Source organism: Pontitalea aquivivens, from assembly GCF_046507575.1.
GTDB lineage: Bacteria > Pseudomonadota > Alphaproteobacteria > Rhodobacterales > Rhodobacteraceae > Pontitalea > Pontitalea aquivivens.
Genome location: NZ_JBKFEY010000003.1, coordinates 216,574 through 271,107, shown reverse-complemented (window position 1 = coordinate 271,107; position 54,534 = coordinate 216,574). Strand labels below are relative to the sequence as shown.

Annotated in this window: 57 protein-coding genes, 1 tRNA gene, 1 other RNA gene and 1 riboswitch (2 of these 60 cut by a window edge); of the genes, 29 read left to right on the top strand and 30 right to left on the bottom strand. The window is 65.8% G+C overall.

Going from position 1 to position 54,534, the window contains the following annotated elements; translation table 11 throughout:
* Window positions 1-700: the 5' portion of an MBL fold metallo-hydrolase gene (locus tag ACK8OU_RS07475; RefSeq protein ID WP_410302743.1), read on the bottom strand. The gene continues 233 nt to the left of window position 1, outside the view; 700 of the gene's 933 nt are visible here — the first part of the coding sequence; its start codon is at window positions 698-700; the stop codon falls past the left edge of the window.
* A gap of 95 nt (window positions 701-795) precedes the next feature.
* Window positions 796-1,203: a metallopeptidase family protein gene (locus ACK8OU_RS07470; protein ID WP_410302742.1), complete on the bottom strand. Its 408-nt coding sequence runs from the start codon at window positions 1,201-1,203 to the stop codon at window positions 796-798.
* 78 nt (window positions 1,204-1,281) lie between these two features.
* On the opposite strand from ACK8OU_RS07470, the gene gltX reads away from it, so the two are divergent.
* From gltX to ACK8OU_RS07440, 6 genes are all read left to right on the top strand, one after another.
* The gene (gene gltX, locus ACK8OU_RS07465) at window positions 1,282-2,610 is read left to right on the top strand and encodes a glutamate--tRNA ligase (RefSeq protein WP_410302741.1); all 1,329 of its coding nucleotides are present in this window, start codon (window positions 1,282-1,284) and stop codon (window positions 2,608-2,610) included.
* Between the two features lie 153 nt (window positions 2,611-2,763).
* A riboswitch (glycine riboswitch) is annotated at window positions 2,764-2,866 on the top strand.
* Window positions 2,867-3,012: 146 nt separating this feature from the next.
* Complete coding sequence (gcvT, locus tag ACK8OU_RS07460) at window positions 3,013-4,134, top strand: glycine cleavage system aminomethyltransferase GcvT (protein ID WP_410302740.1); 1,122 nt, start codon at window positions 3,013-3,015, stop codon at window positions 4,132-4,134.
* 12 nt (window positions 4,135-4,146) lie between these two features.
* On the top strand, window positions 4,147-4,500 hold the full coding sequence (gcvH, locus tag ACK8OU_RS07455) for a glycine cleavage system protein GcvH (protein ID WP_410302739.1): 354 nt from the start codon (window positions 4,147-4,149) through the stop codon (window positions 4,498-4,500).
* 7 nt (window positions 4,501-4,507) lie between these two features.
* Entirely contained in the window at window positions 4,508-7,372 is a 2,865-nt protein-coding gene (gene gcvP, locus ACK8OU_RS07450) for an aminomethyl-transferring glycine dehydrogenase (protein WP_410302738.1), read from the top strand.
* A 151-nt stretch (window positions 7,373-7,523) separates the two neighbouring features.
* A complete protein-coding gene (locus tag ACK8OU_RS07445; RefSeq protein WP_410302737.1) occupies window positions 7,524-7,970 on the top strand; it encodes a thioredoxin family protein in 447 nt (148 codons plus the stop codon).
* A gap of 107 nt (window positions 7,971-8,077) precedes the next feature.
* Window positions 8,078-8,153, top strand: a tRNA-Ala gene (locus ACK8OU_RS07440).
* A 201-nt stretch (window positions 8,154-8,354) separates the two neighbouring features.
* Here the strand turns inward: ACK8OU_RS07440 and ACK8OU_RS07435 are convergent.
* From ACK8OU_RS07435 to ACK8OU_RS07415, 5 genes are all read right to left on the bottom strand, one after another.
* Window positions 8,355-8,651: a hypothetical protein gene (locus tag ACK8OU_RS07435; RefSeq protein WP_410302736.1), complete on the bottom strand. Its 297-nt coding sequence runs from the start codon at window positions 8,649-8,651 to the stop codon at window positions 8,355-8,357.
* A 248-nt stretch (window positions 8,652-8,899) separates the two neighbouring features.
* The gene (locus tag ACK8OU_RS07430) at window positions 8,900-9,817 is read right to left on the bottom strand and encodes a glycoside hydrolase family 26 protein (RefSeq protein ID WP_410302735.1); all 918 of its coding nucleotides are present in this window, start codon (window positions 9,815-9,817) and stop codon (window positions 8,900-8,902) included.
* Between the two features lie 41 nt (window positions 9,818-9,858).
* Window positions 9,859-11,664, bottom strand: coding sequence for a glycosyltransferase family 2 protein (locus tag ACK8OU_RS07425; RefSeq protein ID WP_410302734.1), 1,806 nt, complete (start codon window positions 11,662-11,664; stop codon window positions 9,859-9,861).
* The gene (galE, locus tag ACK8OU_RS07420; RefSeq protein WP_410302764.1) at window positions 11,664-12,647 is read right to left on the bottom strand and encodes a UDP-glucose 4-epimerase GalE; all 984 of its coding nucleotides are present in this window, start codon (window positions 12,645-12,647) and stop codon (window positions 11,664-11,666) included. The genes ACK8OU_RS07425 and galE overlap by 1 nt, the downstream gene beginning before the upstream one ends.
* A complete protein-coding gene (locus ACK8OU_RS07415) occupies window positions 12,647-13,675 on the bottom strand; it encodes a UDP-glucuronic acid decarboxylase family protein (protein ID WP_410302733.1) in 1,029 nt (342 codons plus the stop codon). The genes galE and ACK8OU_RS07415 overlap by 1 nt, the downstream gene beginning before the upstream one ends.
* A gap of 589 nt (window positions 13,676-14,264) precedes the next feature.
* Between ACK8OU_RS07415 and ACK8OU_RS07410 the strand changes: the two genes are divergently transcribed.
* Genes ACK8OU_RS07410 through ACK8OU_RS07395 form a run of 4 tightly spaced genes read left to right on the top strand, consistent with a single transcriptional unit; the run spans window position 14,265 to window position 16,880 of the window.
* Window positions 14,265-14,768, top strand: coding sequence for a type III secretion system chaperone family protein (locus ACK8OU_RS07410; RefSeq protein ID WP_410302732.1), 504 nt, complete (start codon window positions 14,265-14,267; stop codon window positions 14,766-14,768).
* Between the two features lie 26 nt (window positions 14,769-14,794).
* On the top strand, window positions 14,795-15,607 hold the full coding sequence (proC, locus tag ACK8OU_RS07405; protein ID WP_410302731.1) for a pyrroline-5-carboxylate reductase: 813 nt from the start codon (window positions 14,795-14,797) through the stop codon (window positions 15,605-15,607).
* Complete coding sequence (locus ACK8OU_RS07400) at window positions 15,604-15,939, top strand: tRNA-binding protein (protein WP_410302730.1); 336 nt, start codon at window positions 15,604-15,606, stop codon at window positions 15,937-15,939. Before proC ends, ACK8OU_RS07400 begins: the two co-directional genes overlap by 4 nt.
* Window positions 15,939-16,880, top strand: coding sequence for a 2-hydroxyacid dehydrogenase (locus tag ACK8OU_RS07395; protein WP_410302729.1), 942 nt, complete (start codon window positions 15,939-15,941; stop codon window positions 16,878-16,880). The genes ACK8OU_RS07400 and ACK8OU_RS07395 overlap by 1 nt, the downstream gene beginning before the upstream one ends.
* A gap of 49 nt (window positions 16,881-16,929) precedes the next feature.
* On the opposite strand, the gene ACK8OU_RS07390 is transcribed toward ACK8OU_RS07395, so the two are convergent.
* The 9 genes from ACK8OU_RS07390 to ACK8OU_RS07350 all read right to left on the bottom strand — a co-directional run bounded on the left by ACK8OU_RS07390 (window position 16,930) and on the right by ACK8OU_RS07350 (window position 27,162).
* On the bottom strand, window positions 16,930-17,511 hold the full coding sequence (locus ACK8OU_RS07390) for a thymidine kinase (RefSeq protein ID WP_410302728.1): 582 nt from the start codon (window positions 17,509-17,511) through the stop codon (window positions 16,930-16,932).
* Window positions 17,512-17,769: 258 nt separating this feature from the next.
* Window positions 17,770-19,125 (bottom strand): DEAD/DEAH box helicase, encoded by a 1,356-nt coding sequence (locus ACK8OU_RS07385; protein ID WP_410302727.1) that lies wholly within the window; start codon window positions 19,123-19,125, stop codon window positions 17,770-17,772.
* A 232-nt stretch (window positions 19,126-19,357) separates the two neighbouring features.
* Window positions 19,358-19,807, bottom strand: a complete 450-nt coding sequence (dtd, locus tag ACK8OU_RS07380) for a D-aminoacyl-tRNA deacylase (RefSeq protein ID WP_410302726.1) — start codon at window positions 19,805-19,807, stop codon at window positions 19,358-19,360.
* 149 nt (window positions 19,808-19,956) lie between these two features.
* Window positions 19,957-21,054 (bottom strand): TFIIB-type zinc ribbon-containing protein, encoded by a 1,098-nt coding sequence (locus ACK8OU_RS07375; RefSeq protein WP_410302725.1) that lies wholly within the window; start codon window positions 21,052-21,054, stop codon window positions 19,957-19,959.
* A 12-nt stretch (window positions 21,055-21,066) separates the two neighbouring features.
* A complete protein-coding gene (locus tag ACK8OU_RS07370) occupies window positions 21,067-22,200 on the bottom strand; it encodes an SPFH domain-containing protein (RefSeq protein WP_410302724.1) in 1,134 nt (377 codons plus the stop codon).
* 11 nt (window positions 22,201-22,211) lie between these two features.
* On the bottom strand, window positions 22,212-23,216 hold the full coding sequence (locus ACK8OU_RS07365) for a DUF2927 domain-containing protein (RefSeq protein WP_410302723.1): 1,005 nt from the start codon (window positions 23,214-23,216) through the stop codon (window positions 22,212-22,214).
* A gap of 2 nt (window positions 23,217-23,218) precedes the next feature.
* Window positions 23,219-24,403 (bottom strand): toxic anion resistance protein, encoded by a 1,185-nt coding sequence (locus tag ACK8OU_RS07360; protein WP_410302722.1) that lies wholly within the window; start codon window positions 24,401-24,403, stop codon window positions 23,219-23,221.
* A complete protein-coding gene (locus tag ACK8OU_RS07355; protein WP_410302721.1) occupies window positions 24,400-25,341 on the bottom strand; it encodes a 5-bromo-4-chloroindolyl phosphate hydrolysis family protein in 942 nt (313 codons plus the stop codon). Before ACK8OU_RS07355 ends, ACK8OU_RS07360 begins: the two co-directional genes overlap by 4 nt.
* Before the next feature lie 255 nt (window positions 25,342-25,596).
* Window positions 25,597-27,162, bottom strand: coding sequence for a pseudouridine synthase (locus tag ACK8OU_RS07350; RefSeq protein ID WP_410302720.1), 1,566 nt, complete (start codon window positions 27,160-27,162; stop codon window positions 25,597-25,599).
* A gap of 100 nt (window positions 27,163-27,262) precedes the next feature.
* On the opposite strand from ACK8OU_RS07350, the gene ACK8OU_RS07345 reads away from it, so the two are divergent.
* Entirely contained in the window at window positions 27,263-27,715 is a 453-nt protein-coding gene (locus ACK8OU_RS07345; protein ID WP_410302719.1) for a nucleoside deaminase, read from the top strand.
* 399 nt (window positions 27,716-28,114) lie between these two features.
* Here ACK8OU_RS07345 and ACK8OU_RS07340 read toward each other — a convergent pair whose 3' ends face one another.
* Window positions 28,115-28,807 carry a metal-dependent hydrolase gene (locus ACK8OU_RS07340; RefSeq protein WP_410302718.1) on the bottom strand — a complete coding sequence of 231 codons (693 nt, stop codon included), beginning with the start codon at window positions 28,805-28,807 and terminating at the stop codon, window positions 28,115-28,117.
* Window positions 28,808-28,947: 140 nt separating this feature from the next.
* On the opposite strand from ACK8OU_RS07340, the gene gatC reads away from it, so the two are divergent.
* The 9 genes from gatC (at window position 28,948) to ACK8OU_RS07295 (ending at window position 34,800) form a co-directional block, all read left to right on the top strand.
* Window positions 28,948-29,235 carry an Asp-tRNA(Asn)/Glu-tRNA(Gln) amidotransferase subunit GatC gene (gene gatC / locus ACK8OU_RS07335; RefSeq protein WP_410302717.1) on the top strand — a complete coding sequence of 96 codons (288 nt, stop codon included), beginning with the start codon at window positions 28,948-28,950 and terminating at the stop codon, window positions 29,233-29,235.
* Window positions 29,232-30,716: an Asp-tRNA(Asn)/Glu-tRNA(Gln) amidotransferase subunit GatA gene (gatA, locus tag ACK8OU_RS07330; RefSeq protein WP_410302716.1), complete on the top strand. Its 1,485-nt coding sequence runs from the start codon at window positions 29,232-29,234 to the stop codon at window positions 30,714-30,716. The genes gatC and gatA overlap by 4 nt, the downstream gene beginning before the upstream one ends.
* Window positions 30,717-30,753: 37 nt before the next feature.
* Window positions 30,754-31,353, top strand: coding sequence for a hypothetical protein (locus ACK8OU_RS07325; protein WP_410302715.1), 600 nt, complete (start codon window positions 30,754-30,756; stop codon window positions 31,351-31,353).
* A gap of 4 nt (window positions 31,354-31,357) precedes the next feature.
* Window positions 31,358-32,038: an N-acetylmuramoyl-L-alanine amidase gene (locus ACK8OU_RS07320; RefSeq protein WP_410302714.1), complete on the top strand. Its 681-nt coding sequence runs from the start codon at window positions 31,358-31,360 to the stop codon at window positions 32,036-32,038.
* 183 nt (window positions 32,039-32,221) lie between these two features.
* An RNA gene (gene rnpB / locus ACK8OU_RS07315) (RNase P RNA component class A) lies at window positions 32,222-32,632 on the top strand.
* Between the two features lie 93 nt (window positions 32,633-32,725).
* Window positions 32,726-33,112, top strand: a complete 387-nt coding sequence (locus tag ACK8OU_RS07310; protein WP_410302713.1) for a DUF302 domain-containing protein — start codon at window positions 32,726-32,728, stop codon at window positions 33,110-33,112.
* Window positions 33,113-33,220: 108 nt separating this feature from the next.
* Window positions 33,221-33,931 carry a tellurite resistance TerB family protein gene (locus ACK8OU_RS07305; protein ID WP_410302712.1) on the top strand — a complete coding sequence of 237 codons (711 nt, stop codon included), beginning with the start codon at window positions 33,221-33,223 and terminating at the stop codon, window positions 33,929-33,931.
* Between the two features lie 141 nt (window positions 33,932-34,072).
* Window positions 34,073-34,240, top strand: coding sequence for a 50S ribosomal protein L33 (rpmG, locus tag ACK8OU_RS07300; RefSeq protein ID WP_011750518.1), 168 nt, complete (start codon window positions 34,073-34,075; stop codon window positions 34,238-34,240).
* A gap of 152 nt (window positions 34,241-34,392) precedes the next feature.
* Entirely contained in the window at window positions 34,393-34,800 is a 408-nt protein-coding gene (locus ACK8OU_RS07295) for a c-type cytochrome (RefSeq protein WP_410302711.1), read from the top strand.
* 43 nt (window positions 34,801-34,843) lie between these two features.
* Here ACK8OU_RS07295 and parE read toward each other — a convergent pair whose 3' ends face one another.
* A complete protein-coding gene (gene parE / locus ACK8OU_RS07290) occupies window positions 34,844-36,799 on the bottom strand; it encodes a DNA topoisomerase IV subunit B (protein WP_410302710.1) in 1,956 nt (651 codons plus the stop codon).
* A 209-nt stretch (window positions 36,800-37,008) separates the two neighbouring features.
* Complete coding sequence (locus ACK8OU_RS07285) at window positions 37,009-37,746, bottom strand: glutathione S-transferase family protein (RefSeq protein WP_410302709.1); 738 nt, start codon at window positions 37,744-37,746, stop codon at window positions 37,009-37,011.
* A gap of 141 nt (window positions 37,747-37,887) precedes the next feature.
* Here ACK8OU_RS07285 and ppk2 point away from each other — a divergent pair, with 141 nt between their 5' ends.
* A complete protein-coding gene (gene ppk2, locus ACK8OU_RS07280; RefSeq protein ID WP_410302763.1) occupies window positions 37,888-38,895 on the top strand; it encodes a polyphosphate kinase 2 in 1,008 nt (335 codons plus the stop codon).
* Window positions 38,896-38,986: 91 nt separating this feature from the next.
* Complete coding sequence (locus ACK8OU_RS07275) at window positions 38,987-40,354, top strand: MATE family efflux transporter (protein WP_410302708.1); 1,368 nt, start codon at window positions 38,987-38,989, stop codon at window positions 40,352-40,354.
* Window positions 40,355-40,459: 105 nt separating this feature from the next.
* Here the strand turns inward: ACK8OU_RS07275 and ACK8OU_RS07270 are convergent, their stop codons facing one another.
* Window positions 40,460-40,876: a hypothetical protein gene (locus tag ACK8OU_RS07270; RefSeq protein WP_410302707.1), complete on the bottom strand. Its 417-nt coding sequence runs from the start codon at window positions 40,874-40,876 to the stop codon at window positions 40,460-40,462.
* An 18-nt stretch (window positions 40,877-40,894) separates the two neighbouring features.
* Window positions 40,895-42,097 carry a pyridoxal phosphate-dependent aminotransferase gene (locus ACK8OU_RS07265; protein WP_410302706.1) on the bottom strand — a complete coding sequence of 401 codons (1,203 nt, stop codon included), beginning with the start codon at window positions 42,095-42,097 and terminating at the stop codon, window positions 40,895-40,897.
* A gap of 79 nt (window positions 42,098-42,176) precedes the next feature.
* Between ACK8OU_RS07265 and ACK8OU_RS07260 the strand changes: the two genes are divergently transcribed.
* The 3 genes from ACK8OU_RS07260 (at window position 42,177) to ACK8OU_RS07250 (ending at window position 43,440) form a co-directional block, all read left to right on the top strand.
* Window positions 42,177-42,566: a helix-turn-helix domain-containing protein gene (locus ACK8OU_RS07260; RefSeq protein ID WP_410302705.1), complete on the top strand. Its 390-nt coding sequence runs from the start codon at window positions 42,177-42,179 to the stop codon at window positions 42,564-42,566.
* A 32-nt stretch (window positions 42,567-42,598) separates the two neighbouring features.
* Window positions 42,599-42,871, top strand: coding sequence for an FAD assembly factor SdhE (locus tag ACK8OU_RS07255; RefSeq protein ID WP_410302762.1), 273 nt, complete (start codon window positions 42,599-42,601; stop codon window positions 42,869-42,871).
* A gap of 71 nt (window positions 42,872-42,942) precedes the next feature.
* A complete protein-coding gene (locus ACK8OU_RS07250; protein ID WP_410302704.1) occupies window positions 42,943-43,440 on the top strand; it encodes a MarR family winged helix-turn-helix transcriptional regulator in 498 nt (165 codons plus the stop codon).
* A 60-nt stretch (window positions 43,441-43,500) separates the two neighbouring features.
* Here the strand turns inward: ACK8OU_RS07250 and ACK8OU_RS07245 are convergent, their stop codons facing one another.
* The 3 genes from ACK8OU_RS07245 to ACK8OU_RS07235 all read right to left on the bottom strand — a co-directional run bounded on the left by ACK8OU_RS07245 (window position 43,501) and on the right by ACK8OU_RS07235 (window position 46,392).
* On the bottom strand, window positions 43,501-43,929 hold the full coding sequence (locus tag ACK8OU_RS07245; protein WP_410302703.1) for a VOC family protein: 429 nt from the start codon (window positions 43,927-43,929) through the stop codon (window positions 43,501-43,503).
* A 61-nt stretch (window positions 43,930-43,990) separates the two neighbouring features.
* Entirely contained in the window at window positions 43,991-45,355 is a 1,365-nt protein-coding gene (locus tag ACK8OU_RS07240; RefSeq protein ID WP_410302702.1) for a hypothetical protein, read from the bottom strand.
* Between the two features lie 2 nt (window positions 45,356-45,357).
* A complete protein-coding gene (locus tag ACK8OU_RS07235) occupies window positions 45,358-46,392 on the bottom strand; it encodes a hypothetical protein (RefSeq protein ID WP_410302701.1) in 1,035 nt (344 codons plus the stop codon).
* Window positions 46,393-46,584: 192 nt separating this feature from the next.
* Here ACK8OU_RS07235 and thyX point away from each other — a divergent pair, with 192 nt between their 5' ends.
* Window positions 46,585-47,499 carry an FAD-dependent thymidylate synthase gene (thyX, locus tag ACK8OU_RS07230; protein WP_410302700.1) on the top strand — a complete coding sequence of 305 codons (915 nt, stop codon included), beginning with the start codon at window positions 46,585-46,587 and terminating at the stop codon, window positions 47,497-47,499.
* Between the two features lie 61 nt (window positions 47,500-47,560).
* Here the strand turns inward: thyX and ACK8OU_RS07225 are convergent, their stop codons facing one another.
* Window positions 47,561-48,400, bottom strand: coding sequence for an alpha/beta fold hydrolase (locus ACK8OU_RS07225; protein WP_410302699.1), 840 nt, complete (start codon window positions 48,398-48,400; stop codon window positions 47,561-47,563).
* Between the two features lie 106 nt (window positions 48,401-48,506).
* On the opposite strand from ACK8OU_RS07225, the gene ACK8OU_RS07220 reads away from it, so the two are divergent.
* Window positions 48,507-49,142 (top strand): hypothetical protein, encoded by a 636-nt coding sequence (locus ACK8OU_RS07220; RefSeq protein WP_410302698.1) that lies wholly within the window; start codon window positions 48,507-48,509, stop codon window positions 49,140-49,142.
* A 36-nt stretch (window positions 49,143-49,178) separates the two neighbouring features.
* On the opposite strand, the gene ACK8OU_RS07215 is transcribed toward ACK8OU_RS07220, so the two are convergent.
* The 3 genes from ACK8OU_RS07215 to fabA are packed head-to-tail and all read right to left on the bottom strand — an operon-like array spanning window position 49,179 to window position 51,733.
* The gene (locus tag ACK8OU_RS07215; protein WP_410302697.1) at window positions 49,179-49,967 is read right to left on the bottom strand and encodes an enoyl-ACP reductase FabI; all 789 of its coding nucleotides are present in this window, start codon (window positions 49,965-49,967) and stop codon (window positions 49,179-49,181) included.
* 3 nt (window positions 49,968-49,970) lie between these two features.
* Window positions 49,971-51,200, bottom strand: a complete 1,230-nt coding sequence (gene fabB / locus ACK8OU_RS07210; RefSeq protein ID WP_410302696.1) for a beta-ketoacyl-ACP synthase I — start codon at window positions 51,198-51,200, stop codon at window positions 49,971-49,973.
* Window positions 51,201-51,223: 23 nt separating this feature from the next.
* Window positions 51,224-51,733, bottom strand: a complete 510-nt coding sequence (fabA, locus tag ACK8OU_RS07205) for a bifunctional 3-hydroxydecanoyl-ACP dehydratase/trans-2-decenoyl-ACP isomerase (protein WP_410302695.1) — start codon at window positions 51,731-51,733, stop codon at window positions 51,224-51,226.
* A gap of 153 nt (window positions 51,734-51,886) precedes the next feature.
* Between fabA and irrA the strand changes: the two genes are divergently transcribed.
* The gene (gene irrA, locus ACK8OU_RS07200; protein WP_410302694.1) at window positions 51,887-52,309 is read left to right on the top strand and encodes an iron response transcriptional regulator IrrA; all 423 of its coding nucleotides are present in this window, start codon (window positions 51,887-51,889) and stop codon (window positions 52,307-52,309) included.
* Between the two features lie 93 nt (window positions 52,310-52,402).
* On the opposite strand, the gene efp is transcribed toward irrA, so the two are convergent.
* Window positions 52,403-52,969: an elongation factor P gene (gene efp, locus ACK8OU_RS07195; protein WP_410302693.1), complete on the bottom strand. Its 567-nt coding sequence runs from the start codon at window positions 52,967-52,969 to the stop codon at window positions 52,403-52,405.
* Window positions 52,970-53,073: 104 nt separating this feature from the next.
* On the opposite strand from efp, the gene epmA reads away from it, so the two are divergent.
* A complete protein-coding gene (gene epmA / locus ACK8OU_RS07190; RefSeq protein ID WP_410302761.1) occupies window positions 53,074-54,114 on the top strand; it encodes an EF-P lysine aminoacylase EpmA in 1,041 nt (346 codons plus the stop codon).
* 69 nt (window positions 54,115-54,183) lie between these two features.
* On the opposite strand, the gene pth is transcribed toward epmA, so the two are convergent.
* A protein-coding gene (pth, locus tag ACK8OU_RS07185; protein ID WP_410302692.1) for an aminoacyl-tRNA hydrolase crosses the window boundary here: on the bottom strand, window positions 54,184-54,534 show its end. 357 nt of this gene lie beyond the right edge of the window; only the last 351 of its 708 coding nucleotides appear in the window; the start codon falls outside the window, past its right edge; the stop codon is at window positions 54,184-54,186.

Here is a 54,534-nt window from a genome sequence, read left to right as displayed (position 1 = left end):
TGACGATCAGGCCCTGTCCCTCGCTTTCGATGCGCCAGGCCATGTGGCCGGGGGTGTGGCCGAAGGCCTCGATGGCCGAGATGCCGGGGGCGGCTTCGCCGCCTTTTTCGACGAAGGTCATCTTGTCGTTCAGCGGCTTGACCCTGGTATCGAAGCCCTCGTTCCCGGCGGCGGACCAGTGGTTGTGTTCCACGGCGCCGGTGACGTAGCGGGCATTGGCGAAGGTGGCAGTGGTGCCGTCGGACAGTCCGCCGATGTGGTCGCCGTGCATGTGGGTCAGCACCACGACATCAACCTGATCGGGGGTGACGCCCGCTGCCGCCAGCGCCGCGGTGATGCCGGCGGGGTCGTTGCCGGTGTCGAACAGCACCAGTTCGGCCCCGGTATTGACCAGCGTGGGGGTGAAGTAGAAGCGCGCGGCCTCAACCGGGATGAAGGCCGCGGCGGATACGGCGGCAAAATCCTCGGGCGTGGCGTTCAGGCCAAAGATTTCCTGCGGCTTTTCCACGATGCGGGTGCCGGACAGCAGGGTCGTCACCTCATAATTGCCCAGTTTGACGCGGTGGAAGGGGGCGATGGCGGGGCCTGCCATCGGCGCATTGGCCAGGGCCGCGCGCGGGCGGGCGATCATCGCGGCGGCCAGCGGTACGGCTGCCGCCCCCAGCAGCGCGCTGCGGCGGGTGAATGTGGGTTCGGTCATGGGGGCCTCCCTCTTGTTGCCATAAGGCCGAGGTAGGGCGGCGGTGAAAAAGGGCAATACTGCAGGGCAATACTGTGGTGCGACCTGCGCCGGGGTCATTCCCACCAGCGGTCGATGGCGGCGATGTCGTCATCGGACCAGCCGAAATGATGGGCGAGTTCATGCACATAGACATGCGCCACCAGCGCATCCAGCGCCACATCCCCGCGCCCGGCCCATTCATCCAGGATCGGGCGGCGGAACAGCCAGATCACATCGGGGCCGGCCTGCTGATCCATCACCGATTTCCGGGTCAGGGGAATGCCGTCGTAAAGGCCGGTCAGATCGAAGGGGTCATCAATTCCCATTCCGGCCAGGATCGCGTCGGGGGCGAAATCCTCGACCCGCAGCACGACCTGCGCGGCGGCGGTGGCAAAGGCCCGCGGAAGGGTCAGGCGCGCGGCCTCGGCCATGGTTTCGATCGCGGTCAGGTCGGGCGCCGCGCGGCCCTGCCAATCGGTCATTCCTGTCTCCTTGCTCTGGCCCCGATATGGACAAAAGCCCCGCCCTGTGAAAGAGCAGGATGAACAGGAGTTGCACCCATGACCACGGTTACCCGCTTTGCCCCTTCGCCCACCGGCTATATCCATGTCGGCAACCTTCGGACCGCGCTGTTCAACTATCTGATCGCGCGCAAGACCGGCGGCACCTTTATCCTGCGGCTGGACGATACCGACCAGGAACGCTCGAAGCAGGAATATGCCGATGCGATCATGGAGGATCTGGAGTGGCTGGGCCTGACCTGGGACCGGGTGGAACGCCAGTCGGACCGGATCGACCGGTATGAGGCGGCGGCCGAAAGCCTGCGCCGGACGGGCAAGCTGTATGAATGTTTCGAAAGCCCGACGGAACTGGACCTGAAGCGCAAGAAGCTTCTGAACATGCATCGCCCGCCGGTCTATGACCGCGCTTCGCTGAAGCTGACCGATCTGGAAAAGGAGCGGATGCGCGAAGAGGGGCGTGAAGGCTATTGGCGGTTCCTGCTGGATCAGACCCGGATCGAATGGCCCGACGGGATTCTGGGCGACATCTCGATCGATGCGGGCTCGGTGTCGGACCCGGTGCTGATCCGGGCGGACGGGCAGGTGCTGTATACCTTTGCCTCCTCGGTCGATGACATCCAGATGGGGGTCACGCATATCGTGCGCGGCGCCGACCATGTGACCAATACCGCGACCCAGATCCAGATCATCGAGGCGCTGGGCGGCAAGCCGCCGGCCTTTGCGCATCACAGCCTGCTGACCGGCGCGCAGGGCGAGGAATTGTCGAAACGGCTGGGCACGCTGAGCCTGCGCGACCTGCGCGCCAATGGCATCGCGCCCGAGGCGCTGCTGAGCCTGATGGCGCGGCTGGGATCGAGCCAGCCGGTCGAGCTGCGCATGAGTCTGGATGAGCTGGCCGATGGGTTCGACCTGGGCCAGTTCGGCGCGGCCCCCACCAAATTCGATGCCGAGGACCTGATCCCGCTGACGCGCGCGCGCAACCAGCAGCTGCCCTATGCCGCGGTGGCCGACCGGATCCGCCATCTGGGCGTTCCCGACGCGTTGGCCGAGGCGTTCTGGGCGGTCGCCTCGAAGAATATCGACAAGCTGGATGACCTGCAGCACTGGGCCGATCTGGTGCTGGAAGGCGCCGATCCGGTGATCGATGCCGAGGATGCGGAGTTTGTGGCGACCGCGCTGCAGATGTTGCCGCCCCCGCCCTATGGCGCGCAAAGCTGGGCCGACTGGACGGCCGCGGTGAAAGAGGCCACGGGCCGCAAGGGCAAGGGGCTGTTCATGCCGCTGCGCAAGGCCCTGACGGGTCAGGCGCATGGTCCCGAGATGGCCGATCTGATGCCGCTTTTGCAAAAGGTCCGCGCCCGCGGCTGAGGGCGCAGCCGGGGCGCTGCCCCGGACCCCGGGATATTTTTGCAAAGCCGAAGAGGGCGGGGCGGTTGACCCCGCCCTGTCGTTTTTTCCGGCTGCGGCGCCGGTTGCGATTTCCCCGCTTGCGCGGAGGCAAGGTGCTCGGGTAGCAAGGAAAGGTCAGGATCGGGAGAATCCGGGTGGCCAGGTTTGGCCGATCCGGTGCCGAAGGAGCAACCGCCCCGGTAAACTCTCAGGCGCAAGGGACCGTTCTGGCAAAGGACTCTGGAGAGTGGCTGCAAGGCCCGCCGAAGGGATAACGATCTCAGGCGCCCGCAAGGGTAGGGACAGAGGGGGCATCGTTTTGGGCGGGCGCAGCCTGTCCTGGATTCGGTGCCGGGGGACCGGCTGACAGAGGGGGGCGGCATGACCGACCTGTTGCGGACCGGTCTTTATGACCTGCATGTGGAACTGGGCGCGAAAATGGTGCCTTTCGCGGGCTATGAGATGCCCGTGCAATATCCGATGGGTGTGCTGAAGGAACATCTGCACACCCGCGCCGCCGCGGGCCTGTTCGATGTCAGCCATATGGGCCAGGTGATCCTGCGCGCGCAATCGGGCAAGGCGGCGGATGCGGCCGCCGCGCTTGAGGCGCTTGTTCCGGTGGACCTGATGTCGCTGGCCGAGGGGCGGCAGCGCTATGCGATGTTCACCGATGCGGCGGGGGGCATTCTGGATGACCTGATGGTGGCAAATCGCGGCGATCATCTGCTTGTCGTGGTGAACGCGGCCTGCAAGGCGCAGGACCTGGCGCATATGCGCGGGCATCTGGACCTGGAGGTGCAGGAAATCACCGGTCGCGCGCTTCTGGCGCTGCAGGGACCGGCGGCGGAAACCGCGCTGGTGCGGCTGGTGCCGGGCGTGGCGGCGATGCGCTTCATGGATGTGGGCGTCTTTGACTGGCAGGGGGCGGCGCTTTGGGTGTCGCGGTCCGGCTATACCGGCGAGGACGGGTTCGAGATTTCCGTGCCCGATGCGCAGGCGCTGGCCTTTGCCCGCGCGCTTCTGGCGATGGCCGAGGTCGCGCCGATCGGTCTTGGCGCGCGCGACAGCCTGCGGCTTGAGGCGGGGCTGTGCCTGTATGGCCATGACATCGACACCACCACCAGCCCGGTCGAGGCCGCGCTGACCTGGGCGATCCAGAAGGCCCGCCGGACGGGTGGTGCGCGCGCGGGCGGGTTCCCGGGCGCGGACCGTATTTTGCGTGAACTGGCCGAAGGCCCGGTGCGCCGCCGTTTTGGCCTGCGCCCCGAGGGCCGCGCGCCGATGCGCGAGGGGGTGGAACTTTACGCCGGCCCCGAAGGTGGCGCGCCGATTGGCCGCGTGACCTCGGGCGGATTCGGGCCGTCGATCAATGCACCGATGGCGATGGCCTATCTGCCCGCCGACCTGCCCGAAGGGGCCACCGTTTATGGCGATCTGCGCGGCAAGCGCCTGCCTGCCCGCATTGTGCCGATGCCCTTCCAACCCACCACCTACAAGCGCTGAGGAGCGTTTCCGATGAAATATACAGAAGATCATGAATGGCTGCGCGTCGAAGGCGATCTGGTCGTCGTGGGGATCACCGAACATGCCGCCGAGGCACTGGGCGACGTGGTATTCGTCGAACTGCCCGAAGCGGGGGACGTGTCGAAGGGCGATGAGATCTGCGTGATCGAATCGGTCAAGGCGGCCTCCGACATTCTGGCCCCGCTGGATGGCGAGATCGTCGAGGTGAACGAGGCCCTGGCCGAGACACCCGGCCTTGTGAACGAAGACCCGCTGGGCAACTGGTTCTTCAAGATGAAGGTCGCCGATCTGTCGGCGCTGGATGGCTTCATGGATGAAGCTGCCTACAAAGAGATGATCGGCTGAGGACATCATGGCTTTCACCCGTACGACCTACGATACCTACGATTTCGCCAACCGCCGCCACATCGGGCCAAGCCCCGCCGAAATGGCCGAGATGCTGAAGGCCGTGGGGGTGCAAAGCCTCGATGCGCTGATCGATGAAACGGTGCCAAAATCCATCCGCCAGTCACAGCCTTTGGGCTGGGCGTCGCTGACGGAACATGAGCTGCTGGAAAAGATGCGCGCGGTGGCGGCAAAGAACCGCGTGATGACCAGCCTGATCGGGCAGGGTTACTACGGCACCGTCACCCCGCCCGCGATCCAGCGCAACATTCTGGAAAATCCGGCCTGGTATACCGCCTATACCCCCTATCAGCCGGAAATCGCGCAAGGCCGGCTTGAGGCGCTGCTGAACTATCAGACCATGGTCAGCGACCTGACCGGCCTGCCCATCGCCAACGCCAGCCTGCTGGATGAGGCGACGGCCGCCGCCGAGGCGATGGCGATGGCAGAACGCGTTGCTAAATCGAAGGCGCGCGGCTTTTTCGTCGATGAAAACTGCCACCCGCAGACGGTCGAGGTGATCCGCACCCGCGCCTTGCCGCTGGGCATTCAGGTGATCGTGGGCGCGCCCGAGGCACTGGACCCTGCCACCGTTTTCGGCGCGATCTTCCAGTATCCGGGCACCTTCGGCCATGTGCGCGACTTCACCGACCAGATCGGGGCGCTGCATGCGGCCAAGGCGGTGGCAGTGGTCGCAACCGATCTGCTGGCGCTGTGCCTGCTGAAGGAACCGGGCGCGATGGGCGCCGATATCGCCGTGGGTTCGGCCCAAAGGTTCGGCGTGCCGATGGGTTATGGCGGGCCGCACGCGGCTTTCATGTCCTGCAAGGATGATTTCAAGCGCGCCATGCCGGGCCGGATCGTCGGGGTGTCGATCGACGCCAGGGGCAACAAGGCCTATCGCCTTTCCCTGCAGACCCGTGAACAGCATATCCGGCGCGAGAAGGCCACCTCGAACGTCTGCACGGCGCAGGCGCTGCTGGCGGTGATGGCCTCGTTCTACGCAGTGTTCCACGGGCCGGTGGGGCTTCGGGCCATTGCGGAAAAAGTGCATTTCAACGCAGTGAAACTGGCCGGCGCCCTGCGCGCGGCGGGCGCAAAAGTGCAACCCGAGGTGTTCTTTGACACGGTCACGGTCGAGGTCGGGGTGGGCCAGGCCGGCATTCTGGCCGCCGCCCGGCACCGCGGCATCAACCTGCGCAAGGTCGGGCGTGACCGGGTCGGGATTTCAGTCGATGAACTGACCGATGCGGGCGTCATCGCACGGGTTCTGGATGCCTTTGGCATCACCGACCCCGCAGCGGAACCGCAGGCGCCTGCCGTCCCCGAAGGGCTGCTGCGCCAGTCCGATTACCTGACCCATCCGGTGTTCCACATGAACCGGGCGGAATCGGAAATGATGCGCTACATGCGCCGCCTGTCGGATCGCGACCTGGCACTGGACCGGGCGATGATCCCGCTGGGGTCCTGCACGATGAAGCTGAACGCCGCGGCCGAGATGATGCCGATCACCTGGCCCGAATTTGGCAGCCTGCATCCCTTTGCCCCCGCCGATCAGGCGCTGGGATATAAAGAGGCGATCGACGATCTGACCGCCAAGCTGTGCGAAATCACCGGCTATGACGCCTTTTCCATGCAGCCCAATTCCGGCGCGCAGGGCGAATATGCGGGCTTGCTGACCATCGCCGCCTATCACCGCGCCCGGGGCGAGGGACACCGCAACATCTGCCTGATCCCGGTCTCGGCACATGGTACCAACCCCGCCTCGGCCCATATGGCGGGGATGGAGGTGGTCGTGGTGAAATCCGCCCCGAACGGCGATGTGGACCTTGAGGATTTCGAGGCCAAGGCCAGGGCCGCGGGCGGCAACCTGGCGGCCTGCATGATCACCTACCCCTCAACCCATGGCGTGTTCGAGGAAACCGTGCGCCGCATCTGCACGATCACGCATGAGCACGGCGGCCAGGTCTATCTGGACGGCGCGAACATGAATGCGCTGGTGGGGCTGGTGAAACCGGGCGAGATCGGCTCGGATGTCAGTCACCTGAACCTGCACAAGACCTTCGCCATCCCGCATGGCGGCGGCGGTCCCGGCATGGGCCCGATCGGGGTCAAGGCGCATCTGGCGCCCTACCTGCCGGGCCATCCGGAAACGGGGGGATCCGCGGGCGCAGGCCCGCAAGACAAAGACTATGCGGGCCCGGTGTCGGCTGCCCCCTATGGCTCGGCCTCGATCCTGCTGATCTCCTGGGCCTATTGCCTGATGATGGGCGGCGAGGGGCTGACCCAGGCGACCCGCGTGGCGATCCTGAACGCCAACTATATCGCGGCGCGGCTCAAATCGGCCTATCCGATCCTGTTCATGGGCAACCGCGGCCGGGTGGCGCATGAATGCATCCTCGACACCCGCCCCTTCGCCGAAGTGGGCGTGACGGTGGATGATATCGCCAAGCGTCTGATTGATAATGGCTTCCATGCCCCCACCATGAGCTGGCCCGTTTCCGGGACCCTGATGGTCGAGCCTACGGAATCCGAGACCAAGGCCGAAATCGACCGCTTCATCACCGCGATGCTGGCGATCCGCACCGAAATCCGCGCCGTGGAACAGGGCGAGATAACGGCCGAATCCTCACCCCTGCGCCACGCGCCGCACACGGTCGAGGATCTCGTCACCGATTGGGACCGTGCCTATAGCCGCGAGGCCGGCTGCTTCCCGCCCGGGGCCTTCCGTGTCGACAAATACTGGCCGCCCGTCGGCCGCGTCGACAATGTCTATGGTGATCGCAACCTGGTCTGCACCTGCCCGCCGGTCGAAGCCTACGCGGCAGAGTGAGCTTCTCCTTGCAGAAATACTCCCGCCGGAGGCGTCCGCGGGTATCGCCGGAGCCTCCGGCGGGAGTATTTCGTCCAAGAAGAAGCCGCATCTTGAAGGTCCTGCCCGATGCACCGATATATTCGGAAAGATGAATGCAAGGGGGCTTTGGATGGCCGAGACTGTGAAACTGACCTGTCTGGACTGTGGGCAGGCGAACCGGGTTCCGGCGGACAGGCTGGGGGCTGCGCCGAAATGTGGGATCTGCGGGGCCGGGCTTGTGGCGGGCAAGGTCGCGGCGCTGGATCTGCGCACACTGGAGAAAGCGGCGAAGAGCGATGATCTGCCGCTGCTGGTGGATTTCTGGGCGCCCTGGTGCGGCCCTTGCCGCGCGATGGCACCCGAATTTCAAAAGGCCGCGCAGATGCTGGCGCCCCGGGTTCGGTTGGCCAAGATCGATACGCAATCCAATCCTGATGCGGCGATCCGTTTCTCGATCCAGGGCATTCCGGCCTTCATCCTGTTCCATCGGGGACGGGAAATTGCGCGTCTGGCCGGCGCGCGGCCTGCGGCGGATCTGATATCCTTCGTGCAGGGAAAAATCCCCGTGCGGGTCTGAGTGTCCGCAGGCGCCGGGGCGGTGTGGGGGCGTGAAAATTCTTCGCAAACCGCTGCGGCGTCGCTTGACAATGCGCGTCGGTTGGGCGAAACACCCGCCCACGGTGAGGGGCAGTAGCTCAGTTGGGAGAGCGCGTCGTTCGCAATGACGAGGTCAGGGGTTCGATCCCCCTCTGCTCCACCAACCGTACCACAACCGTACCAGATGCATGAACCGGGCCACGCCGTGTCCCGGTTTTTCAATTTTCTGCGAGTAGGTTTACCCCGGAGGAACGGGCCACCGCAGAAACGGAAGCAGGTCTGCGGTCGGCGGGTGCCCGTGTCACATCGTCCGTGTCACATCGTCCGTGTCACACCGGGCGCGGCGCGGTCGGTGGTGTCGCGGTCAGCGGGAGTGGCACTGTGACTTGCGACCGAAGCCTGCGGGCGAGCAGACATAGCGCCCGCGGCCATGCACCACCCGGGTCAGGGCGCGTGGCTTTTGGGCGCTTGCGGTCTGCGGCCCCTTCTTGGCGCGCCAGTCGAAGCTGGCCGATCCCTTGCCTGCGACGCTGGACACCAGCACAGGCAACGCCCGGATTTCAGAGGCCGTGCTTTGTGCGGCAGCGGTGGTGGCTGTGCCAAGGCTGACCATGCACATGAGGGCGAACGCGCGCAGGGCGCGCGAGGAAAGGTCTTTCATGTCGAACTCCTGCCTCGATGGGTGGGCTGCTGCGCTTGGGCTGTGGGGCCTGTGTTGCAGCGTCTGCACCTCGGGATTTGGGACAATTTAGGGTCACACCGCCTTGCAGCGCAACCGGGGCCAAATCTGGGAATTTTCAGGGCAGGGGGGATCGCGGCGTGACGCGGGCGAATGTCGTTCGCTTTCAGCGTCTTGGTGGGCGGCAGGCGGTTGGCGGAAATCCGCCACGCCTGCCGCGATGGTTGGTTTCAGTCCAGAATCTGATTCTTCACGCGCCAATCGGGCATGCCGAACCCTTCCGGCCAGGGATAGACCTCGGGATAATTGAAATAGGCCACGCCCACCAGCGAGGGATATTCGGGCTTGGCCTGACGGACTTCATTGTCCCAGGCCTCGACATAGTCGCGCTGGCCGACATAGCCCAGTTCGGCCACCACGACCGGCTTGCCATAGGCGGCGGCACGTTCGTAGCGGGGCTTGAAGATTTCCTCATAGCTCCGGTCGCGGCCGAATTTTGCCTGATCCCAGGCCTGCAGGCCAAAGACCGAAATGCCGACCAGGTCCACATAGTCATCGCCGGGATAGTATTCTTCCATCCCTTCATCGCCCAGCGGCGACCACATCACCGTGATGTTCGGCGCCGAGGTGCGGCAGGTATCGACCATGCGCTTGTAGGCGGCGATGTAATCATCGGGTTTCCAGCCGGCCCAGATGAACTGGCCGTTGTCGTCGTCCATTTCGTGGCCCCAGCGCAGGGTGACCGGGCTTTCCAGCGTGGCCAGCACGTCGCAGACGGCCTTCATGTTGCCGTCATAGGCGCCCGAGGCGATGCCGCGGCGCAGATATTGCGCGGTATTGCGTTCGCTGCGCGACCAGGTCCAGGGTTCCAGCGTCACCAGAAGGGCGCGGTCGCGCGCCTTTGCATAGGCATCGGCGTCATTCAGCGAGGGCAGGTAGACATCTTCCCAGGGCAGGAACAGATGTTCGATCACCACCTCATTGTCATCTTCGAAATCCCCGTCTGGATCATAGACGCCAAAGGGAACGGTGCCGGGGGGGGCGGCCTGGGCGACCGCGCCAAAAGTGCCGAATGTGGCAATAAGCGCGGCGCACAGTGCGGCACGCAGCCGCCCGTTGCCACGGTTCGTCATGAAATCCTGTGCCATCTGGGCCTCCTTCACTGGCCTTTTCCCCGTCACGCGTCGTGTCAGTTCCACCCCGGGGCGAAGCGGAACCGAACCTCTCCGGCGGCGCCCCGGCCTGCGCCTGCGGCCACATATTCGGCCTTGGTCAGACGCAGCGGTTCAAGCCCCGTGGCAAGCGCGTGCAGGCTTTCCTCTGCGCGCATTGTCAGGGCTGCGACCGCAAGCCAGATGATCGCCGCCAGGACCCCTGTCTGTGCAACAACCTCGACCGGGGCCTGATGCCACTGCGGGCGTGTGTCGCGCAAATGCCGGACGATGATTATCGCCACAGAGCAAATGTATAGCATGGCGTTCAAAACGGATAGCAAATAAAAACCGCGCGCCTCGGTCACGCCCTCGACCAGGACCACCGGCAGCAGGCTGCCTGCCGCCAGCACGACATAGACCATCAGCACCTTCCAGGGCAGGCGGGCGGTTGCGGCCTCGCCCTTGGGGGTGATGCGAAAGTCGACGAAGCGCCCGGTGATCCGGTCGCGCAGCGCCATCAGACAGCCCCAGAGAACCCAGGGCCATTGCAGCGTCACGAACAGCGCCTTTTCCCAGGCGATGACCCGCGCATCGCGGGGCCGGAAAAAACCGTCGCGCCGCAGCGCATAGGCAAACACGATCATCGCCGTCACGGCGGGCAGGGTATGGCCCACGAAGGCGGGGTAGGTGACATCGGCAAAGCGCATGTCAAAGACGATGGCCAGGATCGGCGAGACATACATCAGCGCCATGGTCAGCGCGAAAATCGGATACCAAAGCTGACAAAGCACGAACAGGAACCGAAGGCGGAGCGGCAGGTTCGGCAGATAGCGCGGGGTATGGCGCAGCAGCAGCGACAGCAGGCTGCGCGACCACTGGAATTCCTGGGTCACCAGATCGGGCAGGCTGGCCGGCCCGTCGCCATAGGCGATTGCGTTCATCGCATGGACCCCACGCCAGCCGCCGGCATTCATCAGCATGGTGGTGGAATGATCCTCGGCCAGTTCGGGGCCCAGACCACCCACCTCTCGCAGCGCCTTGGTGCGCACCGCGTAATGCGAGCCGATACACATCGGCGCCAGCGCCCCGGTATAGCCGGCCTGAAAGACGCCGTGAAAGGCGGCCTCGGCGTAAAGCCGTGTGCGTGCGGCCCAGCTTTGACGCGCATTGGCGGAACAGATCGACGGGGCCGAGACATAGCCGACGCCGGGGTCGGCAAAGGGGCGCAGAACCTCGCGCAGATAGCCGGGTTGGGGGACGTGGTCGGCGTCCAGCTGGGCGACGATATCGTAATCGCGATAGCCCCAGTGGTCATAGAAATAGGCCAGGTTGCCTTCCTTGCAGCGGGTCCGGCGTGGCCATTCGGCGCGGTGATAGTCGGCCACCCCCTTGCGCGAAGAAATCCTGACCCCATGGGTTGCGCACCATGCGATGGTCTGGGGCTGGGGGTCCTCATCGGCCAGCCAGGTGTCATGGGGGTAATCCTGGGCCAGCATCGCCTCCAGCGTGGGGCGCAGCACGCTGAAGGGCTCGGACGGGGTCTTGGTGACGATCATCGCCACGCGCCAGCGCCCGGGAACCGGGTCGGGCGCCACGGATACCTGCGCCATCAGGAACACGGTCATGAAATAAAGCTGCATGCCGTAGACCCAGGCCAGTGCCAGGGTCAGGATGATGAAACGCCCGGTGCCGATGGCGTGTTCGGGACGCAGCCACCAGCCCCAGAAAAAGCCCGCTGCCACAGCCCAGATCAGCGCCAGGACGAAATATTTCGCAGCCCGTCTGCCGGTCAGCACCGGGGTCAGAAAAAGCGGGCCAGGCATGGCCTTGCGCGCGGGCATCAGATATCCCCTGAAAACCAGGGCGCGGCATGGGCGACGATTTCATCCAGGTCGACATGACCGGCACGGAATCCCAGCGTCGCAGCCGCGCGCGCGGGATCAGCGGTCAGTTCTGCGGGATCGCCGGGGCGGCGCGGCGCCTCGGCCACGGGGACACGGCGACCGGTGACGCGTTCGACCGCGGCGACCACTTCGCGCACGGAATGGCCGCGCCCGGTGCCCAGGTTCAGCGCCAGACTGTCGCCCCCCGCCGCCAGCCGGTCCAGCGCCATCACATGGGCGCGGGCCAGATCGCTGACGTGGATGTAGTCGCGGATGCAGGTGCCGTCGGGGGTCGGATAATCGGTGCCGAAGATCTGCAGCGGCCCCCGCCGGCCCGTCGCCGCCAGCAGCGCCAGCGGGATCAGGTGGGTTTCGGGGCTGTGCCGTTCACCCAGATCGCCGTCCGGGTCGGCACCGGCTGCGTTGAAATAGCGCAGCGCCACATGGCGCATCCCGTGCGCCACACCGTGATCGCGCAGCATCCATTCGCATACCAGCTTGGTGCGCCCGTAGGGGTTGATCGGCGCCTGCGGCATGTCTTCGCCGATCGGCAGCCGTGCCGGGATGCCATAGGTCGCGCAGCTGGATGAAAAGACGATCTGATCCACACCCGCCGCTTGCGCCGCCGACAACATCGCGATCATGCCGCCCAGGTTGTTGTCATAGTATTTTGCCGGATCGGTCACCGATTCCCCGACATAGGCCGAGGCGGCGAAATGCACGATCGCCTCGATCCTGTGGTCGCGCAGCACCCGCAGCACGGCGTCGCGGTCGCGCAGATCGGCGCGCACCAGCGGCCCCCAGCGCACCGCATCGGCATGGCCGGTGGACAGGTTGTCGATCACGACAGGCAAGGCGCCCGCCGCCGCAAGCGCCTTGCAGGTATGCGAGCCGATGAAACCGGCGCCGCCGGTCACCAGCACGGGTCTTCGGGCAGGGATCACGATGCGCGCACCGGCTCTTTGGTATTGCGCCGCAGCTCAGCCGCGAAATAGGCGATGGTCGGGTCCAGCCCCCGGACCAGCGGCACCGTCGGTTCCCAGTTCAGCCGGTCCCGGGCGCGGGTGATGTCGGGGCGGCGCTGGCGGGGGTCATCGACCGGCAGGTCGCGGTAGACCAGCGCCGATTTCGACCGGGTCTTGTCCAGAACGATCCGCGCCAGTTCCTGCATCGTGAACTCGCCCGGATTGCCCAGATTGACCGGATCGGTCATTTCGGCCGGGCTGGCCATCAGGGCGATCAGCCCGGTGACCAGATCATCGACATAGCAGAAGGACCGTGTCTGCTCGCCCGTGCCATAGATGGTGATTTCACGCCCCGACAGCGCCTGCACGACAAAATTCGACACCACGCGCCCATCCTCGGGGTTCATCCGGGGGCCATAGGTGTTGAAGATGCGCGCGATCTTGGTGACCACGCCATAGCGGTCGTTGTAGTCGTGAAACAGCGTCTCGGCGCCGCGCTTGCCTTCATCATAGCAGGACCGCGGCCCTACGGTATTGACCGCGCCGCGATAGCTTTCCGGCTGGGGCGAGATTTCCGGATCGCCGTAAACCTCGGAGGTCGAAGCCTGCAGGATGCGCGCGCCCTTGTCGCGGGCCAGGTCCAGCAGGTTCAGCGCCCCCAGGATCGAGGTCTTGAACGTGTGCACCGGATCAATCTGATATTTCGGCGGTGAGGCCGCACAGGCCAGGTTGTAGATCTCGTCAATGGCGCCGTCGACGATCAGGGGGTTGATCACGTCATGCAGCCGGAATTCGAAGCGGGCATCGCCCACCAGATGGTTAATGTTTGACATGCGCCCGGTTTCCAGGTTGTCGACACACAAGATATGGTGCCCCTGGGCATGCAGGCGATCGCACAGGTGCGACCCCACGAACCCCGCACCGCCGGCGATGACGATGCGTTTGATTGAACCGGAAGTTTTGCGCCTGTCCGCCGCGCCCATTTTGACAATTTCACCAGCCATGCTCACACCCTTGGCGATCGAAAATAATCTGAACCCGTCTGACACAATTACGCCGCAAAACGCGGAACAGTTGACGGCCCGGCGCCGTTGGGGCGCTTGTGGCCGTCGATAAAAATGAAGGCGCTTCATCTTAAAATCTTTAGATGACAACAATTTCCCTCTGCTGGAAATCGTGACCGAATGGCTGGGTGCTGTCAAGGAAACGCCTTGTTTTTGCCGCGAATTTACGGTTTCCGCATCGGTGCGGTCTAGATTTTGCGGTAGGCACGGATCGCGGGCCCGGTCGACTTGTCCAAAAGGATAGGTTACATGCCTAATTTCCGGGCGCTGGTCTTTGGGATGGCCCGGCGCGCTGCCGAATCGGTTCGGGGCGGGCCGGTCTGCCCCGGGGGGCGGGTCCAAGATGGCCCAAGATATTGTGCCGGCGGGCAAACCCGGGTTTTCCCCAGCTTTCTGGATCCATCCACAGGCAACCGCCCAGAAATCGCTTTACAGAGGGGGGCTTTGGGGACACCATATCTAGTAAGGATAACGGCGGGTTTGCCTTGTCCTTGTGGTGATGACAAGAACTTGAGGCAGGAGATCGGACATGGCGCTGGGCGAAGACTATCTTCACTCTGACGATCTTCACCCGATCGACATCGTCGAGACGCTGGCCGAACATCACGCTTGGGATTTCGACCGCGTCACCGACGATCAGATCGCCATGGCGGTTGAAGGGCAGTGGCGGACCTATTCGATCACGCTGGCCTGGTCCTCGCGCGACGAAACCCTGCGCCTGATCGCCACATTCGAGATGGACCCCCCCACCGGGCGCGAGGCGGCCCTGTATGACCTGCTGAACCGCGCCAATGATCAGGTCTGGACCGGGGCGTTCACCTTCTGGCCCGAACAGCGCCTGATGGTCTGGCGCTATGGGCTTGTGCTGGCCGGGGGACAGGGGGCGGGGCCGGAACAGATCGACCGGCTGATCGGATCGGCGGTGGCTGCGGCCGAACGGTTCTATCCGGCGTTCCAGCTGGCTTGCTGGGGCGATGAAACACCCGAGGCCGCGATGCAGGTCGCCATTGCCGAGGCCTACGGTCGGGCCTAATCTTCCCCGGACCAAGGGGAGACAAGATGGACTTTTCCGATATTTCCACGCGCGGCCTTGTTCTGCTGGGCTGCGGCAAGATGGGGTCGGCCATGCTGGAAGGCTGGCTGAAGGGTGGGCTTGCGCCCGGCGCAGTCTGGGTGATCGACCCGAACCCGTCCGATTGGCTAAAGGCGACCGGCGTGCATCTGAACAGCGATCTGCCCGTCGCGCCGGCGGTGGTGCTGGTCGCGGTCAAGCCGCAGATGATGGGGGCGGCGCTGCCGCAGCTGGCCGCGATGGGCGGGGGCGATACGTTGTTCGTGACGGTCGCGGCAGGCACCACGATGGCCACCTATGAACAGGTGCTGGGGGCGGCCACGCCGCTGGTGCGCGCCATGCCCAATACGCCCGCCGCCATCGGCCGCGGCATCACCGCGATCTGTGGCAATGCCGCCGCCCGCGCCGCCGATCTGGACCTGGCCGAGGGGCTTTTGCGCGCCGTGGGGCAGGTTGTGCGCCTTGAGGGCGAACATCAGATGGATGCGGTCACGGCGGTATCCGGATCGGGCCCGGCCTATGTGTTTCACCTGATCGAGGCGCTGGCCGCTGCGGGCGAGGCCGAGGGCCTGCACCCCGATCTGGCCCTGCGCCTGGCCCGCGCCACCGTGGCCGGCGCCGGTGCCCTGGCCGAGGCCAGCGTCGACAGCCCCGCACAGCTGCGCGTCAACGTCACCTCGCCCGGCGGCACCACGGCGGCGGCGCTGACGGTTCTGATGGACCCTGAAACCGGCTTTCCCGCGCTGCTGCGCCGCGCCGTCAAAGCCGCCGCCGACCGGGGAAGGGAGCTGGGAAAATGACGATCACCTATGATGATTTCGCCAGGGTCGATATCCGCGTGGGCCGGATCACCCGCGCCGAACCCTTCCCCGAGGCGCGCAAACCCGCCTACAAGCTCTGGATCGATTTCGGCCCTGATATCGGGGAACGGAAATCCTCGGCCCAGATCACCAAACATTACACGCTGGATGAACTGATTGGCCGCCATGTGCTGGCGGTGGTGAATTTTCCGCCCCGCCAGATCGGCCCCGTGCGATCCGAGGTGCTGACGCTGGGCGTGCCGGATGCGGAAGGAGAGGTCGTGCTGATCGCGCCCGGCCAGGATGTACCACTGGGAGGAAGGTTGTTCTGATGAAGGTTCTGGTAACGCGGGCGCTGACCCGCCGGGTCGAGGAAACACTGGCTGCGGAATTCGACGTGACATTCCGCAACAGGCCCGAGCCGATGACCCTGGCCGAGGCGCAGGCGGCGCTGGCCGGCTATGATGCGATCCTGCCGACGCTGGGCGATGCCTTTGGCACGCAGGCCTTCGCGGGCCCGGTGAAGACGCGGATGATCGCCAATTTCGGCGTGGGCTATAACCATATCGATGTCGCGGCCGCGCGCGCCAAGGGGGTGATCGTGTCGAACACCCCCGGCGCCGTGACCGATGCCACCGCCGATCTGGCGATGACGCTGATCCTGATGTCGGCGCGCCGCGCGGCCGAGGGCGAACGCCTTGTGCGCACGGGCGGGTGGACCGGCTGGCAACCCACGCAGATGCTGGGGCTGCATGTCTCGGGCAAGCGGGTGGGGATCGTCGGCATGGGCCGCATCGGCAAGGCCATCGCGCGCCGCTGCCATCACGGTTTCGGCATGGAGGTGGTGTTTCACAACCGCTCCACCGTGGCCGATGCGGGCGTGCCCGCACGCCAGGTCCCGCTGGCCGAGGCGATGGGCGCCGATGTCGTCGTCGTGGCTGTGCCGGGCGGGCCCGCCACGCGCCATCTGATCGGCGCCGCGGAAATCGGCGCGATGCAGCCCCACGCGCATCTGGTCAACATCGCGCGCGGCGATGTGGTGGACGAAGCTGCCCTGATCGCCGCGCTGCAGACCGGCCGCATCGGTGGGGCGGGGCTGGATGTCTATGAACGCGAACCCGAAGTGCCGCAGGCGCTGCGCGATCTGGACAATGTCACGCTGCTGCCGCATCTGGGCACCGCCGCCGAAGAGGTGCGCGATGACATGGGCATGATGGCCGTGGCCAATCTGCGCGCCTTCCGGGACGGCCTGCCGCCACCCAACGCGCTTTAGGCTTCTTCTTGGCCCAAATACTCTCGCCGGAGGCGTCCACCGCCTCCGGTCAGCGATCGCCCACCGCTTCGCGCCAGTGTCGCCGGCAAAGCGAGACATAGGTTTCATTGCCGCCGATCTGCACCTGATCGCCATCGCGTGCCACGCTGCCATCGGCGGCCTTGCGCACCACCATCGTCGCCTTCTTGCCGCAGTGACAGATCGTGCGCACCTCGCGCATTTCATCGGCCAGCGCCAGCAGCGCGGCCGATCCGGGGAACAATTCGCCCCGGAAATCCACCCGCAGTCCGTAGCACATCACCGGCAGGTTCAGGTCATCGACCACCCGTGCCAGTTGCCAGACCTGTGCCGGTGTCAGGAACTGCGCCTCGTCGATGAACACACAGGCGCAGGGGCCGGCCTGCAGCCGGGCGGCGATCCGGGTAAACAGATCGGTGCCAGGGGCAAAGGTATCAGCTTCGGCACCGATGCCGATGCGGCTGGCGATGCGGCCCTGTCCGGCCCGGTCGTCCAGGCGCGCAGTCACCAGATAGGGCGCCATGCCCCGTTCCTGATAGTTGTGGGCCGCCTGCAGCAGGATCGTGCTTTTGCCGGCGTTCATCGTGGAATAGTGGAAATAAAGCTTGGCCATGGCGCGGGCATAGCCCGCCCCGCAGGGCACGGCAAGATGACCCAAAGGCCGCCGCCGGAAACCGGGGCCACCGCGCTTGCATCCGATTTTCGAAGACGATCCCGCCGGCCCCGTTCGGCAGGCACGCGATGGCCATACTGGTACGCAACACCCGGGGCGCGTGACCGTGCTACCACGCCCGGGTTACGAAACCCTTTCCAGCCGGGCCAGGGTGTGTGGCCGGGCACAAGGAAAAGGGCGCCCGAAGGCGCCCTTGTGTCATGCCACCTGTTCGCGCTTGGGTTTACGCGACGGGCGCCGGGCGGGGCGGCGGTTTCCACCTTCGTCAATCGCAGGCTTGGGGCCACGGCCACCGGGATTGGGCGCACCCGCGCGCCGCTCGGTCCGGTGCTGGGCCGGCTTGGCGCCGGGTTTGCCGCCGCGGGGCTGGCCCTGGCGCGCCCCCGGCTTTTGCCCGCCCGCCGGTTCGGCATGGGGCTCTCCGCCGATCACGGGGATTTTCGCCTGCATCGCCTTTTCGATGGCGCGCAGATCGCCCATTTCCAGCGGCGCACAGAAGGCCACGGCGCGACCGTCGCGTCCGGCGCGTGCGGTACGCCCGATCCGGTGGACATAGTTTTCGGGCACATTCGGCAGGTCATAGTTGTAGACATGCGCGACCATCGGAATATCCAGGCCCCGCGCGGCCACATCTGTCGCCACCAGCACCTCGACCTCGCCCGCGCGGAAGGCGGCCAGCGCACGTTCGCGCTGGCCCTGGCTCTTGTTGCCGTGGATCGCCACGACTGAGAAACCCCATTTTTCCAATAGCTTGGCCAACTTGTCCGAGCCATGCTTGGTGCGGTTGAACACCACCGCCAGTTCCCCTGGATGTTTGGACAGATATTCCGCCAGAAGCGCCGCCTTGTCGCCCTGGGTCACGAAATGCACCCCCTGATCGATCTTCTCGGCGGCCTTCCCGGGGGCGGCCACCTGCACGCGCACCGGATCGGTCAGGTAGCTGGCGGCCAGTTCCTCCATCAGCTTGGGCATCGTGGCCGAGAACAAAAGCGTCTGGCGTTCCGCGGGGATCAGGCGGGCGATCTTGCGCAGCGCATGGATGAAGCCGATGTCCAGCATCTGGTCCGCCTCATCCAACACCAGATATTTCGTTTCCGACAGGATCACCGCGCGCCGTTCGATCAGGTCCAGCAGACGGCCCGGTGTTGCGATCAGCACATCGACGCCCTTGGCCAGCTTGTCAGCCTGGACATTGATCGAGGCGCCGCCGACGACGCGCAGGATGCGCACCGGCGCGCCCGCGGAAAACGCCGCAAGATTGTCATGGATCTGGGTCGCAAGCTCTCGGGTCGGGGCCAGGATCAGCGCGCGCACGGTTTTCGGCGCGGGGCGCTTGCCATAGGCCAGGATGCGCGTCAGCATCGGCAGGCCGAAGGCGGCGGTCTTGCCGGTGCCGGTCTGTGCCAGGCCCAGCAGGTCGCGGCCCTTGACGATATGGGGGATGCCCTGCGCCTGAATCGGCGTGGGTTTCACCAGGCCCATCTGGCCCAGGTTCTGCAAAAGCGCCGGGGCAAGCCCCAGATTGTCGAAGTTTTCCAAAATAATATCTTTCATGGCCCGGACAGGCCCGGGCAGGATCGGATGAACCCGCCGGAAACGGCGGGCATGGGCGGGGCGCAGGCAGGCTGCCTGCCGGACCCCCGCGTGATCTGGGAACCGAAGTTTCCCCGCCTTCGGGCGCCCGGTCGGGCGCGGCTGCTCACGCGGCAGCAAAGGCGGTTGACTGCCAGATGGGGGATCCGGGCGGAAAAGTCAAGGCAATTGACCTTTTCGTCCGCGGCCGCGATCAGGCCCGATCCGCCGTGTCCAGCCAGATCGTGACAGGCCCGTCATTGACAAGGCTGACCGCCATGTCGGCGCCGAATTCGCCGTTTTCTACCGCGATGCCTTCGCGCCGCAGCGCGTTGGAAAAATGCTGATACAGCCGTTCTCCCTCGGCGGGTGGGGCGGCGCTGGAAAAACCCGGGCGGTTGCCGCGGCTGGTATCGGCCGCCAGGGTGAACTGGCTGACCACCAGCGCCTGGCCGCCGATATCGCGCAGCGACAGGTTCATTTTTTCCTCAGCATCGCGAAAAATGCGCAGCTTTGCGATGCGCGCGGCCAGTTTGTCCGCCTCGGTCATGGTATCGTCGGTCATCGCGCAGACCAGGATCAGCAAACCGCGCTCGATCGCGCCGGTGGTCCGGCCCGCGACCTCGACCCGGGCTTGCGTGACACGTTGCACCAAAGCTCTCATCTGGCATCCTCCAATCGGCGAACTTGCGCCCCGGGGCTAGCGCAACCGGCCACATCGGGCAACAGGATCGCGCGTATCCCTTCGGATTTGCCCAAATATCCTCGGGGGGTGCGGGGGGCAGACAGCCCCCCGCCGCGGCCGCCACGTCCCTAGCGGTTGAAATAGGCCACGACCCCCGCCAGGATCAGCGCCAGCAGCACCGCAAAAGCGATCTTCCAGGCTGACCAGGGGCGATCGCCCTGCACCCGCCCGGTCTGCCCGTTCACCACGAAACGATAGCTGCGCCCGCGATAGCGATAGGCTGCGGTCCAGACCGGCAGCAGGATGTGCTTGAAGGTCTCGTCGGAAAAATCGGTGTCGATCCGGTCGATGCGCTGTTCGTCCCCGCCGATGTCGCGCCGGACGTCGGATGCGATGACATGCGCCATTTCCGCCCGCGCCAGATAATGCCCTTCGCGCAGATCGACGGTATAGCCCTCGGCCTCGAACCCCGCCAGATAGTCCGGCCTGTAGGCCGCCAGCGCGGACAGATCCCAGGGTTTCAGCGCGTCGGTATAGCGCGGCGGCAACGAGCGCGCGGCATAGATCAGGACATCGTCAAAGGCCCGTGCCACGCGTCCCGCAACCGATTGCCAGCGGATGCGGCGGACCTCTTCCTGGCGCCGTTCATTGCGCCCGTCCACCCGAACGGTGACAGTCCTGGTTTCATAATAATAGGTGCCGCGCTGCCCGACATAGGCCGATCTTGTCTGCGCGTCGAAGGTCCAGAAAGGGGCATAGATGCCGGTCATCCGGCGCCCGCGGCGGGCGTATTTCGCCACGCCCGAGGGCGCGAACCACAGCCGCCCCAGCCAGCGCCCCACCGCGGCCCGCGCCTGTGCCTCGGTCAGGACAAACGGCACCACACCCTGCGGCTTGATCAGCCGGTGCGTGCCGGTATCGACCACGACCGGGGTTGCACAATACGGACATTCCGCCGCATGGTTCGCCCCCGTAAGCTCAATAATGGCTGCACAATTCGGACAAGAGACGGTCCGGTGATCCTCCATCTCCAGTTCGGGAAGCTCGGCGCGCAGCGCCGCCTCAAGGTCCAGTTCGTGCAGCATCGCGGTGCCGCGCCCGGTGGCGGGGGGAATGTCCTGCACATGCCCGCAATGATCACAGACCAGCCGCGTCTGGCCGGGGGAAAACCGCAGATCCGCCCCGCATGCCTCGCAGGGGTAATGGTTGGTGTTCTTGCGCGCCATCCCGCCCCCGGATCAGGCCACCGGCGGGGGCGGCGGCGGCGGGGCAATGGTGAACAGCTGCGCCAGTTCGGCGATCTCTTCGGCGCGGATCCAGCCATCCTGCCCGGGCGACCAGACCAGCGTGTCGCGGGTAAAGCTGCCTTCGGTTACCATCCGGCCCAGATGGCCGCGCCCGTAGGGGCCCTTGGTCTGGCCCTGTTGCGCCAGGTGCCAGACCTTTTCGACCACCGGCGGCGGCGGGGGCGGCGGGGCCGCAACGGGGGCCTGACCCCAGGGACCGGGCTGCGCCATCTGTGCGCCCATGCCCATACCCATGCCTGCGCCCATTCCCATGCCGATGCCCGCGCCCACGGCCGCCCCCATCGCGCCGCCTGCGGCCCCGCCCTGTGCCAGTGCCTCGGCCGCGCTGAACTGGGTGTAACGGTGCAGATCGCCCACGATCCCCATCGAGGTGCGTCTGTCCAGGACCTTTTCCACCTCTTCGGGCAGGCTGATGTTTTCAATGTAGAATTCGGGGATCGACAGGCCGTAGGCGGCAATCGTCGGCTCGATCGCCTTGGTCACAAGCTGGCCCAGATCGGCGGTGTTGGCGGCCATGTCCAGCACCGGGATGCCCGATCCGGCGATCACGCGGGAAAATTCCTGCACGATCACGTTGCGGATCTGAAAGCTGATTTCATCGGCGGTGAATTCGCCGTCGGTGCCTACGATCTCGGCCATGAAGCGGGCGGGGTCCGACACGCGCATCGAATAGGTGCCAAAGGCGCGCAGGCGCACGGGGCCGAATTCGGGGTCGCGCGCGATGATCGGGTTTTTCGTGCCCCATTTCAGATCGTTGAAACGGGTGGTGTTGATGAAATAGATTTCCGACTTGAAGGGGGACCGGAAGCCGTGGTCCCAGTGCTGCAGCGTGGTCAGCACCGGCATGTTGTTGGTTTCCAGCATGTAAAGGCCGGGGCCGAAGACATCGGCCAGCTGGCCTTCATGCACAAAGACTGCCGCCTGGCCTTCGCGCACGGTCAGCTTGGCACCGTATTTGATCGCGTGGCCTTCGCGCTCGAACCGCCAGACCATGGTGTCGCGGGTGTCGTCGGTCCAATGGATGACGTCGATGAATTCGCCGGTCAGGAAATCCAGAATGCCCATGGGGCCCTCCCTCAGCTTTCGCCGCCCAGAAGTTCGGCGGCAATGGTCTCGATGATCGGGCGCGCCTCGGCCTCGGTCATGCCGGGGCGCAGGCGCGGGTCGTACAGGATGCGCAGCAACAGTTCGTCGTGCCGGGTCAGCAGCGCGAATTCCTCATCGTCGTTGAAGATTGAAGGACGCGCGCGCGGGCTGTCATTGGCCAGCCCCATGCCCTGGGCCAGTTCCTCGTGCAGGCAGGACAGGCGCAAAAGGTCGGGATGCTCGCCCCGGATAACCGCCACCGCGCGGCTGTAACCTGCGGACCTGGCTTCGGAAAACGCAAACACGACGCAAAAGGTGGCGGGTGACAGATCGGTGACGGCGCGAACGGACCCGGGGTCGATGCCTGGCACCAGCGCGCGCAGCCGCGGCCCGATGGCGCGGCGTTCATCCTCATTGAGCACAAGAACCGTGAAATTTCCGCCCTGCGGCACGACCGAAACCGGATGCCCCGTGGCCCGCCCCAGCCGCCCGGCAAAGGCCGAAATGTCGGCGCTGTCCTTGCGGCGCTGATCCAGCGGGATCGAGGCACCATATTCCACCGACATGCGCACCGGCACCTCCCAGCGGCGCAGGCGGCTGGGGCTTTGGCGGGCAATGATCGTGCCGCCCTGTGTGGCATATTCATCATAAAGCGCGATGCGGATGAAGTTGTTCACCAACTGGCGCGCGCCAAAGGGCGCATCGCGCGGGGCGATGTCCTGGCGCAGCAGGCCCTGGCTGGCAAGCGTGGCGGTGATCTGGGTGTAATAGGCGCGCATTCCCTCGGATTCGGCCGAAGGCGCGGGCGGGCCTGCCGTGTCAGGCGCGGGCAGGGGGCGCGGCGCGCTGTGGGGCGCGCCGCCCTGCGCCAGCGGCCCGCTTTCACAGCCCGCCAGCGCCGCCACAAGCAACGCCACCCCGCCCGCCCGTGTCAGGGCGGCGACGGGCCGCGCCAGAAAGGTCGGCCGCGGCAAAACGGGCCGGGTGGCGCGCATGGTCAGACGGACCCGCCAATGGTCACGCCGGTCTTGTCGGCACGCGCGCTGGCGGCGGCCAGCGTGTCGCGCAGCCCGGACTCCATCTTCTTCAGCTCTTCCTCGGCGGCGGCGCGCTTGCGCTTGCCCTCGTCCGCGATGCGCAGGCTGTCCTCGATCGTGGCGATCAGTTCGGCATTGGCGGTCTTGACCGCCTCGATGTCGAAAACGCCGCGTTCCATTTCCTCGCGTACGATCTTGTTGGCCTCGCGCAGGTTCCTGGCATTGGCGGTCAGCAATTCGTTTGTCAGGTCATTGGCCGCGCGCACGGCCTTGGCGGCCTCGGAGCTGCGCTGGATCGTCACTGCCTGTGCCAGCTGCGTTTCCCAAAGCGGCACGGTGTTGACCAGGGTCGAATTGATCTTGGTCACCAGAGACTTGTCGTTTTCCTGCACAAGCCGGATCGAGGGCAGCGACTGCATGGTGACCTGGCGTGTCAGTTTCAGGTCATGGACGCGCCGTTCCAGATCGTCACGCGCCCCGCGCAGGTCACGCAATTCCTGCGCCTTCATCACCTGGTCGTTTTCGGCGGCCGCTGCCACTTCGGCCTCTTTCGCGGGGATCGTGGTGGCGTCGAGTTCGGCCAGCTTTTCCTCGCCAGCCGCGATGTACAGCGCAAGTTCATCATAGAAATCAAGCGTCTTTTCGTACAGCAGGTCCAGCGACTTGATGTCTTTCAGCAGCTTGTGTTCATGCCCCAGAAGATCGTCGGTGACTTTGTCGATCTGGCCCTGAACGGCCTCGAACCGGGCCAGGAAATTGGCGAAGGGCGCGGTGCGGCCCAGCAGCTTTTCCCACCAGCTGCGTTCGCGCCGCACGTCAAGTTCGGAAACCGAGAACCCCCGGATCGTGGTCACGATCTTGCGCAGGCTGTCGCCGGCGGGGCCCACGTCCTTGTTCTTCACATCCGCCAGCATCGCCTGGCTGATCTGTTGCAATTCGCCTTGGGCGCGCGCGCCGAAATTCACGATGGACCCGGTGTCGGCCAGGTCGATTTCGGCCATGCGGCGGCGGATTTCCTCGGCTTGGGGGGCGGGGGCGGTGGCCAGCGGCACGATCTCGGTGCCCGGTTCGGGCAGGATCGCGGCGGTCACCTTTTCAATCTCGGCCAGTTCCGCGGCGGCTTTCTGACGAATGGTCTCGGTCATCTCGGCTCTCCACTGTCGCGGGGTGTGGGCTGATCGGGCCGCACCCCTTCACGCGCGAGACGCTCGCGCAGCACTTCGATCTCGACATCCAGCCCCTCGCGCCCGTTTTCGATCAGGCTGCGGGTGCGGGCGGTGAAATTGGCCTCCAGATCGGCCAGAAGCGCCTCGTAATCGGCGCGCGCGCCGGTATCGCGCGTGGCCGTCCAAAGGTCGGCAAAGCGGATCGTGGCATCGCGCGCACCCATCAGATAGACGCCCATGTATTTGCGCGCGGCCGTCAGGTCCGCCGGGTCCTGCTCGACCGCGTCGAACAGGCTGCGGGCGGTGGCGGCGAACATGTCCACCCGCGCGGCCAGCCGCCGGTCCCTGGTGCGGGCAATGGCCTCACGCATGCCGTCCAGGTATTTCTCGCCCTCGGCGATGATGCGGGCCACGCGGTCCTGCTGAAACCGGTCGATGCCCTCCATCCCCTTGTCCTTGCGCGGGTCGGGGCCGAAGGCGAAGGCATGGGCGACGCCCCCCACCACCCCGATCAGGCCCGCGCCCGGCAGCCCCGAGGCCAGCCAGGCCCCAATCCCCAGGGCGATCGCATACAGCGCCGCGCCAAAGGCCTTGCGCGGAATGGCCGGGCGGCGGGCAACGCGGCGGGCGTCATATTCGGCCTGGGCCCGCAGCCCCTCGCGCGTCAGCCAGGACGATGCGGCGATCCCCGCAAAGGCCGCAAGGTTCAACGCCAGCGCCACCGGCCCGTCGCCAAAGGCCCCCAGCAGAAACGGCGTGGCCGCCAGCGTCACCCAGAAGGGACGGTTTTCATGCGGGTGGCGCGGCCGGACGGGCGTCAGGGCGGGGTCATATTCGCGCCCCGCCAGCGGCGGTTGCCCGCGTCCGGGGGGGCGGTCGTTGTCAGGACTGTATTTTCCGCCAAATCGCTGCGCCATGACCCGCCTCACACGCTGCCGGTCAGCGCGACCGAAAGCGTCAGCGCCACAAGAAGATAAAACGCGACACGTCTGACCGTGGCTTGCGACATGTGCCCCCCGGCGTTCTGGCCGGACCGAAAATGCCCGACTTCTTATGGATATGCACGTTCTTTTGTATAGGCACGATCCCGCCCCGCCGCCAGAGGCATCGGCTGCAATCTGCCGCAAACGGCATCCGTTCCTGGCGGGGGTGGCGGGAATCGGCCTATGGGATCAGCGCGTGCCGCCCGGCTTGGGGCGCCCCCCCTTCGGGCCGCCGGGCCTGGGGCCGGACCGCGGCCCGGTGGCGGGCCGGAACCCGCCCTGTTTCGCACCCGCTGCGCCGGGCTTTCCGCCACCCGGCTTGCCCCCACGCGCGCCGCCTTCGGGCTTGTGGCCCGCGGATCGCGCCCCGGCTTCGGGCTTGGCGCCATGCGACTTGTAGCCGGCCGATCTTCCGGCCCCCGCGGGCCCCGATCCGCGCGTGCGATCACCGCGGTCAGCGGGACGCTGATCGCCTTCCGAACGCGCCTTGCCGCCAGCAGCACCCCAGCGCGGCTTGCGTTCGCCGTCCTCGCGCTTGGCAAAAGGCTTGCGATCGCCATCTTCACGCCGGGCATAGGGCTTGCGATCCCCATCCTCACGCCGGGCAAAAGGCTTGCGATCCCCATCCTCACGCCGGGCATAGGGCTTGCGATCGCCATCCTCACGCCTGGCAAAAGGCTTGCGGTCGCCATCCTCACGCCTGGCATAGGGCTTGCGGTCGCCATCCTCGCGCTTGGCAAAAGGCTTGCGATCGCCATCCTCACGCCTGGCATAGGGCTTGCGGTCGCCATCCTCACGCCGGGCATAGGGCTTGCGGTCGCCATCCTCACGCTTGACATAGGGCTTGCGGTCGCCATCTTCACGCCGGGCATAGGGCTTGCGGTCGCCATCCTCACGCCGGGCATAGGGCTTGCGACCCCCATCCTCACGCCTGGCAAAAGGCTTGCGGTCGCCATCGCGCCGCGGGCGGTCGCCTTCGGCGTCGCGGGCGGGCCGGCTGTCCGTCTCTTCCCCGGTCAGAAGACTGCCCAGCTGATCACGCAGCACACGGCGCTTTACCTCGACCACATCGCCGGGCTTCATCTCATTCAGGCGGAACGGGCCATAGCTGACCCGGATCAGCCGGTTCACGACCAGACCCACCTCGGCCATCGCGCGGCGCACCTCGCGGTTGCGGCCCTCGCGGATGCCCACGGTCAGCCATGCGTTGGCCCCCTGCTGGCGGTCCAGCGTGATTTCCATCGGCTGGAATTCCTCGCCCTCGATGGTGATGCCCCGGCGCAGCGGATCGAAGGTCGCGTCATTCGGCCGCCCGTTCACCCGGACGCGGTATTTGCGCAGCCAGCCGGTCTCCGGCAGCTCCAGCCGTCGCTTCAGCCCGCCGTCATTGGTCAGCAGCAGCAACCCTTCCGAATTCAGGTCCAGCCGCCCGACGTTCAGAACCCGCGGCATCCCCTCGGGCATTTCATCAAAGATCGTCCGGCGGCCCTGCTCGTCCTTCTCGGTCGTCACCAGGCCAAGGGGCTTGTAATACAGCCAGACCCGCGTTTCCTGCGGCGCATCAATCGGCTTGCCATCGATCGTGACCCGGTCGGCGGGCGTCACGTCCAGCGCGGGGCTGTCGATCTTCTTGCCATTTACGGCAACGCGCCCCGCAAGGATCATCTTTTCCGCATCGCGGCGCGAGGCCACCCCGGACCGCGCGATCACCTTGGCGATGCGGTCGGTAGCGGGGGCTTTGTCTTCGGTGGCCATCGGATCATCCTTCGGGGAATTGCAAGCCGCCTCTCTACAGCGAAGCGTGGCAGAGGGGAAGCACCTTGCGCAAGGGACCATTCTGCGCCCATGAAGGGCCATGAGCAGGTTCACAAGTTTCATGGACGAAGCCCTGGCCCAGGCCCGCGCCGCCGGTCTGCGCGGCGAGGTGCCGGTGGGCGCGGTCGTCGTCGCCCCGGAAGGCCATATCGTTGCCCGCGCCGGCAACCGCACACGCGAGTTGCGCGACCCGACCGCGCATGCCGAAATCCTCGTCCTGCGCGCCGCCTGTGCCGCTGCGGGGTCGGAACGGCTGCCGGGCCATGACCTTTACGTCACGCTCGAACCCTGCCCGATGTGCGCCGCTGCCCTGTCCAACGCCCGTATCGCGCGCGTCTATTATGGCGCGTCGGATCCGAAATCCGGCGGCGTGGCGCAGGGGCCGCGCATCTTTTCCCATCCCCAGTGCCACCATGTGCCCGAGATCTATGACGGCATCGGCGCGGCCGAAGCCGAGCGGCTTCTGAAAAGCTTTTTCGCCGAAAGGCGCTGATCGCAGCTTCTTCTTGGCCGAAATACTCCGGGGGTCCGGGGGCAGCGCCCCCGGCGCAGGCGCAAACGGCAAGGGGGGGGGGGGGGGGGCCCCCCCCCCCCCCCCCGCGATTTGAGGAAAACCAGAGGGGGGGGAGCAGGGGCGCGGGCGGGGGCGGGGGGGGGGGAGCCACCCCCCCCCCCCCCCCCCCCCCCCCCCCCCCCCCCCCCCCCCCCCCCCCCCCCCCCCCCCCCCCCCCCCCCCCCCCCCCCCCCCCCCCCCCCCCCGCCCCCCCCGCCCCCCCCCCCCCCCCCCCCCCCCCCCCCCCCCCCCCCCCCCCCCCCCCGCAGGCGCAAACGGCAAGGCCGGGGGTTTTGCACCCCCGGACCCCCGCAGGATATTTCGACAAAGCCGAAGGGTTCAGAACCGGATCGGGTCCAGTGCCTGCGGTTCGATCACCTGCACCCCGGGCAACCCGGCCTTCAGTGCCTCGGCCGATTGTTCCAGCAGCGGGAAGGTGCGGTAGTGGCAGGGAATCACGGTCTTGAAGTCGAAATATTTCCGCGCCGCAAAGGCCGCGCGTTTCATGTCCATCGTGAAATGGCCGCCTGCGCACAGGATGCCGATGTCGGGGGTATGGTATTCGCCCATCCAGTCCATGTCGGCCATGATGTCGGTATCGCCCGACACATAGATCGTGTGGCCCTCGCCGGCGATCATGTATCCAGCTTCTGCCCCGGCATAGACCGGCCCCGCCGCCGAACCCATCGAGGAAGAGTGGCAGGCGTTGACCATCGTCACTTTCGCCCCGCCAAGATCGATCGTGCCGCCCTTGTTGAAACCGATTCCCTCGATCCCCTCGGTGCCCTGCCAGTGGCTGATCAGGTCATAGATGCCCGCCACCGGGATCTTTTTCTGTTTCGCGATGGCCAGCGCGTCGCCGGTGTGATCGCCATGCCCGTGGGTCACCAGGATGTGGGTCGCGCCCCCGGTCGCCTCGTCCCGGCGGTCGGCGGGAAAGACCGGGTTGCCGGTGATCCAGGGGTCGATCAGGATCACGGCGTCCTCGATTTCCAGCCGGAAGCCGGAATGGCCAAGCCAGGTCAGTTTCATGGGGTCCTCCGTTGCTGTTGCGCCAACAGTAGCGCCGATGGGGGGAAAGGGAAGGGGCGGGCGGTGGCTTGCAGGCGCGGCGCGCTTGAAAGCCTGCCCCTTGGGCGCTAAACCCGGCCCCGAGAACAGCGGAGAGCCCCATGTCCATCGACATCGACACCGCCCGCAAGGTGGCGCATCTGGCGCGCATTGCCGTGGCCGAAGAAGATCTGCCGGCGCTGGCCGGCGAATTGTCCGGCATCCTGACCTTCATGGAGCAGCTGAACGAAGTGAATGTCGACGGGGTCGAGCCGATGACCTCGGTCACGCCGATGCGGCTGAAGCGGCGCGCAGATGTGGTGACCGATGGCGGGTATCCCGATAAGATCCTGTCCAATGCGCCCGATGCCCGCGAGGGTTTCTTTGCCGTGCCGAAGGTGGTGGAATGAGCCTGAACGAACTGACGATTGCCGATGCCCGCGATGCGCTGCGCAAGGGCGATGTGACCTCGGCCGAGATCACCGAGACCTGCCTGAAGGCGATCGAGGGGGCGGGCGCGCTGAATGCTTTCGTGCACCACACGCCCGAGATCGCGCGCGAACAGGCGCAGGCGGCCGATGCGCGGATCAGGGCGGGCGATGCGCCGGCGATGTGCGGCATCCCGCTTGGGATCAAGGATCTGTTCTGCACGAAGGGCGTGCCGTCGCAGGCGGCATCGCGCATTCTGGAAGGGTTCCGGCCGGAATACGAATCCACCGTGACGCAGAACCTGTGGGATGCGGGGGCGGTGATGCTGGGCAAGCTGTCGATGGACGAATTCGCCATGGGCTCGTCGAACGAGACCGCGTGCTATGGCAATGTGGTCAACCCCTGGCGGCGCGGCAATGACCCGACGGCGCTGACGCCGGGCGGGTCTTCGGGCGGCTCGGCCGCGGCGGTGGCGGCGGATCTGTGTCTGGCCGCGACCGGTACCGACACCGGCGGCTCGATCCGGCAGCCGGCGGCCTTTACCGGCATCGTCGGGATCAAGCCGACCTATGGCCGCGTCAGCCGCTGGGGTGTGGTGGCCTTTGCCTCCAGCCTCGATCAGGCGGGTCCGATGACCAAGACGGTGCGCGATGCGGCGATCATGCTGGGGGCGATGTGCAGCCACGATCCGAAGGATTCCACCAGCGCCGACATCCCCGTGCCGGATTTTGAGGCCGCGCTGAGCGGCGATATCCGCGGCAGGAAGATCGGCATCCCGCGCGAATACCGCATGGACGGCATGCCCGCCGAGATCGAGAAGCTGTGGTCCGACGGGGCGGCGATGCTGAAGGATGCGGGTGCCGAGATCGTCGACATCTCGCTTCCGCATACCAAATACGCGCTGCCGGCCTATTACGTCGTGGCCCCGGCCGAGGCGTCCTCGAACCTCGCGCGCTATGACGGGGTGCGCTATGGCCACCGCGCGCGGCTGGGCAAGGGCGACGGCATCACCGAGATGTATGAAAAGACCCGCGCCGAGGGGTTTGGCAAAGAGGTCCAGCGCCGGGTGATGATCGGCACCTATGTGCTGTCGGCGGGCTTCTACGATGCTTACTATAATCGCGCCCGCAAGGTGCGCGCCCTGATCAAGCGCGACTTCGATCAGGCTTTTGCCGCAGGGATCGACGCGATCCTGACGCCCGCGACCCCGTCTTCGGCCTTTGGCCTGGGGGAAATGGCCAATGCCGATCCGGTGGCGATGTATCTGAACGATGTGTTCACCGTGACGGTGAACCTGGCCGGACTGCCCGGCATCGCGGTTCCTGCGGGGATGGATGCCAGGGGCCTGCCGCTGGGGCTGCAGCTGATCGGCCGGCCGTGGCAAGAGGGCGATCTGCTGAACCACGCCTATGTGCTGGAAAAGGCGGTTGGATTCGCCGCGAAGCCCGCGAAATGGTGGTGACGGGGGGCTGATCCCTGCAAATCGAAGGGGGGCAAGGATGCGTGCGGTTCTGCTGGTGATCCCGGCGCTGATACTGGCGGGCTGTGACGCCCAGGGGCCGAACCTGTCCGCCGGGGTCGGGTTTGGCGATTATCAGACCTATCTGGCCGAGCGCGAGGCCGCCCTGCGCGGCACCGCCCCGGCGCCGGTCGCGCCGGCCTCGCCCCCCCCCGTTCCGAACGCCTCGGTAGGGGCGATCCAGCCCGGGCCGATATCGGTGGCGCCGATCGCGCCAGCCCCGGCAGACGGGGCGCCCCTGTCGGCGATCCCGGGTCTGACATCGGCCACGGCCCCGGTGTCGGCCCCTGTCGCGACATTGCCGGTCGCCACACCGCCTGCGACGGCCGCCGCCCCGAACCTTGCGGCCTATGCGCTGCAGGCGCCGAACCGGCTGGGCCAGCCGGTCTGGCAGCGCGGGGGGCTGCTGGCCCTGACCAATCACGACCGTGCCTGCGCGCGCTTTATCTCTTCCGATCAGGCACAGATGGAGTTTCTGCGCCGCGGCGGACCGGAACGCGATCCGCGTCACCTGGACCCCGATGGCGACGGCTTCGCCTGCGCCTGGGATCCGACGCCGTTTCAGTCGGTGCGCAACTGATCCGATGGGGCTGCCCTCTCCGAATTTCGGCGACAGGCGGGGGGGCGGGCGGCCCGGGCTGATCGTGATCCATTACACCGCCATGCCAAGCTGCGTGGCAGCGCGGGATCGCCTGTGCGACCCCGCGGCCGAGGTTTCTGCGCATTGGCTGATTTCGGAAACCGGAACGGTCGAACAACTGGTCGCCGAAGAAGCCCGGGCCTGGCACGCCGGTGCGGGCGAATGGGCGGGGCAGGGGGATGTCAATTCCCGCTCGATCGGGATCGAACTGGCCAATCCGGGCGATGCGCCCTTTCCCGAACCGCAGATGGCCGCGCTGGAGCAGTTGTTGCGCGCGATCATGGCCCGCTGGGCCATTGCCGCGGACGGTGTGATCGCCCATTCCGATCTGGCACCGGACCGCAAAGCCGATCCCGGTCCGCGCTTTGACTGGCGCCGGCTGGCGTTGCAGGGCCTGTCGGTCTGGCCCGAACCGCTTGACCCGGCCCCACCCGCCGATCCATTGGCCTTCGCGGCGCTGGCACAGGCCTTTGGCTACCCGGCCGCGCCTTTGGATAAGCTGCTGCAGGCCTTCCGCCTGCGTTTCCGGCCCCGCGCCACCGGGCCACTGGCCTCCGCGGACATGGCGCTGATCGCCGATCTTGCAGCCCGCTTCGGCCAGGACGGAGATTTCTGGCGCGCCTGAGAAGGGCGCAGGGGGCGCTGCCCCCTCGGCGCTGACGCGCCTCACCCCCGGAGTATTTCAGCCAAGAAGAAATCGCGTCCTTCTTTTTGGCCCAAAATACTCCGGGGAGGGCGGCGAAGCCGACCGGGGCAGAGCCCCCTGCGCCATTGACGCGGGCGTGACCACCGCCTATCTGGAACGGGCGCGGAGGGCTGGATGACCGCGCGGGTCCAAAGGTCTGCGGTTTGCCCCGGATACCTGGACGCGCGAGGAAAGTCCGGACTCCATGAAGTGACGGTGCCGGGTAACGCCCGGCGGGGGTAACCCCAGGGAAAGCGCCACAGAGAACAAGACCGCCCGTTCACGGACGGGCAAGGGTGAAACGGTGGGGTAAGAGCCCACCGCGGGACTGGCAACAGGACCGGCATGGCAAGCCCCACCGGGAGCAACGCCGAATAGGGACCGCGCGCCGCGCCGCAAGGCCGGCAGGGGAACTTCGCCCCGAGCGGTCCGGGTTGGCGGCTAGATCCCGCAGGTAACTGCGGGGCCAGAGGAATGGTCATCCAGAGGGGGCGACCCCTTGGACAAAATCCGGCTTACAGGCCCTCCGCGCAAAGTTCCCCCGATCACCCGTGCGTGATGGTGTCCCGGCTTGACGGCGCTGGCGGCGCGGGGGACCATCGCGCGGCGCAGCAAGGAGGATCGGGGATGGGCTACACGATGGATCGCCTTATCGAGGGTGCGGATGTTGACCAGGTCGAGGCGCGGGTGCGCAAGGCGCTGGCCGGCCAGGGCTTTGGGGTCCTGACCGAGATTGACGTTCAGGCGACGATGAAGGCAAAGCTGGACCGGGACATGGATCATTACCGTATTCTGGGCGCCTGCAACCCGGGTCTTGCCTGGGATGCGATCGGGCAGGAACCGCGCGTGGGGACGATGTTGCCCTGCAACGTGATCCTGCGTGCGGTGCCCGGTGGGGTTGAGGTCAGCGCGATTGATCCGGTTGCCTCGATGATGGCGGTCGGGAATGACGATCTTTTGGTGACGGCCCGTAAGGTGCGTACATTGCTGGCCACGGCTGTGGCCGCGATCTGATCGGTCCGGACCCGTTGGCGCCCGGTTTGCATTGGGGTGTGAATCCTGTTGGCGATCGGGTGAATTGTCCGCACAATCACAGCACGGAAACCATAGGGAGACACGACCATGAGTTTCGTCAAGACGCTGGCCACCCTGGCCGTTGGCTTTGCCGCCGCGCGGGGGGTGGATCGGTTCCGCAAGGGCGGTGGCATGGACGGCATGAAAGAGGCGCTGCGTGGGGCGGGCCAGCCCGGTGGCATGGCCGACCAGATGGGCGACATGGCCGAACGGTTGGGCTTGCCCGGCGGCAAGCAGGCGGTGCGTGACATGATGGCCCGCTTTGGCACCCAGGCGGCGCAGGCGACCGAGGCCACCGAGGCGGGGCTGGGGGCGATGATGGGGGCGATGACGGGGGCCGCGAAAACCGGCGCCTCGGGTCTGGGTGACATGCTTTCGGCGGTCACGGGGGGCACGGCCGTCGACGCGATGATGGAGGATAACGCCAGGCTGATGATCCGCGCCATGATCCAGGCTGCGAAATCGGATGGCGAGATTGATCCGGCCGAACGCGCCGCGATTCTGGATCATCTGGGGGATGCCACGGATGAGGAAATCGCCTTCGTCGCCGCCGAACTTGACCGGCCCATCGACATTTCCGGCCTGGCCGCCGCTGTGGGCGAGGGGGCGAAGGCCCAGGTTTATTCCGCGGCGCTGATGGCGATCAGCGCCGATACGGATGCCGAAAAGCAATACCTGGCCAATCTGGCCGCGGCGCTGGCTCTGGAGGCCGGGAAGGTGCTGGAAATTCACCGGGCGATGGGAAAGCCCACGCACTGACCCCGGTTCGGAAAACGTCTGCAGCGGGCAGAAATTTATGCCCGCTGCGGGGTTTCGCGGTTGACTCTGGTCCGGGTCCGTTTAAAAGGCGGGCTTCAAGGATTTCGCGGGCGGCCTCGCCCGACTCTAGGAGACTGAGAAATGGCGAAGCCGACGACGATCAAGATCCGTCTGAACTCGACGGCGGGCACCGGGCACTTCTACGTGACCAAGAAGAATGCCCGCACCATGACCGAAAAGATGACCGTGAACAAATACGATCCGGTCGTGCGCAAGCATGTCGAATACAAGGAAGGCAAGATCAAGTAAGATCTGCCGATCCGCCCGGGTCGTTTTCCGGGGTGTTTCAGGGGCCACGCAATGCGTGGCCTTTTCCTTTGCGCCGGGCTTTTCACTTTGCCCGCGGCCAGTTGCGTCATGGGCCCGGGCGACGTAGCCTGTTGCAAATAACGGAGGTCCCCATGCGCGCAGCCACCCTGTTCATTCCCCTGTTCGCCGGTCTTGCCGCCTGCATGCCGATGAAGGAGGCGGTATCCACACCGACGGGGGCCGATGACTATGCCGACATGTGCGCGACCTGCCACGGCCCCGCAGGCCGGGGCGATGGCGAGGTTGCCCGTGATCTGGGCGTGGCCGCGCCCGATCTGACACAGCTGGCCGTGCTGAATGGCGGGGCCTTTCCCAAGGCCCAGGTCATGAGCCAGATCTACGGCTATGCCCGCGATGGCCATGGCGGCAGCGACATGCCCGCCTTTGGCGAGTTGCTGGAAGGGGAAACCGTGCTGGTCGATACCGGCGATGGCATCGCCACGCCTACGCCGCTGCGTCTGGTGCAGCTGGCCGAATATCTTGAGGCATTGGGGCGCTGAACCCGGGGCCCAAACACGGCCCCGGGGCGCGTATCCCCCGGGCCTAGACGTCCAGCTCTTCGACGAATTGCGCGTTTTCCTGGATATACTGAAAACGCAGTTCCGGCTTCTTGCCCATCAGACGTTCCACCAGATCGCCGGTCTCGCCGGGGATGTCGTCATGGATCGTCACCCGGATCAGCTTGCGCGTTACGGGGTTCATCGTCGTATCCTTTAGGTCCTTGGCGTCCATTTCGCCCAGCCCCTTGAACCGCTGCACGTCGATCTTGCCCTTGCCGCCCAGGCCCTTCTGCAGCCACTGCTCTTTCTCGGCCTCATCGGCCACATAAAGCCGCTTGGCCCCCTGCGTCAGCCGGTACAGCGGCGGGCAGGCCAGATAAAGGTGCCCCTTGTCGATCAGCGGCCGCATCTGGGTGAAGAAAAAGGTCATCAGAAGGCTTGCGATATGCGCGCCGTCCACATCCGCGTCGGTCATGATGATGACCTTGTCGTAGCGCAGATCCTCGATGTTGAACTTGGTTCCCAGCCCCACGCCAAGTGCCTGGCACAGGTTGCTGATTTCCTGGTTTGCCCCCATCTTCCCCGAGGCCGCGCCCAGAACGTTCAGGATCTTGCCGCGGATCGGCAGCAGGGCCTGAAAATTCCGCTCGCGCGCCATCTTGGCGCTGCCCCCGGCCGAGTCGCCCTCGACGATGAAAAGCTCGGTCCCCGCGCGGTTGGTGGCCGAACAATCAACCAGCTTGCCCGGCAGGCGCAGCTTTTTCGTTGCGGATTTGCGCTGGGTTTCCTTTTCCTGCCGCCGTCGCAGCCGTTCCTCGGCGCGTAGCACCAGGAAATCCAGAATCGCCCCCGCCGATTTCGTATCCGCCGCAAGCCAGTTGTCGAAATGGTCGCGCACCGCGCCTTCCACCAGCCGCTGCGCCTCGACGGTGGCCAGCCGGTCCTTGGTCTGGCCCACGAATTCCGGCTCGCGGATGAAGCACGACACCAGCGCGCAGCCCCCGGTCAGCAGATCGTCGCGGGTGATCTGTTCGGCCTTGCGGTTTTTGACCAGTTCGCCATAGGCGCGGATGCCCTTCAGGATCGCCGCCCAGAAGCCCGCCTCATGCGTGCCGCCCTCGGGCGTGGGCACGGTGTTGCAATAAGACCCGATGAACCCATCGCGCGCGGGCGTCCAGTTGATCGCCCATTCCACGCTGCCCGGCACGCCGAACTTTTCCTGAAAGCCCACCTTGCCCGCAAAGGGGCGGTCCGCATAGGTCATCGCCTTGCCAAGGCTTTCGGTCAGATAGTCCGACAGCCCGCCAGGAAAGTGGAACACCGCCTCCAGCGGCGTCTCGCCATCGTCGATCGCGGATTTCCAGCGGATCTCGACGCCCGAAAACAGATAGGCCTTGGACCGCACCATCTTCAACAGCCGCGCGGGGCGGAACCGGTGGTGGCCAAAGATCTGCTCATCGGCATGGAAGGTCACCGTGGTGCCGCGCCGGTTCGGGGCGGCGCCGATCTTTTCCACCGGGCCCTGCGGGATGCCGCGCGAAAAGCGTTGTTCGAACAGCTCCTTGTTGCGCGCCACCTGCACCACCATAAGATCCGACAGCGCATTGACGACCGAGGCGCCCACCCCGTGCAACCCGCCCGATGTCTGATAGGCATCGCCCGAGAACTTGCCCCCCGCATGCAACGTGCACAGGATCACTTCCAGCGCCGATTTGCCGGGGAATTTCGGGTGCGGATCGATCGGGATGCCGCGGCCGTTGTCGCGGATGGTCACCGAATGGTCCGCCCCCAGTTCCACCTCGATGCGGCTGGCATGACCCGCTACCGCCTCATCCATTGAATTGTCGAGGATTTCCGCCACCATGTGATGCAGCGCGCGTTCATCCGTGCCGCCGATATACATGCCTGGCCGTTTGCGCACCGGCTCCAGCCCCTCAAGCACCTCGATCGAAGAGGCGTCATAGGTTTCGGGCTGGGAAGACAGAAGGTCGTCGGCCATGCTGCTCGTCTTTCTCTTGGGGCTGGCCCAAGGGGATACCGCATCCGGGGGACCGGGGGCAAGCCCGGCCCCATGCGGTACCCTTTTGCCCGTGGCGGCCGGGTCATGAGTATTTGGTCCAAGAAGAAGCCCGCACCGCTTCTTCTTGGATCAAATACTCCGGGGGAGGGCCGCAGGCCCGGGGGCAGAGCCCCCTGCGCGCGCCGGGGTCAGATCGCCTCGGTCTCGCGTGCGGCCCACATCTTGCGGAAGGCGGGGCGGGACTGGCAGTGGTCAAGCCAGCTTTTCACCCGGCCGAAGCGATCCATCAGCGGGTTGTGCGGCTGACAGTAGCGCAGGATTTCCGCCATGTTGATGTCTGCCACGGTAAAGCGTCCGCCGACCATGTGGCTGTGGCAGGACAGATGCGTTTCCAGCGCGGCCAGGGGCCGGGTCAGCTGTTCGGCAGCCGACCGGATCACCGCCTGTCCCGCCGCGCTTGCCGCCTCGCCGCGCGCATGGGCATAGGCGATTTCAAGCGCATGGGATTCGATCCATGTCGCCCCGAACAGGGCCCATTGCACCATCTGCGCCTCTTCGCGCAGGTCCGTGGGGGCCAGCGGCCCGCCGTGCTTTCGGGCGATGTAGTGGTTGATGGCCAGCGATTCCGACAGGATCAGGCCGCCGTCCTCCATCACCGGGATGGCGCCGGCGGGCGAGAGTTTCAGAAACTCGGGGCTGAGCGTGTTGAGGGGCGCGTCCGGGGCGCCGGGATCGGCCAGCCGGTTGGCCTGGACCACGGCCTTGAGCGTATAGGGCGCCTTCAGTTCTTCCAGCAGCCAGATGTTGCGCGTCGCGCGGGAGCGGTAGATGCCGTAGATGGTGATCATGGGTTCTCCTGCCTGTTCGGGGGCCAGACTGTCGCGCGTCTTGCGGATTGAAAAGCCCAGTGGCCTGTTCGTGCTCATGAGCTGTGCAGGGCGGCCTGTTGCGCGGCAGATTTGACACGCATCAAGGTGGGCTGCGCCAAAATGTCCTATGGATCATGTGTGATGTGTGGAGCGGTGCGTATGAACGATCAGCTTGTCGAAACGACCGTCGAAGAGACGATGTCTGAAGACGTGATGCCCGCGGTGGCGAAACCGCCCGGGGACGTGGCGCCGGTTGAGGCGGACGTGATCGCGGATGCTCCAGAGGGTGAGGGTCCCAAGGCCTTTCCGCGTGTTGATCCCAATGCGATCCGGCTGGCGTTCGAATCTGGGCGCTATCCCTATCCGCGCCGCATGGGACGCACGGCCTATGAAGCCGAGAAGGCCAGGCTGCAGGCGGAACTGCTGAAGGTCCAGATCTGGGCACAGGAGACGAGGCAAAAATTCGTCATCCTGTTCGAGGGCCGCGATGCCGCCGGCAAGGGGGGCACGATCAAGCGCTTCACCGAACATCTAAACCCGCGGTTCGCGCGCGTGGTGGCGTTGAACAAACCCACCGAGGAAGAGCGCGGCCAGTGGTATTTCCAGCGCTACATCGACCACCTGCCGACCGGCGGGGAAATGGTCTTTTATGATCGCAGCTGGTACAACCGCGCAGGCGTGGAACGGGTCATGGGCTTTTGCACCGCCACCGAATATCTGGAATTCATGCGCCAGACCCCGGAATTGGAACGCATGCTGGTGCGTTCGGGGATCCGGCTTTACAAATACTGGTTCTCGGTCACGCGCGATGAACAGGGCCGGCGTTTCAGGGCGCGCGAGACCGATCCGCTGAAGCGCTGGAAGTTGTCGCCCATCGATCTGGCAAGCCTGGGCAAATGGGATGACTATACCGAGGCGAAAGAGGCGATGTTTTTCTATACCGACACCGCCGATGCGCCCTGGACGATCGTGAAATCGAACGACAAGAAACGCGCGCGGTTGAACTGCATGCGCCATTTCCTGTCCACGCTGGATTATCCGGACAAGGACCTTTCCGTGGCTACGCCACCTGATCCGATGATCGTGGGCAATGCCAGCCACGTCGTTCACAGGTCCGAGCATATTCTGGGCCTGTCGCTGCATCCCGATCAGCGCCGCGCGCGCCCGGTGCAGGGGGGCGCGCCGGTGACACAAGCGGCGCCGTGATCGCGGCGGGCCCCCGGTGCCGTGGTTGCCGCAGCGTCGGGGGCTGTGCGGGTGGCTGGACGGCGCGGTGGCGTGGCTGTAGCGTCCGGCCATGACGCATCCTGACCGCCTGTCCCCCGGCGCCCATCTGCGCGCGACGCTGACGCTTGGCCTGCCGCTGATCGGCTCGCACCTGGCGCAGATGTTGCTGCATGTTACCGATACGGTGATGCTGGGCTGGTATGGCGTCGAAGAGCTGGCCGCCGGGGTGCTGGGGGCCTCAGGCTTTTTCATTGTCTTCATCCTGGGATCGGGGTTCGGAATCGCGGTGATGGGGATGGTCGCCGCGGCGCTGGGCGCGGGCGATCGCACCCAGGTGCGGCGCGATGCGCGCATGGGGCTTTGGCTGTCGATTCTTTACGGGGTGGTCATCCTGCCGCTGATGTGGTGGTCGGGGCCGATCCTTCTGGCGCTGGGCCAGCAGCCCGAGATCGCGGCGCTGGCGCAAAGCTATCTGCGCGTGGCCGGCTGGGGCATGGTACCGGCGCTTCTGGTGATGGTGCTGAAAAGCTATCTGGCCGCGAATGAGCGCACGCAGGTGGTGCTGTGGGTCACCTTGTCGGGGGTGGCGGCCAATGCCGCGCTGAACTGGGTGCTGATCTTTGGCAATCTGGGTGCGCCGGAACTGGGCGTGCGGGGGGCGGCGGCGGCCTCGGTCGTGGTGCAGGTTCTGGGGTTTGTGGCGCTGGCAGTCTATGCCGCCTGGCTGCCCGCGCTGCGTGGCTTTGCGCTGTTCCAGCGGTTCTGGCGGCCTGATTGGCCCGCCTTCCGGCAGGTGTTCCGGCTGGGCCTGCCGATCGGCCTGACCGGGCTGGCCGAGGGCGGGTTGTTTCAGGCCTCGGCGCTGATGATGGGCTGGATCGGCACCCGCGAACTGGCCGCGCATGGCATTGCGGTGGAACTGTCGGGCCTGACCTTCATGGTGCATCTGGGCCTGTCCAATGCGGTGACCGTGCGGGCCGGGCGCGCGCAGGGGGCGGGCGATGTGCAGCGGATGCGTGATGCCGCCGCCGTGGGGATCGCCCTGTCGCTGGCGATCGCCTGCGCCATGGTCGTGCTGTTCCTGACCTTGCCCGAGCTGTTGATCGGCGCGTTCCTGGACCCGGGCAACCCGGACCGGGCGGTGATCGTGGGGTTCGGGGCGGGGCTTTTGGCGGTGGCGGCGCTGTTTCAGCTGTTCGATGCGGCGCAGGTGATGGCGCTGGGCCTGCTGCGCGGGGTGCAGGATACGCGGGTGCCGATGTGGATTGCCGGGTTCAGCTATTGGGCGGTGGGTGTGCCGGCAAGCTATGTGCTGGCCTTTCCGCTGGGTTTCGGCGGCCAGGGGCTGTGGTTCGGGCTGGTGATCGGTTTGGCGCTGGCGAGCCTTTTGCTGATGGCGCGGTTCTGGCGTGGGGCCTGGGTCCGCATCGCGGCCTGAGGCGATGGTGTGGCGAAGGCGCCAAGGCGCGGGGCAGGGGGCGCTGCCCCCTCTTGGCGCGAAGGCGCCAATTCACCCCCGGGATATTTGGGCAAAGCCGAAGGATCAATCCGTGGTGCTGGCCGGGGCTTTCAGCAGTCGTTCGGACTTCTTGCGCACCAGCACCGTGCGCAGATCGTGCATCGCAAGCAGCAGCGAATCGGTGACCGCGTCCAGCTGCGTATCCGTCGCGCGCGACTGGGCCCAGTGCGCGGTCAGATTCAGATGGTCGATGGTGCGGTGGATGTCGTCGATGTCGCGCGCCGCCAGTGTCTGGCTGCGCGCGGCGATCCAGTCGCGGATGACCTGCATGTCACGATCTGACAGGCTGCGGTCGCCCTGGGGTTTGATTTCGCCGTTGCGGATGTTGACGACGGCGATCTGATCCATCTCGATCCGCCGCTGGCGGTTTTCCGTATCGACCCGGAAAACCGCTGCGCCATTTTCGCGGATGCGGAAGTAATAGTCTGGCAGATCGCCCATCCGTTGCCCTTTCGCGGCCTATTTCAGTTCTTCGCAGAACCGCCTGATGCGGGCGCAGGCCTCGGCCAGGACCGCGTCGGAGGTGGCATAGCTGATGCGGAAGTTGGGCGACAGGCCGAAGGCCGAACCAAACACCACGGCAACGCCCGCCTCTTCCAGAAGGGCGGTGGCGAAGGTTTCATCATCGGTGATCGTCGCGCCCGCGGCCGAGGTCTTGCCGATCAGGTCCCGGATCGAGGGGTAGACGTAGAAGGCACCTTCCGGGATGGGGCAGGTGATGCCGGGGCAGGCGTTCAGCGCGCTGACCACCAGATCGCGGCGCCGTTCAAAGGCCACGCGGCTGTCGCGGATGTAATCCTGCGGGCCGTTCAGCGCCTCGACCGCGGCATATTGGCTGATCGAGCAGGGATTCGAGGTGGATTGCGACTGCACCTTGCCCATCGCCTTGATCAGATGTTCGGGGCCCCCGGCATAGCCGATGCGCCAGCCGGTCATCGCATAGGCCTTGGATACGCCGTTGCAGGTCAGCGTGCGGTCGTAAAGCCCCGGTTCGACCTGCGCGGGCGTGGCGAACCTGAAATCGCCAAAGACAAGGTGTTCATACATGTCATCCGACATCACCCAGACATGGGGGTGGCGCATCAGCACATCGGTCAGATCCCTGAGTTCAGCCGCCGAATAGCCCGCGCCCGAGGGGTTCGAGGGCGAGTTGAAGATGAACCACTTGGTTTTCGGGGTGATCGCGGCCTCAAGCTGTGCGCCGGTGATCTTGTAGCCGGTTTCCATCGGCCCTTCGACAAAGACCGGGGTGCCGCCGGCCAGCAGGACCATGTCGGGGTAGCTGACCCAGTAGGGGGCGGGGATGATCACCTCATCCCCGGGGTTCAGGGTGGCCACCAGCGCATTGTACAGCACCTGTTTGCCACCCGTGCCCACGGTGATCTGGGCGGGGGTATAGTCCAGCCCGTTTTCACGTTTGAACTTGGCGCAGATGGCTTTTTTCAGTTCCGGGACGCCGTCGACGGCGGTGTATTTCGTCTTGCCAGCGTTGATCGCGGCGATGGCGGCGGCGCGGATGTTTTCGGGGGTGTCGAAATCGGGTTCGCCCGCGCCAAGGCCGATCACGTCGCGCCCGGCCTCTTGCAGTTCGCGCGCCTTGTTGGTGACGGCGATGGTGGGCGATGGTTTCACGCGCGCCAGCGTGTCGGAAAGGAAGGCCATGGGAAGCTCCGGTTTGTATCTGCCGGTTGCATGTCTTAGGGTGCGGGGGTGAACCGATCAAGCACGAACAGGGGGCGCCATGGCCGATACCACCGGCACAAGCGACTGGTACGGGGCGCAGATCGCCACCTTCGGGGACAGGCTGGCCGGCGCGCGCGAGGCCGCGGGCCTTAGCCAGCGCGCGCTGGCCACGCGGATGGGGGTGCGGCTGGAAACGCTGCAGCGATGGGAAGATGATGCCGCCGATCCGCGCGCCAACCGGCTTCAGATGCTGGCGGGGATGCTGGGCGTGTCGCTGATGTGGCTGCTGACCGGCACGGGAGAGGGGCTTGACGGCCCGCCCGAGAGCCGGGCAGAAGCGGGGGGCGATCAGGATACCCTGCGCGAAATCCGCGCGATCCGCGACCAGTTGCAGTATCTGGACGCGCGTCTGGGCCGGCTGGAACGCAGGCTGGGGCAGGGGCAATGACGCAAGGCGATGTGCCGCAGGGGGACGGGGCGATGGGCGAAACGCAGGAAGCACGGCTGAAACGCATGAAGATGCGCAGCTGGCGGCGTGGCACGAAGGAAATGGACCTGATTCTGGGTCCCTATGCCGATGCGTCCCTGGCGGCGATGGACCCCGCGCGCCTGGACCTTTTCGATGCGCTTCTGGAAGAGAACGATCAGGATCTGTATCCTTGGGTGTCAGGCACGCAGGCCTGTCCCGCGCGCTATCTGGACCTGCTGACCGAGATTGCCGCCTTTGCCCGGGCCCGCCACGCCGGCGGCTAAGATCGCTTAACCGAAATTTCGGGTTTCTGGTCCAGTGTCGCTTTCGGGCAGCGAGACCGGCGGAGATACGAATGACTTTGCATACCCCTTTGACACAGGCATCCGGCACCGGTCTGATGGCCGGCTATCTGGAAAGCCTCGCCTTGGTAGAGCGGCTGCACCGCTTGCTGCTGGATGTCATCAAGGATGAATTCGAACGGCTTGGGATTCTGGATATCAACGCGGTTCAGGCGCTGTTGCTGTTCAATGTCGGCGATCATGAGGTGACGGCCGGCGAATTGCGCACGCGCGGGTATTATCAGGGCTCGAACGTATCCTATAATCTGAAGAAGCTGGTCGAAACCGGTTACATGCACCACCAGCGCTGTGAAATTGACCGAAGGTCCGTCCGGGTGCGGCTGACGCCCAAGGGGCGCATGCTGCGCGATGCGGTGGCGGCACTGTTCGAACGTCACGCAAGCGGCATGGAGACGCGCGGCGTGATCGGGCCGGATGCGATCGATGCGGTCAATCATACCTTGCGCCGGATGGAACGGTATTGGAGCGATCAGATCCGCTATATCTATTGATCGCCCAGCCCGCGCACCAATTTGCCGCCGCCGCGCCTGCGGGATGCCCCCGGCGACCCGTCACCAGTGGCCGGTGTTTTCCATGCTGGCCCAGGGCTCGACCGGCGGCAGCGCGCTGCCCATCTGCAACAGCTCGACCGAGATATTGTCGGGGCTGCGCACGAAGGCCATGCGCCCGTCGCGCGGGGGGCGGTTGATGGTCACGCCATTGTCCATCAGGTGCTGGCACATGTCATAGATATTATCGACCTCATAGGCGAGATGGCCGAAGTGGCGGCTGTCGCTGGGCAGGCCGGGATCGCCGTCCCAATTCCACGTCAGTTCGACCGGGCAGTCGGGCTGGCCGGGGGGGGCCATGAACACCAGCGAAAAGCGCCCGCCCTCATTTTCATAGCGGCGCGTCTCCTCAAGGCCCAGAAGGCGATAGAAGGCCATCGATTTTTCCAGGTCGAGCACGCGGACCATGGTATGCAGATACTTCAGTTTCATCGCGATCTCCTTGGGCTGCCGGGCCCCACCCTAGCGCAGCAAAGGCCCGTGTCCAACCGCTTCAGAAGGCGGATCGCAAGTTGAGCCCGACCCCGATATCGCGGCTGTCATAAAGCAAGATGTTCGAATTGGTGCGCGCGGCCTGCAATGAAACCTCGGGGGCAAAGCCCATGTAGTCGAGGTCCGGCAGGAAGGCGGTTACGCCAAGGCGCAGCTTCAGATCCTGGCGCCCCGCGGGGTCAAAGGCCGAGCGGTCATAATCACGCGTTTCCAGTCCAAGGTTCAGGCCGATGCGGGCGCCCGCCAGCGGCTTGGCCAGGGTGTAACCGGCATCAAGCCCATAGGCGGTATGGTCCACGTCACTGGCCTGCGACCGCACGCGCGCGGCGCGCAGGCCAAAGTTCAGCGCGCCGCCGGGAACCGGGCGGGCGTAGCGCGTTTCAACCGACTGGATGGTGGCGGAACGATCGGCCTTGTCCTGCCGCCACTGTCGTTCCAGTCCCATGCCAAGGCGCAGGCGCTGCTGCCCCGGCAGCGCGATCGCCTTGCCCAGATCAAGGCGCGCGTAATTCGACAGGGGATCGCCCCCATAGACGTTATGGCCCAGCGTCGCCCGCATGTCCCAGGGCGCGCGCCAGCCCGACGGTTGCGCTTCGTGGCTTAGATAAAGTTCGGCCGCGGCAAAGGCATAATCATCGGCATCCGCATCGGGGGCCTTGCGGCGCGCATCCGATGACAGGCTGTAGGCGCGGCCCGACAGGTTCACCCCCACCCGCGTTTCATGGCGCGGGCCGGTGCTGAACCGCCGGTCCAGCCCCAGCGACAGGCGCGTCTCAATCCCCGAAAGCGCCTGGGCCTCGGGCGACAGGGTGAAGGGGATGGGCTGCCCGAACAGCGTCAGCCACAGCGTATCTGATGATGACCCGCCGTTGATGTTCGACGACGGCGCAAGGCCGAAACCGAACGTGACGCGCAGCGGGTTGCGCGCGCGCACATACCGGAAATCACGCAGCGCAAGGGCCCGGGCGTGTTCGTCGGGGGCGTCCTGTGCGGCGCGGCGCAGCCAGAGTTGCGACACCGTGCGCCGCCCGTCCGAGGCCTCGGCCTGCGCGCGCGCCAGGGCTGCCGCGTAGCGCCGGGGGCTTGTTTCGGCCAGGCGCCAGGCCCGCTGCGCGGCGGCGCGGGCAAGATCCATCTGCCCCAGATCGCGGGCGGCTTGCGACTGGATCAGAAGCGCCTGCCAGTCGTCCGGGTCGCGCGCCAGCAGGGCATTTGCGACCTGCAGGGCCACATCGGGCCGCTGCGCCTGCAGCGCGGCCTGCCCGGTGGCGCGCATCGACGCTGGCGAAAGCTGCACGGGATCGGCGGCGACCGCCCTGCAAAGACCCAGCGCAAGGATCAGCGCAAGGACGAAAATCCGGCCCATGGTCAGGGCCGGGTCAGGATGAACCCGCCGGTTTCACGCACGGTGACGTCCTTGTAGCGCGGGTCATCGCCTGCAACGACGACGATCCCGACCACTTCGTTACCGCCGTCGATGCCGGTGCCCGACAACAGCGCATAATATTTGCCGGTATCAAGCGTTTCCAGCGCGCCATCGCCGTTCATCACACTGCTTGCGATCGTTCCGGTGATCTCGCCGTTGCGGTCGACGCTGCCGGGGCCGACGTCGATGACAAGGTTGGGTATCGCGCTGATCGCCGGGTTGTCGTAGGTGGTCCGCAGGCCCGTGATCACATCGCTGGTGATGTCATTGCCGTCCACATCAAAGATCCTGCGGTTGTACACGCTGCCCTTGACCGCGTCACCATCGTTGAAATCCTCGAAATCGATATCCAGGAAGGCCTGGCCCGCGACATATTCGATGCCGGTGCGATTGTTGAAATCACGCAGCCCGCGATATTCACCGCGGTATGTTGCCTGTCCGGTGGTGGGCAGGGGCAGGCGCACGCCGCCTTCGCGGCCGTAGATGAAGCCGCCGAAGCCGAAATCGCGATAGGCGCCGGTGCGGACGATGGCGAATTCGACGAACTCGGTATCATCGGCACCCGTCGCCGATGATCCGACGATGGCGCGGTGCATGAACTGATCGATCACGGCGCCGGTCACGCTGTCGGCGTAGGTTGACGCCGACTCGTAGACCCGGAAGGGGCCGGGGTCGAAGGCGCCCAGATTGGCGGTTTCTATTCGCGTATAATTGTTTGCGCCATCGAAGCCGAGCCCGTCTACGCTGAAGCTGTCTGTATCAGGATCATAGGCAAAATCTTCAGCGTAACCGTCCCCGGTTCCGGCGGCGCGCGCCTCATAGCGGGTGATGTCACTGGTCGAGGTCGGGTTTTCGGTCCCGGGGGGCAGGTCCGGCGTTTCTTCTTCCGGCGGGGGATTGGCCCCTTCGACCACTGCCGGACCGTCGCAGGCTGCCAGGGCCAGAAGCGCGGCAAAGGGCAGAATAAATCTCGACATTTTTGTTTCTTTCGTTGAACCAGCCTCTGCGAAAGGGTGAATAAACTCTCAAAAGAAGTCAATTTTTTAACGGTCTCATGCGTCTTGTCGTGGCCTGGGTGGGGCCGTCGGGCCACAGCCCCATCATGTCGCGGTTCCTTGGGGCGCCGGTGCCAGATATAGTCACCCCGATTCTATGACCCGGAGGATTCGATGTCCCTTACCCCCGAACAGCAAGCCGAGATCGCCGCGGCCCGCGCGACGACCCGCGAAACCCTGCGCGCGACCGCGCCGGGGATGGAGGCGCATCTGTATACCGCCCATCAGGTGCTGGACCACGGCCTGATCCGGGTGATCGACTACATGGGCGACGATGCGGCGATCTGTCAGGCGGCGCGCGTCAGCTATGGCCGCGGGACCAAGGCGGTATCGGACGACCGCGGGCTGATCCGCTATCTGATGCGGCACTGGCACTCGACCCCGTTCGAGATGTGCGAGGTCAAGTTCCACGTCAAGCTGCCGGTCTTCGTCGCGCGCCAGTGGATCCGCCATCGCACCGCCAATGTGAACGAATATTCCGCGCGCTATTCGATCCTTGACCGCGAATTCTACATTCCCGCGCCCGACCAGTTGGCCGCGCAGTCCACGGTCAACAACCAGGGTCGCGGCGCAGTCCTGGAAGGCGCCGAGGCGCAGCGCGTGCTGGACATCCTGCGCCAGGATGCGATGCGCGCCTATGATCATTATGAGGATATGCTGACCCCCGACCCCGAGGCCGGCAAGCAGGGCCTTGCGCGGGAACTGGCGCGGATGAACCTGCCCGCCAATGTCTATACCCAATGGTACTGGAAAACCGACCTGCACAACCTGTTCCACTTTCTGCGGCTGCGGGCGGACCATCACGCGCAATACGAAATCCGCGTCTATGCCCAGAAGATGTGCGACATCGTCAAGGACTGGGTGCCCCACGCCTATGAAGCATTTGAAGATTATCGCCTGGGCGGGGTGAACCTGTCGGGCCGCGCCGTCGAGGTGCTGAAACGCCGGCTGGCCGGCGAGACGGTGACGCAGGAAAGCAGCGGCATGAGCAAGGGCGAATGGCGCGAGTTTGTCGAAGTCTGGGGGTGAGCCCGGACCGCTTGTACGGCGGGAACCGCTGCCCGCAGACGCGGGCAGCCCCGGGGCTGGCCTAGCGCAGTCCGCAGGCGGACAGCCAGTCGCTGATCAGGGCGCGTGATCCGGGTTCGTCCAGAAAGGGAATATGGGCGCGGCCCGGTACCTCGGCGAACAGCATGTCGGGGCGGCGGGCGTGCATTTCGGCGACCGTTTCAGGCAGCAGCAGGTCGGAATTCGCCCCCCGCAACAACGCAAGCGGCAGGCCCGCGCAGGCGTCGAACAACGGCCACAGGTCGATGTCCGGCCCGGCCAGTGCCGCCAGAAAGCCCTCGCGCAGGGTCTTGTCATAGTTCACGCGCAAGCCCTCGGGCGTTTCGGTGTAATGGCGGTCGACTTCTTCGGCCCAGCGGCTGGCGGGCACGCCGTCAAACCCGGGCATCAGCGATGGCAATTTGGCCGCAAATTCGGCCTTGCTGCGGGCGGAAGGATCGCGGCCCACATAATCCTTGATCTTGTCCAGCCCGCCACGCGCCAGCACCGGGCCCACGTCGTTCAGGCACAGGCCCAGCATCCGGTCCTTTTTCGTGGCGGCCAGGAACATGCCGATCATCCCCCCGCGCGAGGTGCCCAGGACCGCCGCCTTGTCAATGCCCAGATGATCCAGCAGGGCGATCGCATCGCCCGCTTCGGTCGGCACTGTATAGGTGGCAACCCCGGTCCGGTCCGATCCGCCCCGTCCGCGGTAATCGGGGCGGATCAGCCGCACACCGTCGGGCAGATGCGGTGCCAGATAGTCAAAGTCGCGCCCCGTCCGCGTCAGCCCCGACAGCGCCAGAAGCGGCAGGCCCGCGCCTTCGTCGCGATAGGCCAGACGCGCGCCGTCTTTCGCGGTAAAGTATTGGATCCCGGTCATGTCACCCCCTGTTTCGGGGCATGTTTACATGGATCGGGCGGGGGCGAAAGCCCCACTGGCCGGCGCCTGCATTCCCGATCATACTGTCCCCGGCAGGGAGAACGCGATGAACAACACGCTGGAGAAATTGCAGCAACGTCTGGCCGAGTTGCAGGACCAGATCGAGGCCGAGATCGCCGAACGCCGCGCGCAGTGGCGCTATCGGATGGAAAACCGCCGCATCGTCTTTGAGGAAGGCGTGCGCGAGACCCATCGCGCGGCGCGGGTCAAGCTGTGGGCCTTCCTGCGCCAGACGCGGCCGCTGGTGGTGCTGACCGCGCCGTTCATCTATGCGCTGATCCTGCCGCTTGTGTTGCTGGATCTGTTCGTGACGGTCTATCAGGCGATCTGCTTTCCGGTCTATGGCATCGCCAAGGTCAGGCGTTCCGATCACATCGCCATCGACCGCCAGCATCTGGCCTATCTGAACGGCCTGCAAAAGCTGAACTGCGTTTATTGCGGCTATGCCAACGGACTGATTTCCTATGTCCGTGACATTGCGGGCCGGACGGAACAATACTGGTGCCCGATCAAGCATGCGCGCAACCTGCACGGGATGCATGGCAATTATCCGACCTTCGTCGATTATGGCGATGCTGAAGGGTTCAGCAACCGCCTGACGCCGCTGCGCCACGCATTGCGCGATGCACCCAAGGCCCCTGCGGCTGAAAAGCCACCCACCCCCCCGCGTGACGGCGGCTGACCCTTCGATGAAACAGGGGCCCGAAGGCCCCCGCGTTCAGATGTTGTCCGCCTGTGGCAGGCCCAGAACATGATAGCCGCCGTCGACCATGATGATCTCGCCGGTGGTGCAGGCGCCCATGTCGGACAGCAGATAGGCCGCCGTGCCGCCGATCGCCTCCAGCGTGGCGTTGTGGCGCAGGGGCGCGTTCGCCTCGGTGTGGCGGAAGGTCTTGCGTGCGCCGCCGATGGCCGCGCCCGCCAGCGTCTTCATCGGGCCGGGGCTGATCGCGTTGACGCGGATGCCGTCGGGGCCAAGGTCATTGGCCAGATAGCGCACCGCGCTTTCAAGTGCCGCCTTGGCCACGCCCATCACGTTGTAATAGGGCGTCACCCGGTTCGACCCGGCATAGGTCATTGTGATCAGGCTGCCCCCGTCCGGCATCATCTCGGACGCGCGGCGGGCCACGTCGATAAAGCTGAAGCAGGAAATGTTCAGCGAATTGGTGAAATTCGCGCGGCTGGTGTTGACGATCCGGCCGGTCAGCTCGTTCTTGTCGGAATAGGCGATGGCGTGGACCAGAAAGTCCATCGTGCCCCATTCCGCCTTGAGCTTGTCGAAAGCCGCGTCAAGGCTGGCGTCGTCGGTCACATCGACATCGACCAGAAGGTTGGACCCGACCGAGGCCGCCAGCGGTTCGACCCGCTTGCCGAACGCCTCGCCCTGATAGGAAAAGGCCAGTTCGGCCCCTTCGGCGGCCAGCGCCGCGGCGATGCCCCAGGCGATCGAGCGATCATTCGCCACCCCCATGACAAGCCCGCGTTTGCCCTTCATCAGATCGGCCATGGCTTACCCCTGGAATTTGCTCATCACGAGCGTCGCATTGGTGCCGCCAAAACCGAAGCTGTTGGACAGGACCGAGTCGAACTCGACCCCTTCGCGCAGGGTGGTGGCGATTTCCTCGGGGCGGATCGCGGGGTCAAGCTGTGTCACGTTGGCCGAGGCCGCGATGAAGCCGCCCTGCATCATCAGCAGCGAATAGATCGCCTCATGCACGCCGGTGGCGCCCAGGCTGTGGCCGGTCAGCGACTTGGTGGACGAGATCGGCGGCACGTTGCCTTCGCCAAAGACGCGGCGCACGGCCTCGACCTCGGTCACGTCACCTGCGGGGGTCGAGGTTCCGTGGGCGTTGATGTAGCTGATCTTGCGCCCTTCCGGCAGGGTCGACAGCGCCAGCCGCATTGACCGTTCGCCGCCCTCGCCCGACGGCGCCACCATGTCATAGCCGTCCGAGGTCGCGCCATAGCCGGTCAGTTCGGCATAGATTTTCGCGCCGCGCGCCTTGGCGTGTTCAAGTTCCTCAAGCACGACAACGCCGCCGCCGCCCGCGATCACGAACCCGTCGCGGGTCGCGTCAAAGGCGCGGCTGGCGGTGGTCGGGGCGTCGTTGTATTTCGACGACATCGCGCCCATCGCATCGAACAGGCACGACAGGGTCCAGTCCAGTTCCTCGCCGCCGCCGGCAAAGATCACGTCCTGCTTGCCCATCTGGATCAGCTCTGCCGCGTTGCCGATGCAATGCGCGCTGGTCGAACAGGCCGAGGTAATCGAATAGTTCACACCCTTGATCTTGAACGGTGTCGCCAGGCAGGCCGAGTTGGTCGACGACATGCAGCGCGTGACCATGAACGGCCCCATCCGCTTGGGGCTGCCCTTTTCCAGGGTGATCCGGTGCGCTTCAAAGAAGTTCGAGGTCGACGGTCCGCCGGACCCCATGATCAGCCCGGTGCGCGGGTTGGAAATGTCGGCGTCCTCCAGCCCGGAATCGGCGATTGCCTGCTCCATCGCAAGGAAGTTGTAGGCCGCGCCCGGCCCCATGAAGCGCAGGTTGCGCTTGTCGATATGGTCTTCCAGCACGATCTGCGGCATGCCGTGGATCTGGCTGCGAAAGCCCCGTTCGGCATATTCGGGCGCAAAGACGATGCCCGAGCGGCCGGCGCGCAGGCTGGTGGAGACTTCTTCGGCATTATTGCCGATGGGCGAGATGATCCCCAGCCCGGTGATGACGACGCGACGCATGGGCGGCTCCTTCGTTCGTTGGGTCAGCTGGCGGACAGCGCGACCTTCATGTCCTTGACCTGATAGATGACCTCACCGTCGGCTTCGACGATGCCGTCGGCCACGCCCATGGTCAGCCGGCGGGTCTGTACCGCCTTGGTGAAATCGACCTTGTAGGTCAGCATCTTGCGGTCGGGGCGCACCATGCCGGTCAGCTTGACCTCACCCACGCCCAGGGCATAGCCGCGCCCTTCCCAGCCGCGCCAGCCCAGGTTGAAGCCGGTCAGCTGCCACAGCCCGTCCAGGCCCAGGCAGCCCGGCATGATCGGGTTGCCGGGGAAATGGCAGGAAAAGAACCACAGGTCGGGGTGGATGTCGAATTCCGCCACCACATGGCCCTTGCCGTGCAACCCGCCATCGGCCGAAATGTCGGTGATCCGGTCCATCATCAGCATCGGCGGTTCGGGCAACTGGGCATTGCCGGGCCCGAACAGTTCGCCCCGCGCGCATTTCAAAAGATCGTCACGGTCGAAGCGTGTCGGATAGAGTGCCATCGGCCCACCCCTTATCTATCGGTTTCCATCCCTCTAGCACCCGCCCGGCGCGGCGCGCAAGGCCCGCCCCGCGCCACAATGGGCGCATCCGGCCCTTTGGGCATTGAATTCTTCGGCTTTTGGCGCATATATGGACCCTGAGGAGACTGTATCGTGACTCAGAAAACCCAAGCAACCGATCGTGGCCAGAAGTGGCTGGCAGGCGCGGGGCTGCGGCCCACCCGGCAGCGGCTGTCGCTGGCCTCTTTGCTGGTCGGCGACGGGATGGATCGCCACGTCACCGCCGAAGGACTTTATGCTGCCGCGCGCGATGCGGGCGAGGCCGTTTCACTGGCCACCGTCTACAACACGCTGCGCGCCTTTTGCGATGCCGGCCTGATGCATGAAATCACCGTCGATGGCACGCGGTCCTATTTCGACACGCGGATGGACGATCACCCTCATTTCTTCTGGGAGGATACGTCCGACATCACCGATGCCCCGCCCGAGGAACTGGAAATCACCCGCGTTCCCGCCGCCCCCGCCGGGGCCGAGGTCACGCGCGTCGATGTTGTGATCCGGGTCCGCAAGATCTGATCCGATACGGCCGTGCCAAAACCGAAACGCGCGCCAGTGGCGCGCGTTTCGGTTTTGGGCGGGTCCGAAGGCCCGCCCCTGTCCCCGCCCGGATCAGTCCTTGGCGCGTTCCACATAGGAATTGTCCTCGGTGTTGATGATGATGCGGGTGCCCACGCCGATATGCGGCGGCACCATCACCCGGATCCCGCCGCTGCAGGTCGCGGGCTTGTAGGAGGACGAGGCCGTCTGCCCCTTGACCACGGGCTCGGTTTCCTCGACCTCGACCGTCACCTTCTGCGGCAGTTCGATGGCGATCGCCACGTCCTGGAAGGTTTTCAGCCAGACGCGCAGCCCGTCGCGCAGGTGCACCTTGGCATCGCCCACGACATCCTCGGTCACGACGAGCTGTTCATAGGTCTCGGGTTCCATGAAGTGATAGCCTTCGCCGTCTTCATACAGGAAATCATATTCCTTTTCCTCGACATGGGCACGCTCGACCTGTTCGGTGGTACGCCAGCGTTCCGACACCTTGGTGCCGTCGGAAATGCGGCGCATGTCGACCTGGGTCACGGGCGTGCCCTTGCCGGGGTGGAAGTTCTGGGCGGTCAGAACGACATAAAGCTGGCCGTCGATCTCGACGACATTGCCTTTGCGCAGCGAGGAGGCGATGACTTTCACGGGTGCTCTTCCTTGTGATGAACAGGCCCGCGGCGTAAGGATGCGGGCGCTTGGCCCCGCGCCTAGCCTATCTGAACCGGAATTTCCAGCCGAAAGCCGCCGCAATGCCCCTGACCCCCTGGTGGAACCCCGAAACCCACGCCGACCGTCGCCCGCTGCTTCTGGCGCGCAATCGCATCCAGGCGGCGATCCGGGGATGGCTGGCCGACGAAGCCTTTACCGAGGTTGATCCCGCCGCCCTGCAGATCAGCCCCGGCAATGAGGCGCATCTGCACGCCTTCGCCACCGAGGCGATCGGCAATGACGGGCAGGGGCGGCGGATGTATCTGCATACCTCGCCCGAATTCGCGCTGAAAAAGCTGCTGGCGGCGGGCGAAACGCGCATCGCGGCCTTCGCCCATGTCTGGCGCAACCGCGAAAGGGGGGTGCTGCACAGCCCCGAATTCACCATGCTGGAATGGTATCGCACGGGCGAAGATTACACCGTCCTGATGCAGGACTGCGCCCAGATGCTGCGCCTCGCCGCCCGGGCCGCGGGCGCCACCACCCTGCGCTACCGCGACCATCGTTGCGATCCCTTCGCCGATCCCGAACGGCTCAGCCTGCCTGATGCCTTTGATCGCTACGCCGGCATTGACCTGATGGCCACGATCGCGCCCTCGGGCGAAACCGATGCCGGGGCGTTGCGCGCCCAGGCCCAGGCCGCAGGCTTGCGCCTCGCAGCCGATGACACCTGGTCCGACATCCTGTCCAAGGTGCTGGTGGACAGGGTGGAACCGCATCTGGGCCATGGCCGCGCCACCATCCTTGACCGCTATCCCGTGGCCGAGGCGGCGCTGGCCCGTCCCGCCCCCGATGATCCGCGTCTGGCCGAACGGTTTGAGCTTTACGCCTGCGGGGTGGAACTGGCCAATGGCTTTGGCGAACTGACCAACCCGGGCGAACAGCGCCGCCGCTTCCAGCTGGAAATGGACGAAAAACACCGCGTCTACGGCGAACGCTACCCGATTGATGAGGATTTTCTGGCGGCACTCGCCCTGATGCCGCCTGCTTCGGGCATCGCGCTCGGCTTCGACCGGCTGGTGATGCTGGCCACCGGCGCGCCGCGGATCGACGCGGTGATCTGGGCCCCGGTTGCGCCCTGATCCCTTCGGCTTTGCCGAAATATCCTCGGGGGTGAGGCGCGGAACGCGCCGAGGGGGGCAGACAGCCCCCTAGCGGCGGAACCGATCCACAAGCCGTTCCAGGGCCGAACGCGCCGGTTCGGGTTCCGGGGCTGCCTTGGCGGGGTGCACCGCCGCTGCCGCCACCGGCTTTGCCGCTGCCGTCTTCGCGCCCCCGGTCGAAGGCCGCGGCGGGGCGGTGCGCAGCGCAACCGCGTTCAGGAACCGCGCGCCATCGCCCGCCGCCAGCGCCGCCGCCCCGTCCGAAATCCCGCGCAGCAGATCCTCCAGCCAATCCTGATCGGCCTTGGCGAAATCCGACAGCACATAGCCCGCGACCCGGTCCTTGTGGCCGGGATGGCCAATGCCCAGCCGCACCCGGTGATAGGTCTCACCGACATG

Bases quoted from the DNA above. Each gene is read 5' to 3' on its own strand.
- ACK8OU_RS07470 (WP_410302742.1), bottom strand. From the start codon at position 1,203: ATGACCGATTGGCAGGGCCGCGCGGCGCCCGACCTGACCGCGATCGAA.
- gltX (WP_410302741.1), top strand. From the start codon at position 1,282: ATGACCACGGTTACCCGCTTTGCCCCTTCGCCCACCGGCTATATCCAT.
- gcvT (WP_410302740.1), top strand. From the start codon at position 3,013: ATGACCGACCTGTTGCGGACCGGTCTTTATGACCTGCATGTGGAACTG.
- gcvH (WP_410302739.1), top strand. From the start codon at position 4,147: ATGAAATATACAGAAGATCATGAATGGCTGCGCGTCGAAGGCGATCTG.
- gcvP (WP_410302738.1), top strand. From the start codon at position 4,508: ATGGCTTTCACCCGTACGACCTACGATACCTACGATTTCGCCAACCGC.
- ACK8OU_RS07445 (WP_410302737.1), top strand. From the start codon at position 7,524: ATGGCCGAGACTGTGAAACTGACCTGTCTGGACTGTGGGCAGGCGAAC.
- ACK8OU_RS07435 (WP_410302736.1), bottom strand. From the start codon at position 8,651: ATGAAAGACCTTTCCTCGCGCGCCCTGCGCGCGTTCGCCCTCATGTGC.
- ACK8OU_RS07430 (WP_410302735.1), bottom strand. From the start codon at position 9,817: ATGGCACAGGATTTCATGACGAACCGTGGCAACGGGCGGCTGCGTGCC.
- ACK8OU_RS07425 (WP_410302734.1), bottom strand. From the start codon at position 11,664: ATGCCCGCGCGCAAGGCCATGCCTGGCCCGCTTTTTCTGACCCCGGTG.
- ACK8OU_RS07415 (WP_410302733.1), bottom strand. From the start codon at position 13,675: ATGGCTGGTGAAATTGTCAAAATGGGCGCGGCGGACAGGCGCAAAACT.
- ACK8OU_RS07410 (WP_410302732.1), top strand. From the start codon at position 14,265: ATGGCGCTGGGCGAAGACTATCTTCACTCTGACGATCTTCACCCGATC.
- proC (WP_410302731.1), top strand. From the start codon at position 14,795: ATGGACTTTTCCGATATTTCCACGCGCGGCCTTGTTCTGCTGGGCTGC.
- ACK8OU_RS07400 (WP_410302730.1), top strand. From the start codon at position 15,604: ATGACGATCACCTATGATGATTTCGCCAGGGTCGATATCCGCGTGGGC.
- ACK8OU_RS07395 (WP_410302729.1), top strand. From the start codon at position 15,939: ATGAAGGTTCTGGTAACGCGGGCGCTGACCCGCCGGGTCGAGGAAACA.
- ACK8OU_RS07390 (WP_410302728.1), bottom strand. From the start codon at position 17,511: ATGGCCAAGCTTTATTTCCACTATTCCACGATGAACGCCGGCAAAAGC.
- ACK8OU_RS07385 (WP_410302727.1), bottom strand. From the start codon at position 19,125: ATGAAAGATATTATTTTGGAAAACTTCGACAATCTGGGGCTTGCCCCG.
- dtd (WP_410302726.1), bottom strand. From the start codon at position 19,807: ATGAGAGCTTTGGTGCAACGTGTCACGCAAGCCCGGGTCGAGGTCGCG.
- ACK8OU_RS07375 (WP_410302725.1), bottom strand. From the start codon at position 21,054: ATGGCGCGCAAGAACACCAACCATTACCCCTGCGAGGCATGCGGGGCG.
- ACK8OU_RS07370 (WP_410302724.1), bottom strand. From the start codon at position 22,200: ATGGGCATTCTGGATTTCCTGACCGGCGAATTCATCGACGTCATCCAT.
- ACK8OU_RS07365 (WP_410302723.1), bottom strand. From the start codon at position 23,216: ATGCGCGCCACCCGGCCCGTTTTGCCGCGGCCGACCTTTCTGGCGCGG.
- ACK8OU_RS07360 (WP_410302722.1), bottom strand. From the start codon at position 24,403: ATGACCGAGACCATTCGTCAGAAAGCCGCCGCGGAACTGGCCGAGATT.
- ACK8OU_RS07355 (WP_410302721.1), bottom strand. From the start codon at position 25,341: ATGGCGCAGCGATTTGGCGGAAAATACAGTCCTGACAACGACCGCCCC.
- ACK8OU_RS07350 (WP_410302720.1), bottom strand. From the start codon at position 27,162: ATGGCCACCGAAGACAAAGCCCCCGCTACCGACCGCATCGCCAAGGTG.
- ACK8OU_RS07345 (WP_410302719.1), top strand. From the start codon at position 27,263: ATGAGCAGGTTCACAAGTTTCATGGACGAAGCCCTGGCCCAGGCCCGC.
- ACK8OU_RS07340 (WP_410302718.1), bottom strand. From the start codon at position 28,807: ATGAAACTGACCTGGCTTGGCCATTCCGGCTTCCGGCTGGAAATCGAG.
- gatC (WP_410302717.1), top strand. From the start codon at position 28,948: ATGTCCATCGACATCGACACCGCCCGCAAGGTGGCGCATCTGGCGCGC.
- gatA (WP_410302716.1), top strand. From the start codon at position 29,232: ATGAGCCTGAACGAACTGACGATTGCCGATGCCCGCGATGCGCTGCGC.
- ACK8OU_RS07325 (WP_410302715.1), top strand. From the start codon at position 30,754: ATGCGTGCGGTTCTGCTGGTGATCCCGGCGCTGATACTGGCGGGCTGT.
- ACK8OU_RS07320 (WP_410302714.1), top strand. From the start codon at position 31,358: ATGGGGCTGCCCTCTCCGAATTTCGGCGACAGGCGGGGGGGCGGGCGG.
- ACK8OU_RS07310 (WP_410302713.1), top strand. From the start codon at position 32,726: ATGGGCTACACGATGGATCGCCTTATCGAGGGTGCGGATGTTGACCAG.
- ACK8OU_RS07305 (WP_410302712.1), top strand. From the start codon at position 33,221: ATGAGTTTCGTCAAGACGCTGGCCACCCTGGCCGTTGGCTTTGCCGCC.
- rpmG (WP_011750518.1), top strand. From the start codon at position 34,073: ATGGCGAAGCCGACGACGATCAAGATCCGTCTGAACTCGACGGCGGGC.
- ACK8OU_RS07295 (WP_410302711.1), top strand. From the start codon at position 34,393: ATGCGCGCAGCCACCCTGTTCATTCCCCTGTTCGCCGGTCTTGCCGCC.
- parE (WP_410302710.1), bottom strand. From the start codon at position 36,799: ATGGCCGACGACCTTCTGTCTTCCCAGCCCGAAACCTATGACGCCTCT.
- ACK8OU_RS07285 (WP_410302709.1), bottom strand. From the start codon at position 37,746: ATGAGCACGAACAGGCCACTGGGCTTTTCAATCCGCAAGACGCGCGAC.
- ppk2 (WP_410302763.1), top strand. From the start codon at position 37,888: ATGTCTGAAGACGTGATGCCCGCGGTGGCGAAACCGCCCGGGGACGTG.
- ACK8OU_RS07275 (WP_410302708.1), top strand. From the start codon at position 38,987: ATGACGCATCCTGACCGCCTGTCCCCCGGCGCCCATCTGCGCGCGACG.
- ACK8OU_RS07270 (WP_410302707.1), bottom strand. From the start codon at position 40,876: ATGGGCGATCTGCCAGACTATTACTTCCGCATCCGCGAAAATGGCGCA.
- ACK8OU_RS07265 (WP_410302706.1), bottom strand. From the start codon at position 42,097: ATGGCCTTCCTTTCCGACACGCTGGCGCGCGTGAAACCATCGCCCACC.
- ACK8OU_RS07260 (WP_410302705.1), top strand. From the start codon at position 42,177: ATGGCCGATACCACCGGCACAAGCGACTGGTACGGGGCGCAGATCGCC.
- ACK8OU_RS07255 (WP_410302762.1), top strand. From the start codon at position 42,599: ATGGGCGAAACGCAGGAAGCACGGCTGAAACGCATGAAGATGCGCAGC.
- ACK8OU_RS07250 (WP_410302704.1), top strand. From the start codon at position 42,943: ATGACTTTGCATACCCCTTTGACACAGGCATCCGGCACCGGTCTGATG.
- ACK8OU_RS07245 (WP_410302703.1), bottom strand. From the start codon at position 43,929: ATGAAACTGAAGTATCTGCATACCATGGTCCGCGTGCTCGACCTGGAA.
- ACK8OU_RS07240 (WP_410302702.1), bottom strand. From the start codon at position 45,355: ATGGGCCGGATTTTCGTCCTTGCGCTGATCCTTGCGCTGGGTCTTTGC.
- ACK8OU_RS07235 (WP_410302701.1), bottom strand. From the start codon at position 46,392: ATGTCGAGATTTATTCTGCCCTTTGCCGCGCTTCTGGCCCTGGCAGCC.
- thyX (WP_410302700.1), top strand. From the start codon at position 46,585: ATGTCCCTTACCCCCGAACAGCAAGCCGAGATCGCCGCGGCCCGCGCG.
- ACK8OU_RS07225 (WP_410302699.1), bottom strand. From the start codon at position 48,400: ATGACCGGGATCCAATACTTTACCGCGAAAGACGGCGCGCGTCTGGCC.
- ACK8OU_RS07220 (WP_410302698.1), top strand. From the start codon at position 48,507: ATGAACAACACGCTGGAGAAATTGCAGCAACGTCTGGCCGAGTTGCAG.
- ACK8OU_RS07215 (WP_410302697.1), bottom strand. From the start codon at position 49,967: ATGGCCGATCTGATGAAGGGCAAACGCGGGCTTGTCATGGGGGTGGCG.
- fabB (WP_410302696.1), bottom strand. From the start codon at position 51,200: ATGCGTCGCGTCGTCATCACCGGGCTGGGGATCATCTCGCCCATCGGC.
- fabA (WP_410302695.1), bottom strand. From the start codon at position 51,733: ATGGCACTCTATCCGACACGCTTCGACCGTGACGATCTTTTGAAATGC.
- epmA (WP_410302761.1), top strand. From the start codon at position 53,074: ATGCCCCTGACCCCCTGGTGGAACCCCGAAACCCACGCCGACCGTCGC.